Source organism: Deltaproteobacteria bacterium, from assembly GCA_016218975.1.
Classification (GTDB): domain Bacteria; phylum Desulfobacterota; class Deferrimicrobia; order Deferrimicrobiales; family Deferrimicrobiaceae; genus JAENIX01.
On record JACRCO010000013.1, the window covers coordinates 1 to 57,671 of the forward strand.

50 protein-coding genes and 1 tRNA gene (1 of these 51 running past the window's edge) are annotated in these 57,671 nt (G+C 61.5%); 25 read left to right on the forward strand and 26 right to left on the reverse strand.

Features of this window, described 5'->3' with window-relative positions:
- The 4 genes from HY896_01760 to HY896_01775 form a co-directional block, all read left to right on the forward strand.
- On the forward strand, positions 1-184 hold a 184-nt coding region (locus HY896_01760), incomplete at its 5' end, for a hypothetical protein (GenBank protein MBI5575070.1).
- 14 nt (positions 185-198) lie between these two features.
- Positions 199-1,557: a phosphomannomutase/phosphoglucomutase gene (locus HY896_01765; GenBank protein ID MBI5575071.1), complete on the forward strand. Its 1,359-nt coding sequence runs from the start codon at positions 199-201 to the stop codon at positions 1,555-1,557.
- A gap of 13 nt (positions 1,558-1,570) precedes the next feature.
- The gene (locus HY896_01770) at positions 1,571-2,365 is read left to right on the forward strand and encodes an undecaprenyl-diphosphate phosphatase (GenBank protein ID MBI5575072.1); all 795 of its coding nucleotides are present in this window, start codon (positions 1,571-1,573) and stop codon (positions 2,363-2,365) included.
- Between the two features lie 88 nt (positions 2,366-2,453).
- Entirely contained in the window at positions 2,454-4,076 is a 1,623-nt protein-coding gene (locus HY896_01775; GenBank protein ID MBI5575073.1) for a thioredoxin domain-containing protein, read from the forward strand.
- Here the strand turns inward: HY896_01775 and HY896_01780 are convergent.
- The 6 genes from HY896_01780 to HY896_01805 all read right to left on the reverse strand — a co-directional run bounded on the left by HY896_01780 (position 4,054) and on the right by HY896_01805 (position 11,715).
- Positions 4,054-6,279 (reverse strand): response regulator, encoded by a 2,226-nt coding sequence (locus tag HY896_01780; protein ID MBI5575074.1) that lies wholly within the window; start codon positions 6,277-6,279, stop codon positions 4,054-4,056. The genes HY896_01775 and HY896_01780 overlap by 23 nt on opposite strands.
- Positions 6,280-6,316: 37 nt before the next feature.
- Positions 6,317-7,504 carry an amino acid ABC transporter substrate-binding protein gene (locus HY896_01785; protein MBI5575075.1) on the reverse strand — a complete coding sequence of 396 codons (1,188 nt, stop codon included), beginning with the start codon at positions 7,502-7,504 and terminating at the stop codon, positions 6,317-6,319.
- Positions 7,505-7,627: 123 nt separating this feature from the next.
- On the reverse strand, positions 7,628-8,788 hold the full coding sequence (locus tag HY896_01790) for an MFS transporter (GenBank protein MBI5575076.1): 1,161 nt from the start codon (positions 8,786-8,788) through the stop codon (positions 7,628-7,630).
- A 10-nt stretch (positions 8,789-8,798) separates the two neighbouring features.
- Complete coding sequence (locus HY896_01795; GenBank protein MBI5575077.1) at positions 8,799-9,746, reverse strand: NDP-sugar synthase; 948 nt, start codon at positions 9,744-9,746, stop codon at positions 8,799-8,801.
- Positions 9,743-10,828 carry a phosphotransferase gene (locus tag HY896_01800; protein ID MBI5575078.1) on the reverse strand — a complete coding sequence of 362 codons (1,086 nt, stop codon included), beginning with the start codon at positions 10,826-10,828 and terminating at the stop codon, positions 9,743-9,745. Before HY896_01800 ends, HY896_01795 begins: the two co-directional genes overlap by 4 nt.
- A 41-nt stretch (positions 10,829-10,869) precedes the next feature.
- The gene (locus HY896_01805) at positions 10,870-11,715 is read right to left on the reverse strand and encodes a sugar phosphate isomerase/epimerase (GenBank protein ID MBI5575079.1); all 846 of its coding nucleotides are present in this window, start codon (positions 11,713-11,715) and stop codon (positions 10,870-10,872) included.
- 81 nt (positions 11,716-11,796) lie between these two features.
- On the opposite strand from HY896_01805, the gene HY896_01810 reads away from it, so the two are divergent.
- On the forward strand, positions 11,797-14,031 hold the full coding sequence (locus HY896_01810) for a transglycosylase SLT domain-containing protein (GenBank protein ID MBI5575080.1): 2,235 nt from the start codon (positions 11,797-11,799) through the stop codon (positions 14,029-14,031).
- A 932-nt stretch (positions 14,032-14,963) separates the two neighbouring features.
- Here HY896_01810 and HY896_01815 read toward each other — a convergent pair.
- The 8 genes from HY896_01815 to HY896_01850 form a co-directional block, all read right to left on the reverse strand.
- Complete coding sequence (locus HY896_01815) at positions 14,964-15,806, reverse strand: carbohydrate ABC transporter permease (GenBank protein ID MBI5575081.1); 843 nt, start codon at positions 15,804-15,806, stop codon at positions 14,964-14,966.
- Positions 15,806-16,675, reverse strand: coding sequence for a sugar ABC transporter permease (locus HY896_01820; GenBank protein ID MBI5575082.1), 870 nt, complete (start codon positions 16,673-16,675; stop codon positions 15,806-15,808). The genes HY896_01815 and HY896_01820 overlap by 1 nt, the downstream gene beginning before the upstream one ends.
- 104 nt (positions 16,676-16,779) lie before the next feature.
- Positions 16,780-17,811 carry an ATP-binding cassette domain-containing protein gene (locus HY896_01825; GenBank protein MBI5575083.1) on the reverse strand — a complete coding sequence of 344 codons (1,032 nt, stop codon included), beginning with the start codon at positions 17,809-17,811 and terminating at the stop codon, positions 16,780-16,782.
- Positions 17,812-17,910: 99 nt separating this feature from the next.
- Entirely contained in the window at positions 17,911-19,338 is a 1,428-nt protein-coding gene (locus tag HY896_01830; protein MBI5575084.1) for a carbohydrate ABC transporter substrate-binding protein, read from the reverse strand.
- Positions 19,339-19,442: 104 nt separating this feature from the next.
- On the reverse strand, positions 19,443-20,300 hold the full coding sequence (locus HY896_01835) for an ABC transporter permease (protein MBI5575085.1): 858 nt from the start codon (positions 20,298-20,300) through the stop codon (positions 19,443-19,445).
- On the reverse strand, positions 20,293-21,213 hold the full coding sequence (locus tag HY896_01840; protein ID MBI5575086.1) for an ABC transporter permease: 921 nt from the start codon (positions 21,211-21,213) through the stop codon (positions 20,293-20,295). The genes HY896_01835 and HY896_01840 overlap by 8 nt, the downstream gene beginning before the upstream one ends.
- Positions 21,210-22,799, reverse strand: a complete 1,590-nt coding sequence (locus HY896_01845) for an ABC transporter substrate-binding protein (GenBank protein MBI5575087.1) — start codon at positions 22,797-22,799, stop codon at positions 21,210-21,212. Before HY896_01845 ends, HY896_01840 begins: the two co-directional genes overlap by 4 nt.
- Positions 22,800-22,856: 57 nt before the next feature.
- Positions 22,857-24,803 (reverse strand): response regulator, encoded by a 1,947-nt coding sequence (locus tag HY896_01850; GenBank protein ID MBI5575088.1) that lies wholly within the window; start codon positions 24,801-24,803, stop codon positions 22,857-22,859.
- Between the two features lie 211 nt (positions 24,804-25,014).
- Here HY896_01850 and HY896_01855 point away from each other — a divergent pair, with 211 nt between their 5' ends.
- From HY896_01855 to HY896_01925, 15 genes are all read left to right on the forward strand, one after another.
- Entirely contained in the window at positions 25,015-26,283 is a 1,269-nt protein-coding gene (locus HY896_01855; protein ID MBI5575089.1) for an HD domain-containing protein, read from the forward strand.
- A gap of 124 nt (positions 26,284-26,407) precedes the next feature.
- Positions 26,408-27,769, forward strand: a complete 1,362-nt coding sequence (locus tag HY896_01860; GenBank protein MBI5575090.1) for a diguanylate cyclase — start codon at positions 26,408-26,410, stop codon at positions 27,767-27,769.
- 14 nt (positions 27,770-27,783) lie between these two features.
- Complete coding sequence (gene ccsB, locus HY896_01865) at positions 27,784-28,611, forward strand: c-type cytochrome biogenesis protein CcsB (protein MBI5575091.1); 828 nt, start codon at positions 27,784-27,786, stop codon at positions 28,609-28,611.
- 13 nt (positions 28,612-28,624) lie between these two features.
- Positions 28,625-29,935, forward strand: a complete 1,311-nt coding sequence (locus HY896_01870; protein ID MBI5575092.1) for a glutamyl-tRNA reductase — start codon at positions 28,625-28,627, stop codon at positions 29,933-29,935.
- Between the two features lie 93 nt (positions 29,936-30,028).
- Positions 30,029-30,949, forward strand: a complete 921-nt coding sequence (gene hemC / locus HY896_01875) for a hydroxymethylbilane synthase (protein ID MBI5575093.1) — start codon at positions 30,029-30,031, stop codon at positions 30,947-30,949.
- Positions 30,950-30,957: 8 nt separating this feature from the next.
- Positions 30,958-31,752 (forward strand): uroporphyrinogen-III synthase, encoded by a 795-nt coding sequence (locus HY896_01880; GenBank protein MBI5575094.1) that lies wholly within the window; start codon positions 30,958-30,960, stop codon positions 31,750-31,752.
- A complete protein-coding gene (gene hemB / locus HY896_01885) occupies positions 31,749-32,726 on the forward strand; it encodes a porphobilinogen synthase (protein ID MBI5575095.1) in 978 nt (325 codons plus the stop codon). Before HY896_01880 ends, hemB begins: the two co-directional genes overlap by 4 nt.
- A 17-nt stretch (positions 32,727-32,743) precedes the next feature.
- Positions 32,744-32,929 (forward strand): DUF4177 domain-containing protein, encoded by a 186-nt coding sequence (locus HY896_01890; GenBank protein MBI5575096.1) that lies wholly within the window; start codon positions 32,744-32,746, stop codon positions 32,927-32,929.
- 4 nt (positions 32,930-32,933) lie between these two features.
- A complete protein-coding gene (locus tag HY896_01895) occupies positions 32,934-33,422 on the forward strand; it encodes an RDD family protein (GenBank protein ID MBI5575097.1) in 489 nt (162 codons plus the stop codon).
- Positions 33,391-35,961 carry a DNA polymerase I gene (gene polA / locus HY896_01900; protein ID MBI5575098.1) on the forward strand — a complete coding sequence of 857 codons (2,571 nt, stop codon included), beginning with the start codon at positions 33,391-33,393 and terminating at the stop codon, positions 35,959-35,961. The genes HY896_01895 and polA overlap by 32 nt, the downstream gene beginning before the upstream one ends.
- A gap of 46 nt (positions 35,962-36,007) precedes the next feature.
- Entirely contained in the window at positions 36,008-36,595 is a 588-nt protein-coding gene (locus tag HY896_01905) for a sigma-70 family RNA polymerase sigma factor (GenBank protein MBI5575099.1), read from the forward strand.
- A gap of 11 nt (positions 36,596-36,606) precedes the next feature.
- Entirely contained in the window at positions 36,607-37,083 is a 477-nt protein-coding gene (locus HY896_01910) for a zf-HC2 domain-containing protein (GenBank protein ID MBI5575100.1), read from the forward strand.
- On the forward strand, positions 37,070-37,531 hold the full coding sequence (locus HY896_01915) for a hypothetical protein (GenBank protein MBI5575101.1): 462 nt from the start codon (positions 37,070-37,072) through the stop codon (positions 37,529-37,531). Before HY896_01910 ends, HY896_01915 begins: the two co-directional genes overlap by 14 nt.
- Before the next feature lie 172 nt (positions 37,532-37,703).
- Positions 37,704-38,114 carry a hypothetical protein gene (locus HY896_01920; GenBank protein MBI5575102.1) on the forward strand — a complete coding sequence of 137 codons (411 nt, stop codon included), beginning with the start codon at positions 37,704-37,706 and terminating at the stop codon, positions 38,112-38,114.
- Positions 38,115-38,290: 176 nt separating this feature from the next.
- The gene (locus HY896_01925; protein ID MBI5575103.1) at positions 38,291-39,085 is read left to right on the forward strand and encodes a hypothetical protein; all 795 of its coding nucleotides are present in this window, start codon (positions 38,291-38,293) and stop codon (positions 39,083-39,085) included.
- Here HY896_01925 and HY896_01930 read toward each other — a convergent pair whose 3' ends face one another.
- Complete coding sequence (locus HY896_01930) at positions 39,086-39,670, reverse strand: TIGR00730 family Rossman fold protein (protein ID MBI5575104.1); 585 nt, start codon at positions 39,668-39,670, stop codon at positions 39,086-39,088.
- Between the two features lie 121 nt (positions 39,671-39,791).
- Here HY896_01930 and cysK point away from each other — a divergent pair, with 121 nt between their 5' ends.
- Positions 39,792-40,775, forward strand: a complete 984-nt coding sequence (cysK, locus tag HY896_01935) for a cysteine synthase A (GenBank protein ID MBI5575105.1) — start codon at positions 39,792-39,794, stop codon at positions 40,773-40,775.
- Positions 40,776-40,815: 40 nt separating this feature from the next.
- Here the strand turns inward: cysK and ubiE are convergent, their stop codons facing one another.
- Positions 40,816-41,514 carry a bifunctional demethylmenaquinone methyltransferase/2-methoxy-6-polyprenyl-1,4-benzoquinol methylase UbiE gene (gene ubiE, locus HY896_01940; GenBank protein MBI5575106.1) on the reverse strand — a complete coding sequence of 233 codons (699 nt, stop codon included), beginning with the start codon at positions 41,512-41,514 and terminating at the stop codon, positions 40,816-40,818.
- A 377-nt stretch (positions 41,515-41,891) separates the two neighbouring features.
- Here ubiE and HY896_01945 point away from each other — a divergent pair, with 377 nt between their 5' ends.
- Positions 41,892-43,697, forward strand: coding sequence for a hypothetical protein (locus HY896_01945; protein MBI5575107.1), 1,806 nt, complete (start codon positions 41,892-41,894; stop codon positions 43,695-43,697).
- Positions 43,698-43,734: 37 nt separating this feature from the next.
- Here the strand turns inward: HY896_01945 and HY896_01950 are convergent, their stop codons facing one another.
- The 7 genes from HY896_01950 to HY896_01980 all read right to left on the reverse strand — a co-directional run bounded on the left by HY896_01950 (position 43,735) and on the right by HY896_01980 (position 50,212).
- Complete coding sequence (locus HY896_01950) at positions 43,735-44,037, reverse strand: hypothetical protein (protein ID MBI5575108.1); 303 nt, start codon at positions 44,035-44,037, stop codon at positions 43,735-43,737.
- A complete protein-coding gene (locus tag HY896_01955; GenBank protein ID MBI5575109.1) occupies positions 44,034-45,419 on the reverse strand; it encodes a CCA tRNA nucleotidyltransferase in 1,386 nt (461 codons plus the stop codon). The genes HY896_01950 and HY896_01955 overlap by 4 nt, the downstream gene beginning before the upstream one ends.
- Positions 45,420-45,552: 133 nt before the next feature.
- On the reverse strand, positions 45,553-46,134 hold the full coding sequence (locus HY896_01960) for an adenylyl-sulfate kinase (GenBank protein ID MBI5575110.1): 582 nt from the start codon (positions 46,132-46,134) through the stop codon (positions 45,553-45,555).
- Positions 46,085-47,173: a phosphotransferase gene (locus HY896_01965; protein ID MBI5575111.1), complete on the reverse strand. Its 1,089-nt coding sequence runs from the start codon at positions 47,171-47,173 to the stop codon at positions 46,085-46,087. The genes HY896_01960 and HY896_01965 overlap by 50 nt, the downstream gene beginning before the upstream one ends.
- Before the next feature lie 23 nt (positions 47,174-47,196).
- On the reverse strand, positions 47,197-47,541 hold the full coding sequence (locus HY896_01970; GenBank protein MBI5575112.1) for a DUF1820 family protein: 345 nt from the start codon (positions 47,539-47,541) through the stop codon (positions 47,197-47,199).
- Positions 47,542-47,778: 237 nt separating this feature from the next.
- Positions 47,779-48,207 (reverse strand): PEP-CTERM sorting domain-containing protein, encoded by a 429-nt coding sequence (locus HY896_01975; protein ID MBI5575113.1) that lies wholly within the window; start codon positions 48,205-48,207, stop codon positions 47,779-47,781.
- Between the two features lie 1,261 nt (positions 48,208-49,468).
- A complete protein-coding gene (locus tag HY896_01980) occupies positions 49,469-50,212 on the reverse strand; it encodes a hypothetical protein (GenBank protein MBI5575114.1) in 744 nt (247 codons plus the stop codon).
- Between the two features lie 291 nt (positions 50,213-50,503).
- On the opposite strand from HY896_01980, the gene HY896_01985 reads away from it, so the two are divergent.
- The 3 genes from HY896_01985 to HY896_01995 are packed head-to-tail and all read left to right on the forward strand — an operon-like array spanning position 50,504 to position 55,857.
- On the forward strand, positions 50,504-52,510 hold the full coding sequence (locus tag HY896_01985) for a TonB-dependent receptor (GenBank protein ID MBI5575115.1): 2,007 nt from the start codon (positions 50,504-50,506) through the stop codon (positions 52,508-52,510).
- A 9-nt stretch (positions 52,511-52,519) separates the two neighbouring features.
- Positions 52,520-53,401: a hypothetical protein gene (locus HY896_01990; GenBank protein ID MBI5575116.1), complete on the forward strand. Its 882-nt coding sequence runs from the start codon at positions 52,520-52,522 to the stop codon at positions 53,399-53,401.
- The gene (locus HY896_01995) at positions 53,398-55,857 is read left to right on the forward strand and encodes a PAS domain S-box protein (GenBank protein ID MBI5575117.1); all 2,460 of its coding nucleotides are present in this window, start codon (positions 53,398-53,400) and stop codon (positions 55,855-55,857) included. Before HY896_01990 ends, HY896_01995 begins: the two co-directional genes overlap by 4 nt.
- A 34-nt stretch (positions 55,858-55,891) precedes the next feature.
- On the opposite strand, the gene HY896_02000 is transcribed toward HY896_01995, so the two are convergent.
- The 3 genes from HY896_02000 to HY896_02010 form a co-directional block, all read right to left on the reverse strand.
- Positions 55,892-55,966 (reverse strand) — tRNA-Thr (locus tag HY896_02000).
- 59 nt (positions 55,967-56,025) lie between these two features.
- Positions 56,026-57,555 (reverse strand): Rne/Rng family ribonuclease, encoded by a 1,530-nt coding sequence (locus HY896_02005; GenBank protein ID MBI5575118.1) that lies wholly within the window; start codon positions 57,553-57,555, stop codon positions 56,026-56,028.
- Position 57,556: 1 nt separating this feature from the next.
- Positions 57,557-57,671: the 3' portion of a DUF2344 domain-containing protein gene (locus HY896_02010; GenBank protein ID MBI5575119.1), read on the reverse strand. It continues 2,384 nt past the right edge of the window; 115 of the gene's 2,499 nt are visible here — the last part of the coding sequence; its start codon lies off the right edge, out of view; the stop codon is at positions 57,557-57,559.

Genomic DNA, 57,671 nt, shown 5'->3' on the forward strand with positions numbered 1-57,671 from the left:
TGCTGCGGCGTACGCGATCGCCTCTTGCGTGGGCAAGGAGGAGCTTTCGGAGGACTACATCATTCCTTCGGTTTTCAACCGGAAGGTGGGTCCTGCGGTCGCCCGTGAGGTATCCCGAGCGGCGCACCGGACGAAGGTCGCAAGGCGCACCTCCAGGACCTACTCGGAGATCAACCTGGAATAGGGGACGATGGGAAAATGATCAATCCGCTTATATTCCGGGAATACGATGTCCGCGGCCTCGTTGGGAAGGACCTCACGAGTGATACGGTTCTGGCTCTCGGAAAAGGATTCGGCACCTATGCCGTCCGGAAAGGGGTCCGGAACGTCATGCTCGGAAGGGATTGCCGGCTTTCCTCCCCCGAATTCCGCGACGCGATGGCGGAGGGTCTCTCCTCCACGGGGCTGTCGGTCGTCGACGTCGGCGTCTGTCCGACTCCCGTCCTTTACTTTTCCATCATACGGTGTTCCGCCGACGGCGGCGTGATGATCACCGGTAGCCACAATCCCCCCGAATTCAACGGTTTCAAACTTTGCGTGGGCCCGTCGACCCTTTACGGTGAGAAGATCCAGGATGTACGGCGGATCGTCGAATCGGGGGATTTCGCCGAAGGCGCAGGCAAGGTGGCGGAACGGAGCGTTATCCCTGAATACCTGGAATACGTCCGGTCGATCATATCCATTCCGCGGAAACTCAAGGTCGTGGTGGACGCCGGAAACGGGACCGCTTCGAGCATCGCTCCGGACCTGTTCCGAAGAATGGGTATGGAAGTAATCGAGCTGTTCTGCGAAATGGACGGGCGGTTCCCGAACCATTTCCCCGACCCGACCGTGCCGGAGAATCTTCGGTTCCTCGTCGAGGCGGTACGGAAAAACGGCGCCGACGTGGGGGTCGGGTACGACGGCGACGCCGACCGGATCGGCGCGGTGGACGAAAAGGGGAACATAATCTACGGTGATTACCTCCTGCTCCTGTTTGCGAGGGAAATCCTTTCACGGAAGCCGGGGGCGGCTGTCATCTCGGAGGTCAAGGCCTCCCAGAACCTTTACGACGACATCGCGCGCCACGGCGGCAAGCCCGTCATGTGGAAGGCCGGACACTCGCTTATCAAGCAGAAGATGAAGGAAGAATCCGCCGAGGTGGCGGGAGAGATGAGCGGGCACATCTTCTTTTCCGACAGGTACCTTGGGTTCGACGACGCGATCTACGCTTCCGCGCGCCTGTTCGAGATACTGGCCCGTTCGGACCGCCCGTTGAGCGAAATGCTTTCGGGTCTTCCGCCCGTCGTGACGACTCCCGAGATCAGGGTGGATTGCCCCGACGAAAGGAAGTTCAGGGTGGTAGAGCGCGTCGCGGCGATCGTCCGGCCGAAAGCGAGGGAAGTGATCGACGTGGACGGCGTGCGGGCCATATTCGAAGGGGGATGGGGGCTTGTCCGCGCATCGAACACGCAGCCGGTCCTCGTGCTCAGGTTCGAAGGAAAGGACGAAGCCACCGTAGCCGGGATCCGCGCCCTCATGGAGGACGCGGTGCGGGAAGCGCGATCCGGGGAATGACGGCGGCCAAAGGTTGAGCATTCTGCAGGCGATATTTCTCGGGATCATCCAGGGTGCGACCGAGTTCCTGCCCGTAAGCAGCTCCGGCCATCTGTTTCTCGCGCAACGGCTTCTGGGAATCCGGGAGCCCGAGCTCGCTTTCGACCTTCTTCTTCACCTGGGCACGCTCTTCGCCGTCCTGATCTTCCTGCACAGGGAAATCCTGGAGATGTCATCCTCCCTTTTCCGCAAGGATCGGGATGCTCAGGCAGGATGGGGGCGAAGGGAAGTATGGCTGATGATCCTATCGACGATCCCCACCGGAGCGATCGGTCTCGCCTTTCACCATACGGTGGAGACGGGGCTCACGGTATGGGGGATCGGGGCGCGCTACCTTGTCCTGACCTGTTTCCTCCTCATAAGCAATCTGCGCTTCCGGCACAAGTGGGACCCCGACCGGATCATGGCGTGGGAAGCGATCGCCATCGGGATTATGCAGGGGCTCGCCGTGTTCCCGGGGCTTTCCCGTTCCGGATCGACCATCACGCTGGCGCTGGTTCTTGGAATTTCCCCTTCCCGAAGCGCGAAATATTCCTTCCTGATCTCCCTGCCTGCCATCCTTGGAGCCAGCGTGGTGGCCATGAAATCGGGGATATCGGTGCTGCCGGGGATCGGGCATTGCGCTGCCGGGTTCCTTTTCGCGTTCGTCACCGGCTACCTTTCCCTGCTGGTCGTCGAGCGGCTTGTGGTGCGCGGCCGGTTCACGCGCTTCGCACCCTACACCTTCATTCTCGCCGCCCTCTGCTTCTACCTCAACTGGAAGGGATGAACCCGTAAGGCGCTGCGCCTTCCGGGCACATGTCCCACGGGAACCGGTTCCACCGGCCCCTCATCTCATTTAAATGGGGGGGGGAGGCATGGCGGAGCACGAAGCGGTTCGCTGGAGGGAGTGGGACGCGGGCACGTTCGCGGAGGCGGAGGCGGAGGGGAAGCTGGTCTTCCTCGATATCTCGGCCAAGTGGTGCCACTGGTGCCACGTCCTGGACAGGACATCTCTGTCCGACCCGCGGGTCGTGCGCCTGCTGAACGACTCCTTCGTTCCCGTCCGTGTTGATACCGACCGGCGCCCCGACATAAACGACAGGTACAACCAGGGCGGCTGGCCCACGACGGCTGTCCTGCTTCCGAACGGGCAACTGCTTACTGGAGCCACCTATCTTCCCCCCGACTCCCTGTTCGAAGTCCTCGGCAAGTGCGCGGAATTCTACCGCCATGACCGCGCCCGGATCGAGCGGTACATGCAGGAATCGGCAGGCAAGCCCGCCCCCGCGGGCGTAGGCGAAAACACCGAATCGCCGCCCTCCGAAGGACCGCACCCCGAAGATCTGGCTCTCGTGAAACATTCCGTTCTCGCCCATTACGATCCGCAATATCCGGGCTTCTTCCGGGAGCCGAAGTTCCTCGTTCCGGAAATCCTCGCCTTCCTTCGCGATTCCTGGACTGCCGAGGAGAACGGGGAGATGGGAGAGACGTTTCTAAAGGTGCTCCGCACCATGGGTTCCGGCGCCGTGTTCGACCCGGTGGAAGGGGGATTCTTCCGGTACGCCACGCTGCGCGACTGGACTGCGCCCCATTACGAAAAGCTTCTTGCCGACAACTCGGAGATGCTTTCCCTTTACGCTTCTGCTTACGAACGGACCGGCGAGAAATATTTCGCCGCTGTGGCAGGGAAGATACTCAGGTTCCTGTTCGCTCGCCTGCGCGATACCGGGACAGGCGCTTTCTATTCGAGCCAGGACGCGGACGAGGAATATTACCTGCGGGACGCGGAAGGTCGATCGGGATTGCCCGTTCCCTCGGTGGACCGGACCGTAATATCCGAATATAACGGAAGGGCGGTGTCGGGCCTCGTTTCGGCTCACAGGGCTTTCGGCAGCGCACACGGAATCAAGGTGGAGGAGGAGATGACGCTCCTGTCCATCGCGGGGAAATTGGGGAATTTCCTGCGCAACCGTCTATGGAGCGCCGAAGAAGGACAGATCAGGTTCCGGGATGACGGCGCCGTCGAATCCGGACTCCTTGCGGATAACGTTGCGGTAGCTGAAGCGTACCTGGATCTCTTCGATGCGGGGGCCGACGATAAATTCCTTGGCTGGTCGGGGGAGATCCTCGAGGGGGCGGTGCGGCGGCTCTTCTCGCCCGGCGCTTTCGGGTTCCTCGACCGGCGGCCACGGGAAGGGGATTCCGCCGCCCTCCAGGTGCAACTGGTCCCGTTCTCCCTGAACGCCAGGATGGCATGCGCATTGATGCGGTATTCACGCGTTGCCGGGAGGACCGACCTGTTCGCCGTCGCCGGGATGACTCTCAAAGGGCTGTCGGCGGAGTTCGGCCCCCGGGCGGCATTCGGCGCCCCTTACGGGAGCGCTCTCCTGCAGCACCGGATAAGCGGGAGCAAAAGCGCCTGCCTTCCGGGGGACCCCTCCTGCACGGCCGGCGGAGAAGACGCGGACGCGCCTTCTACCGGCTTTCGAGCAGGGTAACGACGCTCGCCATCGTATTGTAGGAATAGGGTTTGGTAAGGATCGCGCTTGCGCCCATCTCCTTGAGATGGTCGACGTCCTCGCTGCCGCTGAATCCGGTCGAAATGATGATTCTTGCGTCCGGGTCGATCCTTCGGATCTCTTCGAACGCTCTCCTTCCGTCCATCACGGGCATGATCAGGTCAAGGATCACCATCGAAATCTTCTCCCGGTTGCTCAGGTAGGCTTCGACCCCTTCACGGCCGTTGCCTGCGGTGATGACCTCGTACCCCAGCGTATTGAGCATCGCATTCCCCACGTCGCGGACGAACTCCTCGTCGTCCACGAGCAGCACCGTCCCTCCCAGGCCGTCGGCGCGGGCGGCGATCTGCGGCAGGCATTCCTGCTCGGCCGTCACGGGCCGTGTCGAGTCCGCGGCGGGGAAGAGGAGTTCAACGGAAGTTCCCTTCCCGAGTACGCTCTTCACTGTGATGAAGCCGCCGTGGTTCTTGACTATGCCGTATACCAGCGACATTCCCAGCCCGGTTCCCTTTTCCCGCTCCTTCGTGGTGAAAAAGGGATCGAAGATCCGCTGTTGCGTCTCTTCGTCCATCCCTTCACCCTCGTCGGCCACGGTCAATTCGGCATAGCCGCCGGCGGGGATGCAGTATAGTTTTTCCCGCCGCTCGCCGGCGAGCGATACGCCTCGCGTCGATATCGTGAGCGTTCCTCCATCGGGCATGGCGTCCCGCGCGTTGATGCACAGGTTCATCAGGCATTGATGAAGCTGCGTTCCGTCCCCGCGAACCAGGGGTAGCTCCGCGGCCTTGTCGATCCGGATCGCGATGCTCCGGATGAACGTCTGCGCTATCATGCCGGCGATTTCGTCGACGATCCGGTTCATGTTCTGCTGGTGGAATTCATGCGTTCCCTTGCGCGCGAACCCGAGGAGCTGCCGTGTCAACTGCGTCCCCCGCTCGGCCGCGCGTTCGATGCTCTCGAGCGCCCTTGCCACGCTTTCGTCCGGGATGGGGCGGTCTTTCATGAGCGAGGCGTATCCCAGGATTCCCGTCAGAAGGTTGTTGAAATCGTGGGCCACACCGCCGGCGATCCTCCCCAGTGTCTCCATCTTCTGCGCATGGAAGAGATGCTCTTCCATCCGCTTTCGCTCCGTGACGTCGACTCCGTGAAAAACGAAGGAATCCTCGTCGGGGAAACCGAAGACCGTATATTCGATAGTCCGGTCCTTGACCTGGCGGATAAGCTCCTTCTTGCGCTCCTCCGCAAGCGCAAGCTCCCGTGCGATCTGCCCGATGTCCTCGGGGAGAAGCAGGTCGGTGCGGTCCTCCTCCAGGCCAATCTCCGCCAGTTTTATCGAGACGGCCGGGTTGGAGTAGAGCACTTTTCCGTCGGGGGAAACCTTGATCATCAGGTTGGGGTTCGATTCCGGGAACTTGGCAAGCGTGGCAAGGCGTTCTTCCCTGTCGCGGATGGCGGCTGCCAGCTTGTTGAAAGCCGCGGCAAGTTCCCCAACCTCGCCCTTCCCGGCATACGGCAGCTGTTCGTACCGGCCCTCCTCCATACGGCTCGCGTGCCGGATCAGTTTTTCCAGCGGCTCCTGTATCTGCTTTCTCAGGACGGAATAAAAGAGCGTGATCGACAGGAGAAACCCGAACGTGCCTGCGGCGTAGATCCAGATCTTGATCTGCCGCGTTTCCTTTCTCAGGCGCTCTTCGTACACCAGCGTGATCAACTGCCAATGCCAGGCGGGGAAGTACCTCAAGTATCCGATCAGCGCTTTTCCGTTCTTGTCGACGAGGCGGATCTCCTTTTCGGATGTACCCTCGGAGACGGGCGTGAGGACGGCACCGTCGAAAAGCTTCGCGGAATCCGCGAGGACCCGGCTTTCATTGTCCATGACGATGAAATGGTAGTGCACCGAGGAGATCGACGGCTTGAAATTGGCGATCCTTGCGAGCACATCCTGTTTCGCGATATCGACCTCCACCGGATCGTCCTCTTTCCTTTCGTCCAGAAGGTCGTGGAAGCCGTCCGATGCGATGCCGAAGATGTCGTCCGCGATGAGATGCAGGGAGCGTTCCTCTGCCTCGGTAAGCGTCTTCACAAGCGGCACCGAGATGATGTATCCCGCCGCCGCGGCCAGGAGGGATCCCACCGTGGCGACGACGAGGATGAATTGAAAAAGCAGGCTGCCCTTTTTCATCGACCGGGAGTTACCCCACCTTTCTCGTCATGTTTCCTCATTCCGGGAAGAGCGGCGCCGCCGTCCTCATGTTTTCGGGCCATATGATCTCCTTCTTCCCTTTTTGCCACTGGATGACAAGGCTCTTGTGACCGATTTGCGTGCCGTCCTTCCGGAGCTTGAACGGCCCCAGGATCGTCTTGTGGTCTCCTGTCACGAGATGCTGCCGGATCTTCTCTCGGTCGCAGGAACCGGTTTTTTCGACAGCCTCCGCCATGAGCTTCATGGAGGCGTAGGCTGTCGCGGCGTGGTAGGAGGGATCCTCCCCGTATGTCTTGCGGTAAAGATGAATGAATGCCCTCGAGCCCGCGTAGAGGATCCGCTCGTCGGGTTCCCACTGGGAAGCGCCGAAGGAGCCTTCCGCCAGGGGGCCGAGCTCCTTAAGGAACTCATGCATCGCCGGACCCACCGATCCCGCGAATACGACGTTCCCATGGTTCTTCCGGTCCAGCGCCTTCCGGATGATAATGCTCTCCCTGAGAAAGCCCGCGACAATGACTACGTCGGGCTTCGCCGAAATTATCCCTTCCGCCTCGGCGGCCAGGTTCTTTTCGTTTTTCCCGTCGATAATGCTGTACCGCGCCACCGCCAGCCCGAAATTTTCGGCCCATTTTTTTGCGCCCTTTGCCGTATACAGTGAGAAGGGGTCCGCGAACCCAGTGATGGAGACCGTTTTCCGCCGATGGATGGCGCACATCTCCAGGAACCCTATGAAGTATCGGTCCGCAGTGCTGTAAAGGCCGATGGTGTACCTGCGTGGGGTTTCCCATATTTTTTCCGAAGCGGCGCCGGCGACAAGGACGGGATACCGGAACTTTTCCCAAAGGTTGGCCGCAACGAGGGTCAATTCGGAGGAGTACGGGCTGAACAACAGGTCGACGCCTTTTTTCTGTATCAGGTCCGAGTAGACCTCTGAAACCTTCGCCGGATTGCTTCCGTCATCCGTGATGAGGATTTTCACCGGCCTGCCGAGGACCCCTCCCTTTTTGTTTATCTCTTTTTCCCAAAGCCGGTATCCCTTCTCCTGGATGCGTCCCATCTCCGAAAACTTACCCGTCAGGGCAAGCGTGCCGCCGATGAGGAAGGGCTTCTTTTTGCCCTTTATTTCAGCCGATGCGATTTCCCCGCCGCATAGAACGGTTCCCAGTATTGCCAGGATGCACAAACCTGCGATTCGCCTGCACATATCTTCTCCCTTGAGGGGTAGTACACCCTGCTTAAAACAGGGTGTTATATATTTCGGATATTCCGCCCGATTTTATTAGTGTTTTTAAGCGAAAAGATGGGGTCTTTCGAAATATCGACAGGCCTACGGATGTTTTTTATCCCTCGTCTCTGCGATTCCGGTAACGAATGGGATCGTGAGGACCAGGATCCCCAGCGCCGCCACGCCATGCCATCCGGCAAATTGATAAGCGTATCCGCTGGCGGTGATCCCGACAGAGCCTCCGAGGTAATAGAAAAGTACGTACAGGGAATTCGCCCGTCCCCTGCCGGATGAGAGCCTCATGTTCAGCGAGCCCGCGGCGGCGGAGTGTATCGCGAAGAATCCGGCGCACACGCAGGCGAGGCTTGCGGCGATGGCCGGCAGCGACGGGAGGAACGTCATGGCGATGGCCGCGGCGAACAACGCGGAGCCCATCGCCATGGTTGCGCCGTTCCCGATCCGGTTGCTCAGTTTCCCCGCGGCCGGCCCCGTGAAGGCGCCGACGAGGTAGGAAAGATACGTAAGCGTGATGACCTGCGTGGATGCGCGGAACGGCGGCGACGACAGGTAAAAAGGGATGTAATTGAACACCGAGGAGAAGACGAAAAACGAGCTGAAGGCCACGAAATATATGGGCAGCAGATCCGGACGGCGAAGAAGGACGGCGAACCGCGCCGTCTCGTCCGGCGCTTCCTTGCGTCCTTCGCTTTCCGGCAGCCACCGGGCGGCGGCCGCAGTCGCCGCGAGCAGAAGGAGTGAGGCGGTTACGAAGGCGTAGCGCCAGTGCAGCGGCTGGTGTATCCATCCGCCCAGCAGCCGTCCGCCGAGCCCGCCCACCACCGTGGCGGATACGTATGAGCCCGTCACCACGTTGAGCCGGTCCGGGGGGAGGCTTCGAACCAGGTGCACGACGAGGCACGTGGTAAGGGAAGGAACGAAAAGCCCCTGTATGAACCTTGCCGCGATGAGGAGCCGAAGGTCGGCGGATGCGGCGCAGAAGAGCCCGCAGGCGGAGATGGCCGAGCCTCCAAGGAGGATTATCGGGCGTATCGGATAGCGGTCCACAAGCATTCCGAACGGCAGGTTTGCCAGGGCGATCCCGAGGATCACCGCCGAAATCGTAAGTGAGGCCGTCGACGCACCTACCCCGAACTCGGCGCGGATCACCGGCAAAACCGGTTGTGTGATGTAGATCGTGGAAAAAACGGACGCCACGAGCCAGAAGATCAGGGCCTGGAGGCCGAAATGCCTTGTTTCCTGCATGGTCGTGCGTTCAGGAAATATCGACGCGGCGATTCGGTGTGAGGATGGCCCCGGAGATTTCGTCTCCAGCGCCGGCGATGGCGTTCGGCCAGAGTATGGCCCGGCGGACGGAAGCCCCTTCCTTCACGACGGCGCCGTCCTCGATCACGGCCTCGGGGCCGATGCGCGCGCCTGCCGCTATCTTCGCCCCCGAAGATATGTAGACGGGGGGGACGATCGTGACGCCGTCCGGCGGGGAAGCGGGCTCTCCTTTCCGCGGCGATGATTCGGTGAGAAGCTCGAGCGTCCCTTCAAGATAGTCCGAGGGAGAGCCGAATTCCCTGAATGTCCCCGAGGTGAGGAATCCGAACAGGGGAGCGCCTTGCGAGACGAGCCGCAGGTAGGTTTCACGGATGATGCACGACGCCCTTCCGGGAGGGATTTCCTTCAGCAGCGCCGGTTCCACTATCTGGAATCCGGTGTAGAAGCCTGAGCGGACGCCCGCCGCGCCGGAGCCGATGCCGGCGATCCGCCCCGTTTCGTCGATCCAGACGGGGGTATACCTTCTTTCCGGATCGGGAAACAGCACAAGCGTGGCAACCGCCTTCCTGTCCCTGTGATACGCCAGCGCGTCGGCGAACCGGAAACGGGTAACCGTGTCGGAATTCGCAGTCACGAATGTTCCGCCCTCCAGGTATCTTCCCGCGTTTCCTATTCCTCCGCCGGTCCCGAGGATCTCCGGCTCCAGCGTGTAATCGACGCGGATTTTTCCGCCCGTCCAGCCGGCCACGCGCTGCTGGATCAGCTTCGGCCTCGCGTGCAGGTTCATGACGAAGGAGCGGACGCCCGACATGGAAAGGAACTCCATGTTGTAGGAACATAGCGGGCGCCCGAGCACCGGCACGATCGGCTTCGGGAGTTCGTAGGTAAGCGGGCGCAGCCGCGTTCCGAGTCCCGCGGCGAGGATCATGCCCTTCACGGCGGCGCCTCATCCGTCGCCTTGGCCGAAAGTGCTTCCAGGATGGGACGGAGTTTTTTCGCCAGCGGCCGCATCTTCGGATTCCTGTCGAAGTTCGCCGCAAGGTGCGAAACCGTTGGAGGTATGAACCGCAGATAGAAGGTTTTTCCCCGGTTGTGCGCCTGGTTTCCGAAGGTTCCTATGGCTTTCACGTTGCGCTGGAGAGCCGCCGCGTCGAGCAGGAATTCGAAGGCGGAGGGATCTCCCCACCTGGTTCGCAGGTCCGCGGTCGAGGCGTGCCGGTACGCATAACACAGGCTGTCGACCGACTTTTCGGACAGCTTTACGTAGGAATCGCGCAGCAGGGAGCAGATATCGTAGTACACGTTCCCCATCCGGGCGTCCTGGAAGTCGAGGATCTTCAGCCCTCCGTACCCGCCGGCGCGGCGATCCGTGACCATGACGTTTCGGCTATGGTAATCGCGATGGACGAGCACGCGGGGAAGCGCCGCCAGTACCTCCAAAAAGGGGAGAAAGCGGTCTTCGATCACCCGCTCGTCGGATTCCGACAGCCGGATCCCGCCGTATTCCCGGACGGCATGCTCGAAAAAGAAGTCGATCTCCTCGGCGAATTTCGCGACGTCGAAGGCAAGGCGGGACGGGACGGCGTTTCCGTCCAGGGCTTTTGTACCTTCACTCTGGATCCTGACGAGGATCTCCACGCAGCGTTCGTAGGCGGGAAGATGCTCCTCCTCCGATTTCGCCGCGTGCACCGCCATCTCGAGCGTCGTGTCCCCTGCGTCCTCGAGGAACAGCAGCCGGGCCTCCGGCACGGCAAGGTGGATTTCCGGTACGGGGACCCCCGCCGCTTTAAGGTAGCGGTGGACGTTCACGAACGGCAGTTCACCGCCCGGCGGGATCTCGTCGGGATATTGCATCATCACGAGCGATGAGAGAGGAAACCCTTCGGGCAGCGCTATCCGGAAGTACCGGCGCGTTGACGCGTCCCCTGCAAGCTCCGACACCCGGATCTCCGGCGCGGGCGCACGGAAAAGGCGCGCGATCGCCGCCATGACGGTTCGTTCGTCCACCGGCGGGCTCACGTCAAGGCGCTCCGATGTTTTCTTGCGTTTTCCCGCTGCACTTACGGCTTCCCGCCGAGGATCAGGTCGAGCGCGCTGCGGCACTCGCCCAGGATCTCCTCGAAATTCCGGTAACGTGCGTTCTCTCCGCGGGTGTAATCGCGCAGTTCGATCGTGAAAGGTCCGCGAAAATCCACCTCCCTGAGCGCGGCGATCGCACGTTCCCACGGGACCGAACCCCTCCCCGGCGCGAAGTGGTCGTCCTTGCTTCCGTGATTGTCGGATGCGTGCACGTGTATCAGGCGGTCTGCGCAGGCGCGGATGGCGTTGAGGACGTTTTCCTGAATATGAGCGTGAGCCAGGTCCATGCAAATGCCTACGCGATCGGGGGGGTAGCGGTGCGCTATGGAGAGGACGATATCCGAGCGCCCCGAGGCAAGCGGGGTGTTCTCCACGGCGAACCGGATGTTCTCCGGGACAAGGTCGAGAAGCTCGTTCAGGGAGGAGAGGAATGCCCCCCATCTGTGCGGATACCATGATTCGGTGGGAAAGTTGGTGTGAACGACGATCGTCCCGCCCCCATGGCGTGCGAGCCAGCACGCCGCGCGGGCTGTGGCGGACACCGAAGCCTGCCGGTGGCCTTCCTCTTCCGAGGATAGCGAATACCATCGGTCTTCGCGATACGTCCGCACGTCCGGGTAGAGCGGAGCGTGCAGGCTGGCGATCCGTACACCGTTCGACTCCAGAAGGTCCGCGATCCCGTCGGCTGCTTCGGGATCGTCGTAAGGGAAGTGCGGGGGCATGGCCCAAAGCTCCGCGAGCCCGAACCCGAACCTGGGGAATAGGGAAGCGATGGCATCGTCCAGCGGATGGAAAGCGAACAAATGGGAGGAAAGCGACAGGTCCATCAGGGCATCGATCCTTGTTTACGGCGCCGCATAGGGCGATACTATCTTATTATCGACCTTTCCGGGAGGACCCTGTCGAGAGTGATCCGAAACAAACGTTTCCTGTTTCTTGCGCTCCTGTTCCTGATACTTCCGCAGATCGCCGCCTCCGCTTCCCACGATGCAGCATTCCGCGAAGGATGGATCAATCTCACGGAAGAAAAGTACGCTGAAGCGAGGAATTCGTTCCGGCGCATCCCCCCACTGGTATACGACCTCGGCGACTACGCGATTTACTTCACCGGCCTCTCCTTCGCGAGGGAGGGTTTGCGCGGCGAGGCCGCGTCGGCATTCGACGATCTGTCGAAAAAGTTCCCCGCGTCGCCGCTGCGGCCGTACCTCGCCCACGCGCTCGCCTACGCTGCCGCGGTCGACAACGACCTTCCCGCTGCACGGATCTGGTTCGAGCGCTCGCAGGGATTCGCTTCCGGTAACGGCGGCAAGGCGGAGGAGGGATTCGTCGCCGCCTTTCTTCTCGAGGCGGACGGTCCCTCGGCGGCCGCAGCGGAAGCGCACCTCGAAAATTTCGCCGCGCACCCTGCCCAGGAGGCGGCTTCCCTCTCCATGGTGCGGCTGAAGTCCTGGCGGGCAAGCGGGAAGTGGGAAGGGTGGAGCCTGCCGGTATCCTTCTACGGAAAATACGCAAAAAGCCTTTCACGCGCAGTCGAGATCGAAGATGCGAAGTCGGTCTACGCGGACGCCCTTCGGAAATTCCCGCCGTCCGACGACTACTACACGGTGCTGCTCGATTATGCCGATCTTCTCCGAAAGGCGGGGGACACGGCGGGATCGAGGGCGCTGCTGGACAAGGCGGCCCCCGGGGCGCCGCCTGCTTTCCGGAACGAAGCGAGGTTTCTGCGGGCACGGGTCGACTGGAAGGCGGGAAAACTGGCGGAAGCGCGAGCCGGCTTCATGGCGATAGCGGGCGAGGGGAGCGTCCGGCCCGGAACCGCAGAGCGGGCGGGCTACTACGCGGCATGGCTCGCCGAAGAAGAGGGGGACGGGGCGGCGGCGAACGAAATCTACGGAGCGCTGCGGGAAGCGAAGGACGAGCCGATCCGCCAGGAGGCGATCTTCCGCTACGCTTTCGGACACTACCGGGGAAAACTGTACGATAACGCCGTCGCACTGTTCGCGGCGGGGGAGAAGACGGGCTTTTCCTCCGTGGAAAGGGCGAGGCATGCGTATTGGAGGGCGAAAGCGCTCCTCGATTCCGGGAGGAAGGACGAGGCGGAGAAGTCGTTCGCCTCGATCGCGGTCGACCCCGGTGCGGGGCCCTACGCGCTTTTCGCGGCGCGGTTTTCGGGGCGGGATCCTTTCGCCATGTTCAAGGCTCCGTCTTCCGGCGAGACGGGAAGGTGTTCCGAGGAAAAGGACCAGCTGTGGAAAAGGGTTCGGAAAGCCGATTGGTCGAAAGCGGACGCGGAGCATATCCGTCGGATGGATCGGCTTGTCCATCTTGGAATAACGGAATACGCCATCCTCGAAGCGTGCTGCATCGACCGCAAGGCGATACGGAATGCGATAGGGCTTGCGGAAGGAGGGACCGCGGGTCTGATCCGCTATCTGTCCGGAGATCTCCGGGGCGCCATCCGCGAGACCACGAACCTGCCGAACGACCCGTCGACCGTGGAACTGATCGACCGGATCCAGTTTCCGCTCGCGCCGGATGTCATAGGCGACTGCGACCGGAAACGCTCGGGAATGGATCCTCTGCTCCTTCATTCCATCGTGCGGCAGGAGTCCCAGTTCCAGCCCAATGCGCTTTCCCCGGCGGGGGCGATCGGCCTGATGCAGCTGATGCCTCGCACTGCCGCCGAAGTCGCACGCAAGGAGAAGATGAAGAAACCGAAGCGGAAGGACCTGCTGAAGCCGAAACTGAACGTCACGCTGGGTGCGGCGTACCTGTCGAGGCTGGTCCGCGAGTACGGCGGCGACTATTTTCGCGCGGTCGCCGCGTACAACGCAGGGGAGGCGGCGGTGGCCAAATGGTGGAGGAACTCCGGCGGAGACCCCGCGCTCTTCCTGGAAAACGTGACCTACCGCGAGACCCGCTTTTACCTTCGCAGGGTGTTCTTCAACGTTCTCCAATATTACTCGATATACAGGCCTCGGATGTTCGCACGTCACTTTCCCATCGTTCCCGAAGAAGGGCAGCCAACTCCCGGTGCCGCTTCGCCCCCACCGAACGAAGGGACGATCGTCGTACCCCAGGGGCGGCAGCCGATCCCCGAAAACGGGCAACCCGCCGTTCCGCCTGCCCGGCCGCCTTCCTGAAAGCGGCGCTGTCCCGGCATTCGCGGACCATCGCTTCCACCGCTTCGGTCTGCTCGTCCTCCCCCCGGCAAACCAGGACCATGTCGCACCCGGCGTAGATCGCCTGAACCGCCGCCGGCCCGATCCCGTAATTCGAGGAGATCGCCTTCATCTCAAGCGAATCCGAAAACAGCGCCCCGCGGAACCGAAGCCGCTCACGCAGAAGCCCGGTGAGGATTTTCCGTGAGAGAGTGGCCGGATGCTCGGAGTCGAGCGCGGGGAAAAGGACATGCGCCGTCATGATCGCGGGAATGCCTGAACGGATGGCTTGCCGGAATGGAAATATCTCCCTTTCGAGCAGCGTTCTTCGTGAGCTTCGCACGACGGGAAGTTCCTTGTGGGAGTCGGCATCCGTGTGGCCGTGCCCGGGAAAATGCTTCCCGACGGGAAGGACGCCCCGGGAGAGGGAGCCGCGGAAGAAGCTGATTCCGAGCTGCGCTACGCTTTCCGGGTCGCATCCGAGCGCCCGGTCCCCGATAACGGGATTGCGCGGGTTCGTGTTTATGTCCAGCACGGGTGCGAAGTTCACGTCGATCCCGACTGCCGAAAGCTCCGCGGCGATCGCAGCTCCCGCCGCTTCAGCCGCCATGTCCGCGCGGCAGCAGAACAGGGAGTAGCTTCGCGCGGGGGGAAACTGCGTGAAGCCGGGGTTCTTAAGCCTGGTGACCCGGCCTCCTTCCTGGTCGATCGCGATCAGCGGTGAGGGACGGCCCTTGCGGCCCGCGGAGCGGATCTCCCTGCACAGTTCCTTTACCTGTCTGGGTTCTTCGACGTTGCGCGTGAAGAGCACGACGCCGCTCGCCGTCCCGTCGCGCAGACGGGCGGCCAGCGAGGGGGGCAGCGATTTCCCCTCGAACCCCGCCATCAGGAGCGGTGAGGGCGAGTCCATGTTCCTACTTCACGGCTCCCATGGTGAACCCTGCGATGAACCTGTCGAGGAAGAAGGTGTAGACCACCGCGACCGGTATGCTTGCGATGAGCGCCCCGGCCATGAGCGGCCCCCACTGGAACACGTCTCCGCGCACCAATTCCGTCGGGACGCCTATGGAGACCGTTTTTTTCATCGATACGGAAATGAAGGTCAGTGCGTAGATGAACTCGTGCATGGAGAGCGTGAAGGCGAAGACGACGACAGTCAGGATGCCCGAGATTCCAAGCGGCAGGACGACCCTCGCCATCGCCCCGAACCGGGATAGACCGTCGATCATCGCCTGTTCCTCGATATCCTTCGGAATCGTCTTGAAAAACCCCATGAGGAGCCAGGTGCAGAACGGGATCGTGAAGGTCGGGTAGATGAGTATGAGCGACCAGAGCGATTCCTGCAGCCCCAGGGCCGATGCGAACCGGGATAGGGGGATGAACAGGATCGTCGGGGGCACGAGGTAGGTGAGGAAGATCCCGATGCCCAGCGTTTCCCCCCAGCCCCTTGCCCATCTCGCCAGGCTGTACGCCGCCGGCACTGCCGCCGCAAGGGTGATCACGACGACCGCCGAGCCGACCAGGAAGGTGTTCCAGAGATACGTGATGAAGTGCGTATCGAACAGCAGGAGCTTCAGGTGGTCCAGCGTGGGGGGCTCGTTGAATATGAACGGATTGGCGACCGGGTTGAACAGGTCGTGGTCGCGCTTGAACGTCGCGATGACCATCCAGTAGAACGGAAACGCGCCGAAAACCGCGAACGCGCCCACCAGAGTGTAGAGGCCTCCGCGGCCCATCAGCTTCCTTGCGCTCGCCATCACACCACCTCGCTCTTGCGGGCCATGCGGAGCATCAGCGCCGCGATTCCGGCGAGGACGGGGAAAAGGAACAGTGAAACGGCCGCACCCTGGGCAAGGTCCCCACCCTCGATCCCCTTGAAGAACGTCCAGGTCGAAAGGACCTGCGTGCTGTGCACCGGTCCGCCCCGTGTCATGACGTAAACGACGGTGACGTCGGTGAATGTGAATACCAGTCCGAACAGGAACGCGATGCTGATGATGGGCATCGTCAGCGGAATCGTGATCTCAAGCGTCCTGCGCCACGGCGTCGCGCCGTCCACTTCCGCCGCCTCGAGCAGGTCCTTGGGAATGGAGCTCAGGCCCGCCAGCTGGATCACAGTCGCAAGCGGGAGGATCCTCCAGACGTGGACGGTGATCACCGAAAGCATGGCCAGCCACGGCACACCGAGCCAGTAGAGGTTGGTTTCCGGCCCCATCAGGGCGTCCGGTTTGCCGAGCAGGCCCACGGTTCGGAAAATCCAGTCGAAGGGGCTGAAGATCGAGTCGAACATCCAGAGCCACCCGATGGTTCCGAGCGAGATCGGCGCCGTCCACGGCAGCATGATAAGGAAGCGCATTAACCATTTGCCGCGGAACTCCTTCATCAGCGCGGTCGCTATGACTCGGGAGAGGACGATGACCAGTACCTGCGAAATGACGGCGAAGTAGAAGGTGTTCTTCATGGAGCGCAGGAAGATGGAGTCGGTCAGGATCTCGCGGAAATTTCTGAGGCCGACGATCCGGAGCGTGGGATCGCCCGTGGTGATGTCGCTCAGGCTGTACAGAATCGCGATGACGAAAGGAAGGCCGATCATCGCGACGACGTACAGGACGGCGGGCGCGATCATGAGCTTCGCGAGCGTACCCGACCGGTCCCGGATGCCGGGCTCCGCCCCTGCGGCCGCAAGAGCCATGGCCCGCCCGGCGGCGCCTTCTCCCGCCGCCGTCCCGCTCATGCCGGGCTCCTTTGGGTCCGCAGCCCGGTCTCCCGGTCGAAGAACCGGATGTGGTCGCGGGATACGGCGAAAGTGTATGTCCGTCCCGCTTCGATCGGTACGGCCATGCTGCCGGGAAGCCGTGATACGACATGGCGGGAATGGGATTTCTCGCCGACGTTTCCGTAGACGAGCCGTTCGGCTCCAAGGTACTCCAGCCACGTAACCGCGAAGGAGTAGGTGACGACATCCGTTTTTGCCGGCACAAGCTCAGCCGGCACGAACGTTTCCGGGCGGAACCCCGTCAATATGTGGTCTTCACCGATGAGATTCATGGGCGGCGAACCCACGAATGTCGCCACGAAGGTGTCGGCGGGCCAATGGTATATATCCATGGGAGTCCCCACCTGCCGGATCCTCCCCTTGTTCATCACGACGATCCGGTCCCCGAGGCCCATCGCCTCCACCTGGTCGTGCGTAACGTAAATGGTCGTGACCCCGACCCGCTTCTGGAACTGCCGCAGCTCCTCCCGCGCGGATGCCCGCAGTATGGCGTCAAGGTTGGAAAGGGGCTCGTCGAGGAGGAACACGCTCGGCTCCCGCACCATCGCCCGCGCGAGGGCTACGCGCTGGCGCTCTCCGCCGGACAGTTCCCGGGGTTTCCGCTCGAGCAGGCGCTCGATCCCGAACATCCCCGCCGCCCATTCGACCTTCTTCCGAATTGCCGCCTTTTCCACGCCGCGCGTGCGCAAGGGGAATGCGATGTTCCTGTAGACGGACATGTGGGGATAGAGTGCGTAGCTCTGGAACACCATGGCTATGTTCCGCAGCCTCGGGGGGAGGTTCGTGACCACCTTTTCGTCGATGAGGATGTCACCCGCGGTGGGCTCCTCGATCCCCGCGATCATGCGGAGCAGCGTGGTCTTGCCGCATCCCGAAGGTCCCAGGAGGACCAGGAATTCGCCCTCCACCGTATCGAGATCAACGCTGTCCACCGCGCGGACCTCTCCGAACGTTTTCAGGACGCTCCGGATTTCCACCCTTGCCATGGCGCAGCATGCCTCCGGTACGTTGTCGTTATTGTTCCATCAAAAAATGCCGCGGGGGCGGGGAAATTCCCCGCCCCCGACGGATCGCCTGCCCGACGTTCAGGACTTCCCGCCGACGAGGCCCTTTTCCCGCCATTTCGCGAAGATCTTCTTCACCTGTTTTTCGGCTTCCGCCACCGCATCGGCGGGTTTCGTCCCGCGCACCGCGGTCGCCAGCATGTTCGGAAGGATGAAGGTGGCGAAGACCTCGCCTTCCGCCGGGCTTGCGGGACCCGGATGCCCCATGTTGGTGCTCCACTTCTCCGCGTCCTTGAGCACCGCGAGCTTTCCCTTCTCCTCGCCTGGGAGCGCGAAGGGATCGTTGCTGAACCAGGAGTTGTGAAGGTCACGGAACTTCTTCGCGCCCTTGACCGCGGCGTACCCCCGGTTTCCGGACCGGATCGGCGTATCGAAGAAGGCGGGCGAGTTGTAGAGCTCGCTCGCGTACATGGCCTGGTCGTAGTTCGACACCAGGTCGAGGAGGAACTGCTTCGCAAGGTCGACGTTCGAGGAATACTTGGGGACTATGTAGTTATAGATCACGTGCTCGCAGCTGAAACCCGTGCCCCTCGGGCCCTTGAGCGCAGGAGTGAAGTAGATGTCCTTCGCGATCTCGGGAACTTCCTTCTGCGCGGAGCGGTAGGCGGAGATGGAATTGAGGATGTACGCCGCCCTTCCGGCGATCAGGGCCTGGTTGTTGGAGACTGCGGTCCACGAGAAGACCTCGGGGACCATGGCCTCCTTGTACAACCGCGCCATGTATGCCGTTGCCTCGACCGTCTTCGGATTGTTGATGATGACGTTTTCGTTCGCGTCCTGGGTCCCGGTGTCGTAGGACCACAGGAGCGCCCTGGCCGCCATGTTCGAGTCGAGTTCCTGGGAAAGGCCGATCCCGAGCTGGATCCCCTGTTCCTTCTTGATCTTGCCGCCGTACGTGATCAGGTCTTCCCACTTCACCGGTCCGTTCGGCTTTCCGGCCTTGGCCCACAGGCTTTTCCGGTAGCAGCCCGGGTCGATCGTCCAGCCGGGGACGAAGCTGTAGAATTTTTTCGTGTTCGGGTTGTAGGAGCTCCGCTTGCACAGCGGATGCATCTTTCCGAACCGCTTTTCCGCTTCCTTGACGATATCCCCGAGGTCGTGCACGCTCGGCTCGAACTGGGACGGGGGAGAGATCCACTCGATCAGGTCGTGTCCCTTGCCGGCGGAGACTTCGGCGGCGGTGCGCGAGGGGATCTCGGCGAGGCCGATGTGGTCCAGTGTCACGTTCACGCCGTTCGCCTGCCCCCAGACCTTGACGTAGTTGTCGAACCATTGGGTATCGAACCGGGGGACGAAGTGGGACCAGACGAGGATCTTCAGCTCTTTCCCGGCGGCGTGGCTGCGGCCGGGGATGATGATCGACGGCGCAACACCCATCGCGATGGTCCCGATGCCGGCGGCCTTGACGAACTCCCTGCGGGTCATGCCTTTCCTGCCCGATTTAGCCATTCCGAATCCTCCTTCCTCGGTCGTTTGGCGCCTGTTAGATATCAAGTGAAGTATCGCTATCATATCACCCGCCGGCGGTGCGAGGTCAATTCGGCATTCGCCGGTCAGCGAATTTCCTCGCGCACGTCGAATGCGTCCCGCAGTCCGTCGCCGACGAGATTGAACGCCATCACCGCGACCATGATGGCGACGCCGGGGACTGCGGCGATGTGAGGGGCGACGAAGAGGAAGTGCCTCCCCTCCGCGATCATGGCCCCCCAGGAAGGAGCCGGCGGCGCGACGCCGAGCCCCAGGAAGCTCAATCCCGCTTCCGCCACTATGGCCCTTGATATGCCGAACGTCGCTTCCACGAGGATCGGGGAGAACGCGTTGGGAAGAACATGGAACAGCAGGATACGGGCCGGAGGGCTCCCGGCCGCGCGTGCAGACTCCACGAATTCCATCTCCTTGACCTTCATGACCTGCGCGCGGATGAGCCTTGCGTAACCGACCCATCCGAGGAGCGACAGCGCGATCAGCACGTTCCGCAGGGAGGGGCCCATGGCCGCGGTCATCCCGATCGCGAGCAGGATTCCGGGGAACGCCATCAGCACGTCGCAGATCCTCATGAACAGGTGGTCCGTGCGGCCGCCGAAGAAACCGGACGCGGAGCCGGCGAGGAGTCCGATCGAAAGGGAGACGGCGACCGTACCGAGACCGACGGCGACCGAGATGCGCGAGCCGTGAAGAAGCCGCGAGAGCAGGTCCCTGCCCAGTTTGTCCTGGCCCAGCCAGTGGGCGGCGGAGGCGCCCGACAGCCCCGACTCGAGGTCCTGGGCGTTGGGGTCGAACGGGGAGAGCCAGGGCGCTAACAGGGCGGCGAGGAGAAACGCGGCCGTGACGACAAGGCCGGCCGCCGCCCCCCGGTGCCGCAGGAACCGCGCTATTACCCTTCCGTTCGAAGCGGCGCCGGGGTCACTCATACCGGATCCGGGGGTCCAGCCGCGAGTAGAGGAGGTCGGTCACAAGGTTCACGAACACGGTGCACAGCGCGATGAAGAGGACGCATCCCTGGACGAGCGGGTAATCGCGCGCGTCGATGGCCTGGACGGTAAGACGCCCGATTCCCGGCCAGGAGAAGATCGTCTCGGTGATTATGCTGCCTGCGAGCAAGGCTCCGAACTGGAGACCGAGAACCGTGATCACCGGAATCGACGAGTTCTTGAGAGCATGGCGCAATACCGCGCCCCTCAAGGAAAGTCCCTTCGCGGCGGCTGTGCGGACGTACTCCCGGCGTATCTCTTCAAGGAGCGAGGAACGCATCAGGCGCATGAGGATCGCGGCCATCCCCGATCCCATCGTGAGCGCGGGAAGGACCAGGTGCAACGCGGTGCCGAAGCCCGAGACCGGGAGGAGCCCCAACTGAATGGAAAAGACGAGGATCAGCAGCGGTCCGAGCCAGAAGTTGGGCATCGATAGCCCCAGCATGGCGAGGAGCGCCGAAATATGGTCCACCCACGAACGGGGGCGCAAGGCCGAGAGGACGCCCAGCGGAAAGGCGACTAGTATCGCCACGAGGAGCGACGCCGCCGCCAGTAGCAGGGTGGCGGGGAAGCGGGAGAGAATTTCGCGGGCCACAGGCTCGCGGCTCCGGAAGGACAGGCCCAGGTCTCCCCTTGCCAAACCTTTCAGGAATTCCGCGTATTGCTCGGCAATGGGCAGATCGAGCTTCAGGTCCCTGCGCAATTCTTCCTTCTGCGCGGCGACGGCGCTTTCCCCGAGCATGATCTCCACGGGATCCCCGGGGATGAGGTGTATGAGGAGGAAGACTATCGTCACGACCCCGAAAACGACAGGCACGAGCTGTGCCGTGCGCGCAAGGATATAGCGTCTCACGGCGCAGCTTTTCCGGACGCGGGGCGTCCCCGCCCCTCGATATGCATGTCCTTCACCGACGAGTAGTCTTCGTCGGGCGTGAGGGTGAAGCCTGAAAGGCGTCGATCCCGAACCAGGATGTTGCGGTTTGCCCAGAGGGGGAACACCGGCAGGTCGCGGGAAAGGATTTCCTGGACTCCGCGGTAGATCGCCTTTCTTTTTGCCCGCGACTGCTCCCGGCGCCCCGCCATGAGCAGGCGGTCGATTTCGGGGTTCGCATACCGGCCGCGGTTCGCGCCATCGGGAGGCGTCTGCGAGGAATGGAAGGCGTAATGGAAAATGTCGGGATCTGAAATCCCCACCCACGTAAGGCTGTAGAGCTGGAAGTTTCCTTTTTTGATGTCGGAGAAGAAGGCCCCCCACTCGAGGGACTGAACCTCCACCGAGATGCCCACCTGCCGCAGCTGCTCCTGGATGACGGCGGCGATCCTGCGGCGAAGCTCGTTTTGCGAGGTTTTATAGGCCAGTGCGAACCGCCGCTTCGGCCCGGGCCCGTCCGGGTCGCGGTACCCGGCGGAATCAAGGAGCCGTTTGGCCTCCGCAGGGTCGTATCGCAGACGCGGGAGGTCATCCGCGCGGGCCCAGAAGCCCGGTGCGAGAATCGAGTCGGCCATGTCGGCATGTCCCTTCAAGATCGCTCGCACGATCGACTCACGGTCTATTGAAAGAGCTATGGCGCGGCGCACCCGGACGTCCGACAGGACAGGGTCCGCCAGGTTGAACCCGAGATAGGAGACGTTGCTCCCTGCTGTTTCTTCCATCGCCAGGTTAGGGGATTTCAGGGCGGACGGGAGCAGGTCCGGGTCCACTCCGTTCAGTACGAAGTTGACGCTACCTTTTTTCAATTCCAGGAACCGGACGTTGCTGTCGGGCAGGAACTTCACGACGACCTTCGGGATAGCGGGAGGGCGGCCGTAATACCCCTCGTGCCGGGAGAGGGAAATCGCCTCGTCCGGGCGGAAGTCGTCTACTTTATACGGCCCGGCGCCGGGGACCGGGTTGTATCCTCGCGCCCCGAATCCGACCGGGACGATCCCGCGCGCCATCCCGGCGAGAAACGGGGCGAACGGCTCCTTCAGGCGGAAGACGACGGTCCGGGAATCCGGTGTATCGATTCCGGAGATCATGCCGTAAGTCGATCTGTGCGGAGACAGGTTTTTCGGGTCGAGAATCCACTCGTACGTGTAACGGACGTCCGCTGAATTGACTTCCCTGCCGCCGTGGAAGCGCGCTCCCTTGCGCAGCCTGAAGACGATTTCCAGGGGGGATTTCTCCTCCCATTCTTCCGCAAGGTCGGGGACGGGGTTCCCGGCCGCATCCCGCCGTACGAGGTATGCGTGCGTCATCTGCAGGATCTGCTCGCCGTAGGCGTCCGTGGCAAGGCGCGGGTCGATGCTCACCGGCGCCCCGGGAAGGGCGATGACCAGCGTTCCTTCGTCCATGGGAAGCTTCGGCGCGCAGCGGGCGAAGAGGAGACATGCGGCCAGGACAGCGGCTGCCGCCGCGGGCAGGTATCGTGGGGAAAAGTTTTTCCCGGCGCCTTTCACGCGCACATCGTAACACGCGGGCTCGGTGGACGCGCCGTGCGGATCGGGTTTGGGCCGTCAGTCCCCGTCCAGCACTTCCCGCACCTTTTTCGCCAGAACGAAGGGGCCGAAAGGTTTCTGAAGAAAAGGAACCCCGCTCTTCAAGTCGTACAAATCACGGATCGCATCGCCGGAATAACCGCTCATGAAGATCGCCTTCAGGTCCGGCCGCCGCTTCTTCAATGCGTCGAACGCCTCCTTGCCGCTCATCCTCGGCATGACCAGGTCCAGGATCGCCAGGGAAAAATCCTTTTCTTCCTTCGCCGCTTCCACGGCTTTCCTGCCGTCGGATGCCGTGACCACCGTATATCCGAACTCCTGGAGGATCCGCTCGAAAAGCGTGCGGAGGGATTCCTCGTCCTCGGCGAGCAGTATCGCCTCCGTCCCTCCCCGAATGGGCGATTCCTGGATGAAAGCCGGACCGTCCGGTTCGGCGCCGGCGGCCGGGAAATAAATCCGGATGACCGTTCCCTTTCCGGGCTCGCTGGAGAGGTTTATGAAGCCGTTGTGTTGCCGGACGATGCCGTATGCCACCGGCAGGCCGAGGCCGGATCCCTTTTCCGGGTCCTTCGTGGTGAAGAAGGGCTCGAAGGCGCGTTTCCGCACGTCCTCGTCCATACCCGTCCCGGTGTCCGAAATCGAGAGAACCGCATAGCGGCCGTGGACGGCTTCCGGGTTTTTATCCAAGTGTTCGTCTCCCGGAACCGCTTCGGACGTTTCGATGAGAAGCCGGCCTCCGTGAGGCATCGCGTCCCGGGAGTTGATGCACAGGTTCATCAGGACCTGCTCCAGCTGTCCCCGGTCCGCTTTTATGGCAGGGAGTCCGGCCGCCAGGCTGTCCCGCACCTCGATGTTCGCTCCGACCAGCTTGCGGATGAGGCTTATCGAATCCCTTATCGCCATGTTGAGATCCAGGTTCGCCGGCTTCATTTCCTGGCGGCGGGCGAACATAAGCAATTGCCGCGTCAACGTGGCCGCATGCTCCGCGCAACTTCGTATCCGATCCAGCTCCTCCGTGGCCTCCTCGTTTCCGTCGACATGTTTTTTAAGCACCTCGCTGAATCCGAGGATTCCGGTGAGGGCATTGTTGAAGTCGTGCGCGATTCCACCCGCGAGCATGCCGGCGGCCTCCATCTTCTGCGCCTGCCGCAGCTGCGTCTCCAGTTTTTTTCGCTCGGTGATGTCGTGCAGCGTTACCGCCACCTGGAAGGGGGCGCTTTCTTCCGGCCTGAATTCCGGAATGGCGCTGATCTCCATCCAGGTGCGGGTCCCGGTCAGGGGGTTCGGGACTCCCGCCACGACGCCTCCGACGGGTTTGCCTGCGGCAAGTGCCGCGAACGGCGGAAGTTCACCGTCGCGGAACGGGGAGCCGTTTTCGTGCACCGCTTCCCAGGACGATGGACGCGACACGATTTCCGTAAATTCTTCCCGCGGCAGTCCGAACATGCGGAGAGCCGAAGGGTTGACGTCGACGATATATCCGTCCGCCCGCTGGTGGAACGCCCCCTGGGTCATGTTTTCGAACAGCAGCCGGTACTTCGTTTCGCTCTCGCGGAGCGCTTCTTCGGACTGGACGCGGGCCGCCCTTTCCGCCGCCTCGTCCAGGGCGCGCAGCACCGCCGGCACGAGCCGCGACATCCGGTCCTTCAGGACGTAGTCCGTCACCCCGCTCCAGAGACATTCGATCGCCGGTTCCTCACCCGGTGTTCCTGAAACGATGATGAAAGGGATATAGAGGCGTCTTTGCTTCAGGATGTCGAACGCGGACAGCCCGTCGAAGGAGGGAAGCATGTAGTCGGCAAGAATCAGGTCGAATTTCTCCAGGTCGATCGCGGCCAGAAAGTCATTGCGCGTTTCCACGCACACGAACGTGCACCTGAGCCCTTCCGATTCGAGGCTCTTCCGCACGCGTTCCCGGTCATCGGCATTGCCCTCAAGATGCAGTATCGCAATCGGTTTCCGCATTGTCCCACCTCCTGCATCGCCCCGATTCCTGCATTGCCGCGCCTCCCTGGTATTGTGCGCAAAAAACATAACATACATTGCATTTAATTGCAAAGAATATAAATGCGTGATAAGTATTCTTCCCGGGAGAGTACGGTATTTTGCCTGAATTTTCGCCGGGTATTACGCGAAAAGATAAACGCAGACATTGAATGTAAAGGAGATGTGAAGCATGATACGCGACCCGATCGTGATGCTGGACAACCTGGTTCTTTCCCTTTCCGATTCCCTGGACCTGATCCATCCGAAAGTAGTGGCCCACCAGCAGCGAGTCGCTTATATCGCGTTGCGGCTGGGGCGCGAAATGGGATTCCGCCCCCAGGATCTGTCCGACCTGATGTACGCCGGGGTGCTTCACGACATAGGCGCCCTCTCCGTCGAGGAGAAGGTCAACATGATGATGAAAGCGGATTTCGAGAGGTTTGGAAACCATACGGTGCTCGGAGCTGGCCTTCTGGCCGGCTGCACGCATTTCACCAGGGCATCGGAGTATGTAAGGTACCATCACTATTCATGGGGGGAAGAAGAGAACTGGGAAGACGCCGACGAGCGGACCCGGTTATCCGCCAACGCGATCCATCTTGCCGATTACGTCGATCGCTTCGTTAAAAGGGACCGGAGCATACTGGAACAGGTCAATGCGGTGCGCGGCGAAATATCCCGGCTAAAAGGGACGTGGTTCTCCCCGGACCTGGTGGAATGTTTCGGGAAGCTGTCCGCACAGGAATCGTTCTGGCTCGATTTTACCTCCACCAGGATCTATCGGGTGCTGATGGACATAATCGCGTGGCCTCGAGTGGAGCTTCAACTCTGGGAGCTTGAAAACATCGGGAAGATCTTCGCCAGGATCGTCGATTACCGCAGCCCTTTTACGGCTACCCATTCCTCCGGCGTCGCCGTGGTCGCAAGGGAACTCGCACGGAAAATGTATTTTTCCGAAAAAAGCTGCCGATTGATGCATGTGGCGGGTTTCCTGCACGATCTCGGAAAGGTTGCGGTGCCGAATTCGATCCTGGACAAACCGGGGAAGCTCGACCCGGCGGAATTCGACATCGTACGGGCGCACACCTACCATACTTACCAGATCCTCTCGACGATCGGTGGATTCGAGGATATCGCCGGTTGGGCGTCCTTCCATCATGAAAGGCTCGACGGAAAAGGATACCCGTTCCACCTCGGCGGCAGCGAGCTTTCGCTCGGCTCACGGATCATGTGCGTGGCCGACGTTTTTACCGCCGTTACCGAAAACCGTCCGTATCGCACCGGGACGAGGCGGGACGATACCATGCCGATCCTCCTCAATCTCGTGAAATCCGGCGCGCTGGACGGAAACATAGTCAGGATCATGGAGGGGAATTACGAGGAAATGGACGGGATCCGGGCGCGCGAGCAGAATGCCCACCTTTCGGATTACAAGCGCATGGTTGCCGGACCCCGGTAGGAATTCCCTCATTTCCCATCGGAAAATCTCCGGGAAAAAGCTCATAATTCATAAAGTATTCCGATGTCTCCTCCGATAAGTCATCCGACGATACGCGTATCGCCGCATAGGGGAGACATCATCGATGACATCCACATCTTCGGCATGGGACTCCGTCCGCTCCTTGCTGCTTTTCCGCAGGCCGATCCGGCAGAGGTTCTGGGTGTTCTGCATATCTGTCGCGGCATGGTACCTGTTTCTTGGCATTCTCGGCGCGTTGGGGGCGCGCGATACGGTCTACCGGGATACCGTGATCGCGGCGACGATCGTCGCCATTCCTCCCCTCGTTCTTTTCACCGTCCTCATCACGCGTTCGCTGGTCCGCCCTCTTGCGGAACTGACGCGCCGCATCAGCGCACTCGCGGAGGGCCGGGTGGACCTGAACACACCGATCGCCGTCCGCTCGCAGGACGAGGTGGGCACCCTTTCCGAACAGGTGAACCGCCTGCTCCGCTCACTCCTCGAGATCAACACGTTCAAAAAGGTGATCGAGGAGGACGACACGGTCGACGACGTCTACCTGCGGCTCGGACACGAATTCGCCCAGCACGGGCTCGACAGCTACAACATCTACGACGTCGACGCCCAGAAGAACCGCATCCGGTGCGCCCTGACCTCCGGCGGGGACGTGGAACGCGCATGCAAGGAGGATATCTTCGTGAACGCGGGCCTCTGCCGCGCAAGGAAGACCGGCGAGACGGTCGCATCTGCGGAGTTCCCCGACGTGTGCCGTCACTTCAACATCGAGGGGGCGCATCACGTTTGCGTGCCGATGATAATAGGAGGGGCGACGGGCGGCGTGGTCCAGTTCGTGTTCCGCGGGGGAAACGGCGGTGGAAGCGCCACGAAGATTTCCCAATCCCGCCGGTTCATCCATGAAACCTTTCCGGTCATCCAGGCGAAGCGGCTGACGGAAACACTCCGGGAATCGTCGCTGAGGGACGCGCTCACGGGCCTCCACAACCGCCGCTTCCTCGAGGAGTACACCGATATCCTGATCGCAATGTCGGAGAGGCATGGATCCACGATCGGACTGCTGATGGGGGACCTCGACTTCTTCAAGCAGGTCAACGACACCCTGGGGCACGACGCGGGTGACGCCGTCTTGCGGGAGACCGCGGGAGTCATCGCACGGAGCGTCCGCGCGAGCGACCTCGTAATCCGCTTCGGCGGCGAGGAGTTCCTCGTGGTCATGCCCGACTGCAAGGACGCCGCAATGGAAATCGCCGAGAGGATCCGCACTTCCGTCGGTGAGCACAAGGTGAAAACCGCAAAGGGAATCGTGCAGAAGACGATAAGTTTCGGCGTGGCGGAGTTTCCGGTGGATGCGACGACCTTCTGGCAGGCTATAAAGTTCGCCGACGTGGCCCTTTACAGTGCGAAGGAAACGGGCCGTAACCGTGTCGTCAGGTTCGCGAAGGAGATGTGGAAAGACGAGCAGTACTGAATTAGAATAACGAAATGCACATCGCGCTGCTGAAGGCCACGACCGCCTTCTACCTGGTCGGCGCTCTCCTGTACCTGTATTTCATCATCACTCTCAAGGAGAGGGGAGCGAAGCTCGGGAGGATGTTCCTCCTGATCGGGGTCATACTGCACTTTGCCGGATTCGTCTCGAGATATTTCGCGGCCGGTTACACCCCCATCACGAACCTGTTCGAGTCCCTGTCGTTCTTCGCGCTGTCCATCGTCACCGTCTTCCTGGTCATCGAGGTGCGCTACAACCTTCGCATTCTCGGCTCCTTCATCGCGCCGCTCGGATTCGCCTTCAGCATATCCGCCGCTTTCCAGTCCGGGGAAGTCGCGCGGCTCGCCCCGGCGCTGAACTCGTACTGGCTTCCGATCCACGTCATGCTCCTGTTCATAGGCGACGCGGTTTTCGCCATAGCATTCGGCGCGGGAATCATGTACCTGCTTCAGGAAAAGGAGGTAAAGCGCAAGCGGCTGGGGGCGATCTTCAAGCGCCTGCCTTCGCTGGACGTGCTCGACGAGATCAATTACAAGTGCCTGACCGTCGGGTTCCCGCTTCTGACGCTGGGGATCATCACCGGCTCCATCTGGGCGGAATACGCCTGGGGCTCCTACTGGAGCTGGGACCCCAAGGAGACGTGGTCCCTGATCACCTGGCTGCTGTACGCTGCTCTCCTCCACGGCCGCCTGACGGTCGGATGGCGGGGAAGAAAGGCGGCGATCCTGGCCATAGTGGGTTTCTGCGCGGTCCTGTTCACGTTCCTGGGGGTCAACCTCCTGCTGCCCGGACTACATACATACTCCAGTCTCTCCGGGTGATCTCGGCCTTCCGATGAGCGACATCGTCATAGTCGGATTGAATCACCGCACGGCGCCGGTGGAGGTACGCGAGCGTCTCGCCTTTCCTGCGGAAACGGTGGGGCGGGCGCTGCGCGGACTGGTGGAGCGGGGAGGCGTTGTCGAAGGGGTGATCCTGTCAACCTGCAACAGGGTCGAAGTGTGCGTACTGGCCGACGAGTCCTTCAAGGGTACCGAAGCCGTGAAGGAGTTTCTCGCCTCCCATCACGGTATACCGCGGAACGAGTTGAACGGTTACCTCTACCACCACGGCGGGGGGGAGGCGGTGAAGCACCTCTTCCGGGTGTCGAGCAGCCTCGACTCGATGGTGCTGGGAGAGCCGCAGATCCTGGGGCAGGTAAAGGACGCCTACGGGTACGCCGCCGAGTTCCGTACGATCGGCCCTATCCTCGACAAGTTCTACAACAAGGCTTTTTCCGTTGCCAAGCGGGTGCGCACGGAGACGAAAGTGGCGAGCTCCGCCGTCTCGGTTTCCTTCGCCGCCGTGGAACTGGCGAGAAAGATTTTCGGAACGCTGAAGGACAAGACGGTCATGCTGATCGGTGCCGGGGAGATGTGCGAGCTGGCGGCTCGCCACCTTCTCTCCGCGGGCGTCAAGGGGATCATGGTGACGAACCGGACCTTCGAGCGTGCCGTCAAGCTTGCCGAAGAGTTCGACGGCAGGCCGGTTCGGTTCGAAGAACTGACGACGCATCTCAAGCTGGCCGACATCGTCCTCTCGTCGACGGGGGCGCCCCACTTCATATTGAAAAGGCAGGACGTGGAGGAAGTCATCCGTATCCGGAAATACCGGCCGATGTTCTTCATCGACATGGCCGTGCCACGGGACATCGATCCGGACGCAAACCAGATAGACAACGTTTACGTGTATGACATAGACGATCTGAACAACGTGATAGAAACGAATATGGAAGAGCGGCAAAAGGAAGCCATGCGGGCGGAGGAAATCGTGGCGGGGGAGGTGAGGGGGTTCCTCCGCTGGCTCGAGGCTCAGCAGATCACTCCCACGATAGTCATGCTGCGGAAGAAGTTCGAGGAGATAAAGAACGCGGAAGTGGCCAAGGCGGTCTCGATGTTGGGCTCGGAGGATCCGAGGACGCGCAAGGTGGTGGAGTCGCTTGCGTCCGCCATCCTCAACAAGGTCCTTCATCCGCCGATCTCGGCGCTCAAGAAGGACGTGGAAGGCCGCGACGTGACGGAACTTGTCGCGACCGTCCGCGAACTGTTCGACCTCCCGGAGGACGGGGCCCAGCCGCCTCCGCAGGAGGAAACGCCGAAAGAATAAACTTCCGGCTGGAGCCGGCGGCCCGCAACTTTCTCGCTGGGCGCCCGCAGTTCGGCCGGATTGGAGGAAAAAGTGGGAAGTGGCGATGGAGTAATCCTTCTCGGCAGCCGGGGCAGCAAGCTCGCCCTGTGGCAGGCCGGGTTCATCCAGTTCGAGGTGGAGCGGAAGACCGGGCGGAAGCCGGAAATCGTGAAGATCAAGACGACGGGCGACATGATCCTGGACGTCCCGCTGGCGCGCGTGGGAGGGAAGGGGCTCTTCGTGAAGGAGATCGAGGAGGCGCTTCTCGCGGGAAATATCGATCTCGCCGTACACTCGATGAAGGACGTGCCGACCGACCTTCCCCGGGAACTCGAGATCGCAGCGATCACGAAGCGCGAGGATCCGCGGGACGCGTTCCTTTCCAACAAGGTGAAGCGGTTCGATGACCTTCCGCAAGGGGCGACCGTCGGAACGAGTTCGCTGCGCCGCCAGACCCAGCTCCTTGGCCTTCGCCCGGACCTGGTCGTCGCCGACAACCGCGGGAACCTGGACACCCGCATCCGGAAGATGGAGGAAGGAAGGTTCGACGCGATCATCCTGGCGGCGGCGGGCTTGCGGCGGCTGGGATGGGAAGGGAAGATCACGCAGGTGCTGCCCGTCGACGTGTCTCTCCCCGCGATCGGGCAGGGGGCGCTCGGCATAGAGATCCGGCGGGACGACGCGGCGACCCGCGAAGCCGTCGCGTTCCTGAACGACCGCGAAACGGCTTTCGCCGTGCGGGCGGAGCGCGGGTTCCTCAAGCGCCTGGAGGGCGGCTGTCAAGTGCCCATCGCCGCCTACGGCCGGACGGAGGGCGACTCCATCCTGCTCGATGGGCTCGTGGGGCGGCCCGACGGGTCGGAGATTCTCCGCGAAAGCGCCCGGGGATCTGTTGAAGATCCCGAAGCGTTGGGAGTGGAGCTGGCAGAGCGGCTTCTCGGGCGCGGGGCGAAACGGATCCTGGACGAGGTCTACCGGGCCGCGGGGAAATAACGGGGGCAATGCCGCTATCGGGGGAAAGAATCCTCGTCACCCGGGGAGAGGGCCAGGCGGGGGAATTCGCGGGCTTGATCCGGAAGCGGGGCGGCGTTCCGGTGCTATTCCCCACGATCCGGCTTGTTCCTCCGGAAGATACCGCGCCGCTCGATGGATCGATCGCACGCCTTTCCGAATTCGACTGGGTCCTGTTCGCGAGCGCCAATGCGGCGAAGTTCTTCTGCGCCCGCGCGTCGCTGCTCGGGGTTGCGCGGAAGCCCGAAGGCGTCCGCGTTGCGAGCGTGGGGCCCGGCACGAGCCGGGAGTTGGAACGCCTCGGATTCCCCGCCGACCTTACCGCAGGCAAACACACCGGGGAGGGGCTCGCGGATGCATTGCGGGGCGAAGGTGTGGCGGGGAAGAGGTTTCTGCTTCCGCGTGCGCTCGAAGGACGCGACGTGATTTCGGCGGAGATCCGCCGGCATGGCGGCGCAGTCGAATCGGTGGTGGCTTACCGGAACGGCCTGCCGGAAAGGAACGAGGGGGCCGCGCGGGAGATGGAGGCCGATCCGCCCGACGTCTGCACCTTCGCGTCGCCCTCCGCGTTTCGCAACTTCTTCCTCCTGATGGGGGAACGTGCGGCGGCGGAAGTGCTTATGCGGAGCCGTATAGCGGCGATCGGGGAAGTGACCGCCCGTGCGGTCGCCGAGAGGAAATTTGAGGTGGACATCATGCCCGAAAAATATACGCTGAAGGGATTGATGGACGCGATCGAAGTGCGCCTTGCGTCCCTCCCGCGCGATGGAGGACCGAACAGATGAACTTCCCCGAATACCGCCCGCGGCGCCTGCGGAAAAACGAACTGTTCCGGCGGATGGTGAGGGAGACGAAGCTCTCCGTGGACGACCTGATCTACCCCCTGTTCGCCGCCGCCGGCAAGGGGATCCGCAAGGAAGTGTCCTCCATGCCGGGAGTATTCCAGCTTAGCGTCGAGAACCTTGTAAAGGAAGTGAAGGATGTGAAATCCCTCGGAATCCCCGCGGTGCTGCTCTTCGGCATCCCGGCGAAGAAGGACTCCCTGGGATCGGACGCGTATTCCGACAAGGGCATCGTGCAGACGGCCGTCCGGGCGATCAAGGACGCCGTACCGGGAATACTGGTCATCACCGACGTGTGCTTCTGCGAGTATACGGACCACGGCCATTGCGGGATCCTGACGAAGGACGGCGACGTGGACAACGACGCCACGCTGGCGATACTGGCGCAGAGCGCGGTCACGCACGCGCGGGCGGGGGCCGACGTCGTCGCCCCATCCGACATGATGGACGGCCGGGTCGGCGCAATCCGCGAGGCGCTCGACAAGGAGGGGTACCCGGGGCTCCCCATCATGTCGTACGCCGCGAAGTACGCATCCGGTTTTTACGGCCCGTTCCGCGACGCCGCCGAAAGCACGCCGAAATCCGGCGACCGCCGCTCGTACCAGATGGATCCGCCGAACGCGAGGGAGGCCTTGCGGGAAGTGGCCCTCGACGTGCAGGAAGGCGCCGACATGGTGATGGTCAAGCCCGCGCTCGCGTATCTCGACATCATCTACAGGGTGCGCGAGGCGTTCGATCTTCCGGTGGCGGCATACAATGTGAGCGGAGAATACTCCATCGTCAAGGCGGCCGCGAAGCTGGACTGGGTGGACGGGGAAAGAATGACCATGGAGATCCTCACCGCCATCAAGCGGGCGGGCGCCGACCTGATCCTCACCTATTCCGCGAAGGAAGCGGCCAGGTTCCTGGCGCGGTGACGGCGTTGGCGGAGCCCATGACGGAATACAAGGTGGTGGAGATCACCGACGTGACCGACCAGGCCGTCGAAACGGCCTTGAACCGTTGGACGTCGGAAGGCTACCGGTTCGAATCGATCCATTTCGCGGCGCAGCCTGGCAGCCGCCGCCCGTCTATGGCGTTCCTCTTCTTCACGCGCGGCCCGGCAGCGGAAGGGATTTGATCCGATGGGGATACGCTGGCAGGACCGCAGGGAGTTCATGAAGGATGCGCGGCGGGCGCGGTATCTCTCGCGCCTGGTGGCCAAGGCCGCGGACTTCATAATCGCCATGTCCCTGTGGCACATCCCCGGCGCCGCAGGCGCCTTCGCTTCCCTCTTCTACATCCTGATGTGCGACGGATTCCCGGGCGGGCGCAGCGCGGGGAAATGGTTGACCGGCCTCAAGGTCGTCCGGGTCGACCGCGAGGCGATGGATTTCCCTTCGTCGCTCCTGCGCAACCTGACCGTTGCGGCCCCGTTCCTGTTCCACCTTATTCCCGTCGCGGGCCCCTTCCTCGCGTACACAGTCGGCCTGGCCGTCCTCCTCATCGAGACCTACCTCGGCTTCTACGACGCCGACGGGCAGCGGGCGGGAGACACACTCGCCGAGACGTTAGTCGTGGAATACCGGCAGGAGACGACGGATGTCGTCCCTCTTCCTGATCGACGGGCATAACGTCCTTTACCGCACGTTTTTCGGAGTGCCGCGCCTTTCCTCGCCCGACGGCACGCCGACCAACGTGGTCCTGGGAGTGGCCAGGATACTTCTCCGGATTCTCAAGGAGGACCGGCCCGCGGCGATCGCGGCTGCGTTCGATACGCCCCAGCCCACGCCGCGCCACGAGATTTTCCCCGAATACAAGGCGAACCGTCTCAAGATCCCCGAAGACCTCCTCGTCCAGATTCCGCTCGTCAAGGAAGTCATCGACGCGCTCGGGGTTCGCCGGATAGAACACCCCGGCGCCGAGGCGGACGATATCATCGGCACGCTGGCGCGCGAGGCGGAAGAAAATGGGATGGATGTCGTCATCGTTTCCTCCGACAAGGATCTCTATCAGCTGGTCTCGCCGCGAGTCCGTGTGCGGGACGGGCTGAAGGAGCGGACGGTCGGGGAAAAGGAGGTCCGCGAAGTCTTCGGGGTGGGTCCGGATCGGGTGGCAGACCTCCTGGCGCTCGCCGGAGATCCTTCGGATAACGTCCCGGGAATCCCCGGGATCGGAGAGAAAACGGCCGCCGAACTGATCCGTGAATTCGGGACGCTCGAGGAACTGCTTGCGCATGCGGACAGGCTGAAGGGCAGCCGGAGGGAGAAGATCGAGAAGAACGCCGATACTGCCAGGCTGTGCAAGAAGCTGATGACGATCGACCGCCGTCTCCCTCTCGAAGAGAGCATGGATAGCCTGGCTCCCCGGCCGATGGATGGCGGCCGTGTCGCGCACCTGTTTCGCAAGCTGGGTTTCCGCAAGCTTCTCGAAGACCTATCACTGGCGGCGGAACCCATGCTTCCGCTTCAGGGGGCCGCTCCTTCGCCGAAAAGTGCCTGGCGGATAATCGGGAAGTCGGCGGACCTGTTCCCCGGCCGCGCGGACGGCGGGCTGGAATCGGCATCCATCGCCCCCGGCAAGGAGGGGTTTTGCGGGGTTTCGGCTCGCAATGCGGGCACGTTCGTGATCCCGGACGCCGAAGTGCCGGGAGCCGTTCGGAGGCTCGGCAGGCTCTGCCCGAAGACGTATATCTTCGACGGGAAATCCCTCCTCCGCGGTTTCGGAGCGCCTCCCGGGGAAGTTTCGCCGCGGATGTTCGATCTTCAGGTTGCGGGATATCTGCTGTCGCCCGATGAAGGGACGCCCACGCTCTCCAAGCTTTTCGCCCGCCACCTGCCGGAAGCCGCCGGGGCGGGGGGAGGGGAGACCCCGGAAGACCGGGCGGCGGAGAGCGCGGAAGCGCTGCTTTCATTGGGCGAAGTACTCCAGGGGAAACTCGACGAAGCCGAGCTGACCCGGATCTTCCTCGACGTCGATATGCCGCTCCTGCCGGTGCTATGCCGGATGGAAGACGCAGGCATAAGGATAGCCCCGGAAATATTCGGCGCGCTCTCCGGGGAGCTTGCCGCGGGGACGCGGGAGATCGAGCGGAAAGTGGCGGGCATCGCGGGCACGGACTTCAACATAAATTCCCCCAGGCAGCTCGCTTTCCTTCTGTTCGAGAAGCTTGGGCTTCCTCCCGTGAAGAAAACGAAGACCGGCTACTCCACCGATGTGGAGGTGCTCGAACATCTGAAGAATGCGCACGAGATCCCGGCTCTCGTGCTGGACTACAGGACGCTCGCGAAAATCAAATCCACCTACGTGGACGTCCTCCCGGGCATGGTAGACCCCGCCGACGGCCGCATCCACACGACGTTAAACCAGACCCAGGCGGCCACGGGGCGCCTGTCGTCGTCCGATCCGAACCTCCAGAACATCCCGATCCGCACCGAATTGGGGATGCGTATCCGTACGGGATTCGTGGCGGAACCGGGTTGGAGCTTCGTCGGCGCCGACTATTCCCAGGTAGAGCTGCGGTTGCTGGCCCACTTGAGCGGAGACGCGGAATTGACAAGGGGGTTCCTGGCGGGCGAGGACATCCACACCGCAACTGCATGCGGCGTCTTCGGGGTTTCCCCCTCGGGGGTAACGCCGGATCTGCGCCGGCGGGCGAAGGTGATCAATTTCGGGATACTTTACGGAATGAGCGCGTTCGGCCTGTCCCGGGAATTGGGAATCGGCGGGAAGGAAGCGAAACAGTACATCGACCAGTACTTCCGGCGATTCCCCGGGGTCCTCGGATACATCGAGGAAGTCAAGGAGCGGGCGAGAAAGGACGGTTTCGTAAGGACCATCCTGGGCCGCCGCCGGTACATACGCGACATAAATTCCCAGAACAAGGTGCTTCGGGAGGCCGCCGAGCGGATGGCGGTAAACGCCCCGATCCAGGGGAGCGCCGCCGATATCATCAAGCTTGCAATGATCCGCATAGACCGGGAGTTCCGGGAAGGCGGGATGCGCGCGCGGCTTGTCCTGCAGGTGCACGACGAGTTGATCGCCGAGGCCCCGGACAAGGAAGCGGAAGCTGCGGGAAATATCGTCCGGGATGCGATGGTGGGCGCGGCATCCCTTTCCGTCCCTCTGACGGTTACCTTGAGCCGGGGGAAAAACTGGGGGGAAATCCATTGATTTCCATCTACGCGGCGATGAATAGATCGGCGTATAGCCGCGTCCTATGAATGAAAAGGGGAAGGCGCCCCCATCGGACGAGGATCTGATACGCGCCGCGCTGGGCGGCGATGAAGGCGCTTTCCGGGAACTGATGGAACGGTACAAGAACCGGGCTTTCGGCGTGGCGGTCGGGATAACGGGGGATGCCGACGAAGCGATGGATGTGGTCCAGGATTCCTTCGTGAAAGCGTACTACAACCTGAAGGAGTTCCGGTTCGGCGCGAATTTCTACACCTGGTTCTACCGCCTCCTGGTCAACCAGGCGATCGACAGGTGGCGGAAGGCGTCGAGGTCGCGCACCGTTCCGCTCGACGACAGGTGGCTCTCCGGGGAAGCGACCTCCCCTGAGGCGGCGCACCCCAGGACCCCCGAAGAACTGGCTCGGAACCGGGAGCTGTCGGAGGCCCTGACGCGGGCGGTGGCCGCTCTTCCGGAGTATCACCGGGCGGTCATCCTGCTGCGGGAGGTGGAGGGGCTCGCATACGAAGAGATCGCCGAGGTTTTGAATTGCTCGGTCGGGACCGTCATGTCGCGTCTTCATTACGCGCGGGCGAAACTGAAAGAGGCGCTCAAGGAATTCAAGGAAGGTTAGGAATCAGGAATATGGATTGCGGCAAGGTTTTGAAAGCGCTCCAGGACGATATCGACGGCAGGCTTCCTCTTATCGAAGCCGCGGATGTGCGGAAGCACCTCGAATCCTGCGTCTCGTGCGCCGCGGAAGCCGCTTCGTTGCGCAGGGTGGGGGAGTTGCTCAGGTTATGGTCGGCGGCCCGGGCCTCGGAAAAATCCCCGCAGCTCGACGTGCTTTGGACCCGCGTGCACGCGGGGATCGTGGAGAAAAAAAGCCGCGTTAACGCCGCCGCACGTTTGCGGAAATGGCTCTGGGTGCCCGCGGCTGCGGCGCTTGTGGTTTTGGCGTTGCTGTTCTATCCTTCGGGGGTGAGCAGGGCGCCGTTTCATCCGAGCAGCTTCGACGTCGCCGTCGAGGAGCTCGACTCGGACGCCGCTACCGTGGCCCTTGTCGACCGAGGCGAGGACCTCCCCCGGGTGATCTGGATCATGGAAAATGACAGGACGTGACCCCCGGGGATTGCTTCCCCCGCTGATCGCCTTTCTCTTATTCCTCGCCGCCGCCGGTCCAGCCGCCGCAGCCCGGTCCGACTCCGTGTCCGTCGAAATCGGCGTTGTGGTGGCTTCCAACAAGGGAAGTTCGATCGACCCGTCCCTTTCCTCGCTGCGCGCCAAGCTTCAGTCGATGTTCACCTACACTTCCTACACACTGCTCGACAGGAAGAGGCGCTCCCTGGCTGTGGGCGAGACCGGGGATTTCTCCCTGCCGGGAGGACGCTCGATTCGGGTGACCCCGGCCCCCGCATCCGGGAGCAAGGTCCGTCTTGCCGTGCAGATCATGGATGGGGGAAGAAACCTCCTGACGACGACGCTTGGCCTGAGCAGGGGCGGTATGGTTCTCGTCGGCGGCCCGCCGCACCAATCCGGCGTCCTCATCCTGCTCATCTCCGCCGAGTGATCCTCGCCCGGTTGCGCCGTAATTCCCCAGGCGCATCGTTTTCCTGCGGTATGAATGTTTCGTTTGAATATTCCCCCGACTTCGCTCGTCCGATGATTGACCTGGGGAACTTTACAGGGGTCGCCGGGGTTAAAATGAACATGAGAGGATGATTCGGAAGGAGAGTGGAGAAATGAAAAAAATCGCGGCCATTATCGTTGCGGCAGTCTTGCTGGGGACCATGGTTGTTGCGCCTGCCTTCGCCGGGGAACCGGGCTGGTCGGTTGCCGGAAAGATCCTGACCGGGGTCATCGGGCTGCACATCCTGGGGAATGCCCTGCATCCGCATTACGCGCATCCGGCTCCGGTATACGCCCCTCCTCCCGGGGCCTACTATCCTCCCGAACAGTTCTGGGTACCGGGACATTACGAGTCGCGGCTCGAGCGCCGCTGGATCCCGGGGCATTGGGAATACGAGAGGATAGAGCGGTATCGCTATGAAGACGATGACGATTTCGACGGCGGCGCAAGAAGGTATTGGGTCCCGGGCCACTACAGCAATGTGGAAGTAAGGCTCTGGATCCCCGGCCACTGGGAGGGTTAACCCACGACATCTCATGATCGGCCGGCGAGACCCGTCGTCCGTCAACCCAAACCGACCATCAAAAACCCCGGACACGATCCGGGGTTTTTTTTGGGACGGTCCTGAGTTGGGACGCCGGTTTTCAATTGTCCTGAATTCTGCGAGAATTCTACAACAACATTGCTTGGGGGTTTCGCGTGATGGAGGGCCGTACTTCACCATCAGGCTCCACGCTGGCGAATTCGCTCTGGAACCTCCTGTTCCGGGTCGTCACTGCGGCTGACCATTCCAGGACGGCCTGGACGGCGGTGCTTAGGGGGGCAAGCCTTTCGTTTTTCAAGGAGCCGATAGACGAACTGCCTTCGGCCGACAACGAGGCGTCGCGGCTTCTGTTCAAGGAACGTTTCTTCGCGCTTCCCGAGCACCGGTTATACGACCTGTTCGAGTTCCTTCTCGCGGACGACCGGGCGGGCATGAAGGAGATGGACCGGAAACTGATCCGCCGGAAATTGAACGAGGTGCTGGACCAGGAAGGCGCACCGGTCCGTTTGCTCAGGGACAGGTTCGTGCCGCTGCCGGATTCCCTCGGATTCGATGCCGCGGCGACGGCGGAAGAAAAGTTGAACATGTTCGATCTGCCGGCTGCGAAAAGGCATCTCGAGTCCGCGCTGGCCTTTCTTTCGCGCCGGCCGGATCCGGCGGGGATGGAGGCGGTACGCGAGGCGGTACTGGCGGTGGCGGCTGTAGTGCGTACCCTGAGCGGCGAGACCGGAAAGGTATCGTTGGGGACCGTGGCCCCATTGGCGGGCAATATCGCGATTCCAGCGGATCTGCTGGAGGGGATGGAGGCGACGCTTCACCGCTGCCATGAAGTGAGCGGACTTCCAGGCGCGTCTTCCCCCGGCGAGCGGATAGACTCGCCGGAGGCGGCCTTTCTCGTCGTCTACTGCTCTTCGGTGGTCAACTACCTTCTGGAGATGCGAAAACTGTAATCATGTTCTTGCCAGCCGGCCTGCGACATGGAGCGGTGCGCGATGCCGAAGTAGCGCGTCCACCGCATGTGCGGCGGAGGGAACGACCTCGAACAGGTCGAGATTCCGGGGAGAGACCGTGCGGACCTTCACCGAGCTGCGGCAGAAAGAAAGGATGGGATCGAACCAGCCGAGCGTATTGGCGATCACGATCGGCCTGGAATGAAGTCCCAGCTGCTTCCACGTCAGGATTTCGAAGAATTCGTCCATGGTGCCGAACCCGCCGGGGAGAACCGCGAATGCATCGGCGCGGCGGCTCATTTCCATCTTCCTTTCGTGCATCGATTTCGTAATGATCATCCGCGTGAGGCCTTCGTGTGCGAGTTCCCTGGTGCATAAAAACGTCGGGATGACGCCGATGACGGTTCCTCCACCCGCAAGAATACGGTCGGCCAGGACGCCCATCAACCCCACGGATCCGCCTCCGTAAACCATGGTGATCTTTTCATCGACCATGCGTTCCGCGAGAGCGAGCGCGTCCTGCCGGAATTCCTCGGGCAAATGATTGCTTGAAGAGCTGAATATGCAGAGGCGCCTGATTTTCATCCTTGCAACCATACGGCGATTCGAACGGAAATGGAAGCGAAGAAAAACGCAGAAAATGATTGACATATGGACGAAAGGTTAAATACTATATACACGATAGACATAATGTGGGAGGCGCGAAATGACTAACTGGTTCCGGGACAATTCGCTTTCGATCGGGCGGACGCCGTTGGTGAAACTGGGCAGGGTGGTTGATGACGGAGGCGCTACGGTTTTCGGCAAAATCGAAGGTCGAAACCCGTCCTATTCCGTGAAGTGCAGGATCGGCGCCTCGATGGTTTGGGACGCCGAAACGAAAGGGCTGCTCGGCCCGGGCAAGGTGATCGTCGAGCCTACATCGGGCAACACGGGCATTGCTCTCGCGTTCGTCGCCGCCGCTCGCGGATACGGTATCATCCTGACGATGCCGGAGACGATGAGCATCGAACGGCGGATGGTTCTCAAGGCGTTCGGGGCGAAGCTGGTCCTGACGGAAGGCGCCAAGGGTATGAAGGGAGCGATAGAGAAGGCGGAGGAGATCGTCGCATCGGATCCGGCAAAGCATTACATGCCGCAGCAGTTCAAGAATCCCGCGAATCCGAAGATCCACGAGGAAACAACCGGGCCGGAAATCTGGGATGACACGGAAGGAAAGATCGACGTGCTGGTTTCCGGAGTCGGCACCGGCGGAACGATCACGGGCGTGTCGCGCTACATAAAAAACGCAAAAGGGAAGAAAATCGTTTCCGTCGCGGTGGAGCCGGTCCACAGCCCCGTGATTACCCAGAAGATGCGCGGAGAGCCTCTGAAACCCGGACCCCACAAGATCCAGGGGATCGGCGCCGGGTTCATCCCCGACGTTCTGGATCTTTCGCTGGTCGACCGTGTGGAGCAGGTGACCAACGACGAGTCCATCGAATATGCGCGCAGGCTCGCGAGGGAGGAAGGGATGCTTTCCGGGATTTCCGCCGGAGCCGCCGCCGCCGTGGCCGCCCGGCTTGCGAAGCTTCCCGAATTCGCGGGAAAGACGATCGTGGCGATCCTGCCGGATGCGGGAGAGCGCTACCTGACGACAGCGCTGTTCGAGGGGTGGTTCGACAACGAGGCGACCGCTACCACGATTTGATCGAGGCCGGATGCGTATGCGTGCCTGACGCCGTGCGCCGTCATTTCACGCCGACGTACAGGGTGACGATGCCGAATGTGAGCGGGCGGTAGTCGACATCCGCGCAACCGGCCTTGCGCATCATCTCCGCGAAATCCGGTGGAGACGGGAATGCCTGCACCGACTCGGGCAGATACGTGTAGGCGCTCCGCTTCGATACGAGGCCGGCGACCCTCGGCAGCACTTTCGTGAAATAGCAGTTGTACAGGGCTCCGAAGATCGTCCCCTCGGGCCGCGAAAACTCAAGGACGACGATTCGCCCGTCTGTGCGGACCACCCTGCACATTTCCGAGAGTCCGCGGGCGCGGTCCACGACGTTGCGGATGCCGAAGGCGACCGATGCGGAATCGAAAACACCGTCGCGGAAAGGAAGCGCCTCGCCTGGAGAACGCACGAAGGCAATGCGCCCCTTTTTCCCGGCGCGCGCGGCCTTTTCCACGCCTAAACGCATCATCTCCGTAGAAATATCCGATCCCACCACGAACGCCTCGCTCCCTTTTTGCCGCAGGATCTCAAGAGCCACGTCGGCGGTGCCCGTGGCCATGTCGAGGTGCCTGCCCCCGTGACCCGGCCGGATCTGCGCCACCGCCTCGCGTCTCCAAAAGCGGTCCCGTCCCGCAGACAGCAGCTTGTTCAGCAGGTCGTAGCGCGGCGCGATCGCGGAAAACATGTCGCCGATGCTGCGGTTTCGTTCGTCCATCCGGTACAAGGGAATTTCCCCGCAGTTGAATTTAAGACGTCCCAGTATACCAGCCTATCCTGGCCCGCATTTCTCACCATGCTTCGTAGCGAGGCGGTGGAGACGGGTATGGCTACAAGGCGTCGCGACCGAGGGCGACGCAGGCGTAGTTTACACTACGTCGAGGAGCCCGACCGAGTGCAACGCAGTAGACATGGCCGTATCCGCCGCCGCAGCAGAAGCATGGTGAGAAATGCGGGCCAGGCTGAAAACGTTGAAACAATCCGTCACGGCAAGTGTTTAAATACATATGTTATGTAACGCGAGGGAATGAATATTCCGACCGCAGCACCCCGTCTAATTCATACGTGATTCCGGGGGAAGGGAGCGGGGAGATCATGAAACGCAAATCCTTGCTGTTCGCCGCAATACTGATGGCCCTTTGGGCCGCGGGGTGGCCGAACCCGGCGGTGTCCGCCGAAAAAGACGCCGAAGAAGAGGGATTTTCGGCATATTCGGTGGCCCGGCTGAAAGTCTTCGAAGGGACGGCTTGGGTGCGCATGCCCGATTCCGGAGAGTGGGAGGAGTACACCACCAACACGCCGGTGCCTGAACGCGCACGCGTCAGCGTCCCCGGGAAATCCGAAGCCGAGCTCCAGTTCCACGGGGGCCAGTACGTGCTTCTGACGGGCGGCACGGAGGTGGACGTCAAGAAGTTCGATGAAGGCGGAACCTCGTTCCGTCTCCGCTCCGGAGAGATCCGGTTCGACCTTCCCGCCGAGGATTTTTCGCCCGTTAACGTGGCATTGCACGGAGGAAAGACGAGTTTCAACGTGCCGGGGCGCTACTGGCTTAGTGTGGGCGAGGACGGAGAGACGCGCCTCGTGGTTCGCGCAGGCGAAGGCGAAGTTACGGCAGAACACGGCAGTTACCGGGTGAGGGCCGGGGAGGAGGCCGCGATCGGGAAGGATGTTCGGATTTCCGCCTACCGGGGAGACGAAGAGGACAAGTACGAAGCTCCTCCTCCGATGACGGAAGAGGAACGGAAGGCCGAAGTTCCCCCCGCTGCCGCCTACGAACTGAGGGACTACGGCGAATGGGTGTACGCCGACGATTACGGGTACGTTTGGCGCCCCAGGGTCGTGGCGGGATGGTCACCGTATTTTTACGGCCGGTGGGTTTGGATATCCCCCTACGGCTGGACATGGGTTTCCTACGAACCGTGGGGCTGGTACCCGTATCACTTCGGCTGGTGGGTGAACGACCCGATCATCGGCTGGTGCTGGTCGCCGTACCGCTCGTTCGTTTCCGTGAGCTTCGGCTTCGGATCGTTCCGTTTCCGGCATTTCCACGGAAGGGCGTTCTTCTTCCCGGCTACGGTTCGCTTTGTGCGGGACGGAGGGTTCGTGCGCTGGGTGCCGCTTCGGCCTGGCGAGCGATTTGTCCGCCCGGGGTTCACCAGGAGCAACGCAAGGCTTGCGAGTTGGGAGCGGCCGATCCCCCGGGGGACTGTCTTTGTCCGAAACGCCAGGGACGGAAAGGGCCGGGAATGGAAGGGTTGGTCAGAAACCAGGAAGGGTCGCCATAAGGTCGTCGTTAGGGAAACCGATGCGCGGTCGCGCGGCGATGCCGTTCGCCGCGAAACCCCGCAGGTTCGCGACGAGCGGCGGGATGTAAAGACGCGATCGGAAAGGGGACGCCCGGAAGTGCAGGAGAGGCGGGAGCGTATGCAGCGCCGGGACATCGAAAGGAGGGAACGGCCGCCGCAGCGGGAATTCCGTGGCCGCGAAGGGCGTATTCCGGACGGCGGGATATCGCCGCGAAAGGATAGACCGGATACGGGCGCGTCTTTCCGAACGGACGGAGCGCGGGGACGTCGCGAGGGGACGGAAAACCGGATACGCTATCGGGAGATGAGGCCTCCCGCCCGTTTCGACACGCCTGCGCGGGAGGCTAAGCCGAAGGTGGTGGAGCCTCCCCCGTACCGTGGTGAGTTTCGGGATATCGCCCCTGGGCGTGACCCTGCGGCACGGCCTCAGATGCGGGAAATGGATGCCGGAAGAGGGCGCATGGACGGAGGGCACCCCGGAAGAGGGCAAGTCGAAAGAGGGCAAATGGAAAGAAGAAACATGGATCGAGGGAATGCCGATAGAGGAAGCCCCGCAAGGGAAGGCCCGGGAAGGGGAGGCGGCGGTCGTCGCTGATAAACGAACGTGTCCCGCAAAGTCCCATATTCAATGATTACTGCGTAGCCTCCCCTTGCTCCACGGGTTTTTCGGATTCCTTCGGCGTCACTTCCACTTCGATCACTTTGAGCCAGGGCCTTTTGGTGTCGTCGGTGAGGACCGTCGGGTCACCCGGCGTATTCCGTTGTTCCTCCGCCTTCAGGCTCACATCCGGAGGATCCTTTGCCGGGAACCGGACCGAAATTTCCGGCGGAGGCTCGGCGCGCCCCGCCTGCCGCGACTGCGTGCAGCCCGCCGTCATAAATATCGCAACGAGACATGACACCCCGGCAAGGACGATAGCCGCAATCCGTTTCATGGCCTCACCTCCCTTGCGGCAGCCGGCACGACGGGCCGCCGCCGATCGGCGGATTTGCGCCGGTGGATTTCCATGGCGAATCTTTCCGCTTCCTCAGCCGTGACGACGTCTCCCGCAATCGTCGCTTCCCGGACCTTCTTGAGGACCGCATCCATGCCAGGGCCTTCCGGTATCCCGATTTCCTTCAATCGCCGCCCCGACAGAAGCGCCGGCCGCCGGTCGGCCTCCCGCAGTACGAGATGGAAATCTCCCGTCTTGCGCCCTGCCGCCAGCGAAGCAGCTTCATATAGATGCAAAAGCTGCTCACGCATTTTCCACTTCGCGAAAACGGTTTCGATTCCGGCAAGGCGATTTTTCTCCCGGCGTATGCGGCGAAGCCGCTCCAGGTCCTCGAGAATCCGCGCTACGTTTCGCACTCCCGGGAAGTGAAGCCGCCTGGCGATCGCTTCCGTCCTGGGGAGGCGGAAGGAATGGGCCTTCCTCGCTTCGTGTTCGGCGATGTCCACGAGCAGATTGGCGAGCAGGACGGTTTCCGGCAGGGAGGGACCGACGCGTTCCCCAAGCAATGCGTACCTCCGCTTCATGCGTGCGAAGAGCCCGCGGCGAAGCAAGCGCGTTTCCGGCATAAGGATCTTGAAGATCCCCGAGCGGCGAAGATCCTCCACCGTGCCGGCCGGATCGGCGGAGAGGGATCGCAGGATCTCGTCGATAACGCGCACCCCGGGAATCGCGGGAAGCAGCTCCGGCGACGCGCGGCGTATGGCCGTCCAGGTTTTCCTCTCGATGGAGTATGCGGCCCGCTCGTTCTTCTGCCGGATGGCTCGCAAAATGCGAAGCGGATCCTCCCGGAACCTCGCTTCCGCTTCCCCCACGCTGCGGATAAGTTTGTTCCGCAGGTCCGCGATACCGCCGAAATAGTCCAGGACCGTTCCGTGCAGCCTTTCCCGTTCCGTCCTGAACGCGAAAAAAAGGCTGTTGATCGTGAAATCCCGCCGTGCGGCGTCCTCCCTGGCGCCGGCGCCTCTTGTGCGAGCCACGTCGATTTCTGCGACCGCCCATTCGGTCCATATCTTGTAAACGGGGAACGTCTTGCCGACGGGCATGATTCTTCGGATCCCGAGCGGACGGCGGGGAAGGGACTGCAGGAGAGCGCCAAGTTTCCCGAAGGAGAGGCCGGAGACCATCAGGTCGATGTCCTTCCCGGCGCGCCCCGCAATCATGTCGCGCACGATCCCGCCCGCGAGGTACGATTTCCCGCCCTCGTTTTCGACGGAGCGGCAGAAGGCCACAAGGAACCGCCGGAGAGGTTTGTTGCTCCGAATCCGGTTCAGCACCCGGACGGAAATCCGCTTCGATACCTGTATGGGATCAAGGGATTGCAATCCTGCGACCTCCGGACGCGGCGGACAATCGACGCGCCGCGTCAGCTCGACAATTCCTCGATTACCCGGTCCCCGGATTTATTCCTCGGCTATGAGAGCGAGAACGTTCATATGCATTCAGGATACCACCTGGTCACAGGAGTTTCTTCTCTTCCAGGTGCGCAACGATCCTGCGCGCCGCCTCGCCGGGATCTTCCGTGTCTCCCCGCACGACGAGTTCCGGCCGCAGCGGCGGCTCGTAACCGGCCTGGACCCCGGGTACGTTGAGCGCCTTTCCTTCGCGCGCCCTTCTGTAAATCCCCTTGGGGTCCCTTGCTTCGCACACCGAAAGGGGACAATCCACGTGCACTTCTATGAACCCGGGAATCTCGTTCCGCGCCCTGTCGCGGTATGCCCGCAGGTTGGCCGTCGCATCGAAGATCACGGATACTCCGTGCCCGACGAGAAGTCCGCCGATGTACGCCATCCCCGCATAAAACGCATCGCGCTCGGCATCGCCGTACCCGGGATTCGGGGTGAAGATCTTCCGCAGGGCGTCGGACTCGAGGACCGCGACGTTCACTCCGCGGGCGGCCAGTTCCACTTCCAGTTTTTCGGCAACGGTCGATTTGCCGGAGGAGGGCAGCCCCGTCAGCCACACGGCGAATGCTTTTCCCCCCGGCCGGTCACGCATTGCAGTAGGAATCGACGAGCGCCGGATCGAACGATCCGGCATCGAGGACCGCCTGCAGGAATGTGAACAGTTTCTTGCGGACGTCGTCGGAGAGGGTCGGATACCAAAGCGGGCTGGCCATGACAAGACACCGGAAGGCGTAAAAGGGCGCCGCCACTTCGAGGATTTCGACGTCGCCGCTTTTGCGGAGATAGCGATCCCAGAAACGGTTGAAAAGGGTCTCGAATGCTCCTTCGAGCCTGCCCGCCCGCTGCAGCGAGTAGAACAGGTAATTTCCCGTCAGGGAAGTGACGTCGTCGGCGGGGTCGCCCCATTCCCCGCGGGAGCGGTCCAGTACGCTGAAGTCGGTCCCTTCCCGGAAAAGAATGTTGAAGGGATGGAAATCTCCGTGGACGCGGCGCAGCCGGTGGGTGCGGCCTTTCAGGCGCCAACGCCAGTCGACGCAGCGGTGCTCGATCGACCGTAGAAGATCCGGCGTTATGAACCCGAGCCGCGGCGGGTAGCTGTCCACAAGTCCCATGATGCATTCGCCGTGGCCCAGGAGTTCCCTGATTCTCCGGGTGTACAGGCCCGGGTCAGGTCCCCGCACGCTGTGTACATCCACCAGGTAATCGCACAGGGCATCGGCCCTCGACAGGTCGAGGTCCGAAAGTCGTCCGCCGGATTGCAGACGAGCAAGGTCGTAAATGTATCCCTTCCCTTCGACGTACTCGTTGAGAAGGAAGAATTCTTTCGCATTCCCGAGGGAGAGCAGTGAACCTTCGGACAGGAAGGCCCCCACGTCGATCGACCGTGTATGGCGGGGTAGGCGCTTGAAGGCATCGTAGTCCCAAAGGAGCATCTGCGCGCGGTCGGACATGTGCTCGTGTCCGAAGGGTCCCTCGGAAACCGTCTCGAGCACGGCGTTGTACCGTTGCCCGCCCGTTTCGTACTCCACGAGGACCGGCGTCCCGTAACCGAAACCCTTGATGGCGCCCGTGGGGATCTGTTCGCCGAGGTGGGAAAGGCCCAGCACCTTCACCGGGGTTCCCAGAAGGTTCGAAAGGTAGCTTTCCAGCTTCTCCCGCGAGAGGTCGGGCATGCCGCCTCCTGGCCCTGTCTTAACTAACGGCGGCCGGGCTTGCTTTCCGTGGGCCCCGGGGGGATGGGGAAGGGCATGACGTTCGCCGTGGATGCGGCGAGGGCGACGATCTTGTTCACCCCCTCCTTTTCCACCTCGTCGATCCGCACAACCGCGGGGAGCGGAATGTAGGTGCGCTTGACGCCGGCGAATTCGGACTTGAGCTTTTCCTCCGAAGGGTCGACGAGAAGCCCTCCGCGGCTGCCGAATATGATGTCCTCCACCTCTACGAAGGCGAACAGCTCGCCCTGGCTTACCTTTCGCGCATACAGCTCGTAAAGGTTGTCCTGGTTCCGGAACAGGACGCGATAAATGGGTTTGGCTTTCATAGCGTTGGTCCCCGCAATTTTGTCGACAGGTAAAGTATATCAATCATTGCGTGCAATAATGAACAGAAAGGGGATGAGGTAGAGTTGCATGTACGGATGCATCCGCGAAGCGGCGGCCGGTTCATTCCTGATATTGCTGATGCTGGCGACGCTCCTGTTCGTCTGAATCACCGAGGAGGCGTGGCCGGCCGTGCCGCCGGCACAGGGATATTCACAAGTCACGAAATCGGAGTTCTTTTACCTGCCGAGCCGTTTCCTCCCGTAACCGATCAGTCCCGCCAGCCCGCTTCCAAACAGCATCAGGGTGCCGGGCTCGGGGACCGGGGCGGCTTCCGGCCAGGGATGCGCGAGATTGGTGGAGCGAAATTCCATACCGTCTCCAAGGTTGCCCACCAGCGACGCGAGACCGGAATCGATGTCGAGGAGGAACAGCCGGTATGAATCCCTGACGGTATACAGATTTCCTGCCTGGTCGAACTCTGCGCCGTAATCGAAGTAATCGCCGCCCAACTCGCCGACGATCTGCGCGACGCCCGGCTCGATCTCGATCGATTTCCAGTCGGCCACGAAACGGTATGAGGTAATGGAGAACCTGGTGGGGTCTATGATGGAAGTGTTCGCGGTGGAATAATATATCGACTCGATCCCATTAACCTTCATTTTCATGTACGTGGTGTCCCACCAGAACTCCAGCGTCACGTTTCCCGTGGAGAGCGATCCCGCGACGGAGGCGCTGCCGCCGGCCAGGACTCCGTTGACGTATTTCTCCACCCTTTGCGTATACCCGGAAGAACCGTACGTGGCATCCGTGACGTAGAATTTATACGAACTGCCGGAGTCGTTTTTTATTTCGAAGATGATCCTGCTTTGCCCGTCCCCGTTCTGGCTTATGTTGAAATTCAGTTTCGCGTATCCGCTCCTGGGGATTTCCATGGTCCTCTCGGCGGTCACGCTGGCGGGCTGCCAGGGAGAATCGTATCCATCCATCCTGATATAGCCGTTTCCGCCGTTGCTCACGTACGAATAGCCGGTGTTCCCGGATACCGTGGACCAGCCGTAGCTGCCTGCCGTATTCGCTGCCGCATGGGATTCGTTGACCACCGGCGTCGGGTTCGGATTTATTTTCAGAAGGTAATCGGGCATCGAATCGTTCGCCCAACCGGTCGTGGCGTAAAGCTTGTTATTTCCGAAATTCACGCCCATTCCGACGTGTTTGATGTTGACGTAGGAATCGCCGGCGGCCGCCGCAATCCCCGTGGCGGTATCGATCGTGTACAACTTGTCCGTAGCTCCCGTTATTCCGTACAGCATCGCAGTATCGGGCCCGTTCTTAACGAACGACATGCCGTTGATCAGGTTCGTATCCAGGCTGCTGTTCACACCCGCCGGTCCGATGTAATTTATCTGGCCGCCGGACAGATCTACGTTGTAAAGCCGTTTGTTCGCGGTGTCCCATCCGTACAGTTTGTTGTCCGGCCCGAATGCGATGGTATTCGTCATGAAACCGGGCGCCGCAGTGATGCCGGGGAGATGGAGGTCGAGCACTTTATCCTTTGCGACCTGGCCGGCGACGACGGAATTAGGGTCTATAGTCCACAATGACGTGCTGTAAACGGAATTCGATATCGAATAGAACTTCGTGGGGTTAATTTCAATTGCGTTGGAGATTCCCGCAAGGACCGACAGGATTGCCGCAATCAGTAATGCAACCCGTATTATCTTCATCGCTTGTCCCACCCCCCGGCGGTATTGTCATTGATGGATAAATGCATCATTGTGAAAATCTTCAATTATCGTGCCCATGACTGACGGATTTTATTTTTGCCAAGTATTTAAATATATTGATGTAATTGTAATCCTTACGGATTGGACACAAGGCGGGTGGGAAAAATTTCAGGAAAAATTATAACGCGTGGAAAATATTTTCCTATGCGGGCGAAGGCCTCGCGATCTTGAGTATCATCATGGGGCCGTCCGGCACAACCGCCCAGCGGGCGTGCGAACCGTGCTTTTCGATCAACCGCCGAACGCAGGAAACGATATCATTCACCGGCAGGAAATGGTATCTGCGCAGTTCTTCGGGATTGACGCCTTCCGAGTAGATCCAGACATTCCGGACCATCATCACCTGGTAGGTCTCCTGGGCGCACCACTGGTCAGGGATGAAGAATTCCTTCCGCATGAGCCTGCCCAGAAACGCTGCCGGTGAATCCACGCGCTCCAGAATCTCGCGGTACTCCGGGTTCCCGGCACCCTCCGCGCATCGGCTGGCTATCAGTATGTCGCCCCCGGTCTTCACGGCGGGGGCCGCGCCGGTGATCCCCTTTACGGTCTGGTATAGGTTGCAGTCCAGCGGCGCCCCGGCGTTGGTGGTGACGATGAAATCGAGAGGGGCATCCAGTTCCTTTACGCAGTGGCGCGCCAGGAATCGGCACCCCTCGATGTGCGCCTCCACCGGGTCGCCGGAGAAGACCCCGGTGACCCGCTTCGACGTGTCCAGCGTGACGTTGACGATGAAATCAGCCCCCGCCATTGCAAGAACTTCGAGCCCGGCTTCGTGGAAGGGGTTTCCATCGAGCTGCCCGTATTCGCATCCCGGGTGGGAGACCATTTCCGGCCCGTGCATGTATTGGACGGTGTCGAGCGCGGATATACCGGGGAGGATTGCCATCCTGCCCCCCGAATAGCCTGCCCACATATGCGGCTCGGGGGCGCGTTTTATAGTTGCGCTGTCATTGTTCAGCCGCCATGGAAGGGTCATGTTTTATTCCATTTTAATTATCGTGGCGGGCGATGGAAGAATACTGAACGGCGATCAATCGCCGAGTCCTGGGATTTGTGGAAAACATCGTCGAATTATGATATTGATTTATAGCGTCAAGGAATCCTTATCGATAGACGCAAGGAAAATCCGTTGAGGACATGCAGCAAAAAGTGAATTCCTGTTGATGGATGGATGAAGATGCGGAACGCGTCTTGCCGCATCCGTCACCATGTGCAGGGATCGCTGCGAAAAGCGGTGCTTCCCTTATCGGCTCTCCTCCTCATCATTATCCCCGTATGCGTCGATTCCGCGGACCATGCCGTCAAACCGGCCATGCAGGATATCCAGCTTGCGGCCGCGACCACGAAGGAAGAGCTCTTGCTCTTCTGGGAAGAGAAGGATTTGTACGTACAGTCCGCGACAAGGCACCCGAAACCGATTTCACGGGCCGCGGAGAATATAGCCGTCGTCACGGCGAAAGAGATAGAGGAGATGAACGCCCACTCCGTGGAAGAAATCCTGAACCGGGTCCCGGGTGTTTATGTCGATTTTCAGGGGCAGGATTTCAGCCCCGTGGGGCTGATACATATACAGGGGTCGATCCAGAGTGCGGAAGACCGGCATGTCGCCGTGTACCTGGACGGCGTACCGATGAACAATCTTTCCGGGGGCACCGCCGTCACCACGATGATTCCGGTCCGGATAATCGATCGGATCGAGATCGTAAAAGGCCCCGCTTCGTCGACATGGGGTTCCGCCCTGGGGGGCGTCGTAAATATCATCACGAAGGACCAGGGCGTCACCCGAACGCCGAAAGCGACGGTCAGCGCGTCCTACGGGGAAAAAAACTCGCAGGACTATAACGGGGAACTCTTCGGCCGGCCAGGCAGCGCCGGTTACTACCTGTTCGCGGGCTGGCAGGATTCGGACGGGCTGCGCGACCACCGGGCGACCGAGAAAAACAGGGCCTACGCCAAGGTCGGCGTTACCCCCTCACGTGATCTGGATCTTCTCTTCTCCGCGGGATACGGCGATCACTTCAGCGATAGCGGCGACAATCCGGTAATGCCGACACGTTCCGGCATAGACCTTTCCGTCCTTTTCGCGACCGGCTCCTTCAATTACCGCGTGTCCCCCCGAATGAGCCTGAAAGGCGCTCTCCATTATATTCGCCAGAAGTTCGACTCGTCGAGCTTCGTTCCCGCCACCGACCAGCTTCGGCGGGAGACGATCACCGACGACAGGACTTCGGGCGGTAATCTGAAACTCGTTCATGCAGGCGACAGGCACACGGTGGTGGCGGGAGCGGAATTCGGGCACGGAACGCTTCAGCAGACAATCCGTTACGGGCCCCAGTATCAATCGCCCCCCTACAATCAACCGTCATCGACCTTCGTCGAGCCCCGCGTCGATAAATGGGCGCTGTTCGTAAACGACACAATTGTCGCCGGCAGGCTTGCCGTCACTCCCGGCGTCCGGCTCGACCGCAACAACGTCAGCGGCACATTCCTGAGTCCAAGCATGGGCGCCACATTCTCCCTCGGCGAGCACACCGTGGCCCGCGCTTCCGTCGCCCGGGGGTTCACAGCGCCTCCACTGGTTTTTATCCTGGGCGGAGGGTTCTTCATCGAGCCTAACCCCGCGCTGGAACCGGAGCGGGTCTGGTCCTACCAGGCGGGGCTGGAATCGGCCGTCACGGAGCATGCGAACGTAAAGGTAACCCTTTTCCGGCATGAATCCACGAAGGAAATCGTAACGGAACGGGTCGCGTCCAGGCCGCCGTTCAAGGTCGCCGTGAACAGCGGCGAAGTCACGCGAAACGGCTATGAGATCGAGACGGAAACAGCGCCTTTCTACAATATTTCCCTTAAAGCAGCCCATGCCTACGTACGCGTCGAGTCGGATTCCACGCGGGATCCGAGGACCATTTACTCGTTTCACGCGGGCGTGATGTACGATGACAGGAAGCATCGAACGGCGCAGCTTGCAGGCACCTACGTCAATTGGGACGAACCGGCGGATTCAAGGGCGGTCTATGCGTTCCTGTGGGACTTCAACTTCATCGAAAGGATACGCGCGGCGGAAAGGACGAACATGGACCTTTTCCTGACCGTCCACAACGTGACCAACTCCGACGCATATTCTTTATACGTTTTTCCGAACCCGGGAAGGTGGGTCGAGGCCGGTTTGCGGCTCCGGTTCTGACGATATCCCATGATCGATCGTTATTCGATAATTGCCCTGGCGATCGCCTTTTTTCTGATTGGTCCGTTTGCCCTCGCGCCCGAGGCGGCGGATGTGATCGTCGTCGGCGATACGCAGTTGAAGCCGGTCGTGGAGATGATCGCGGGGATCCGTCAGACGTACGATTCTTCCTTCACGACGTATTCTCCCTCCGAAGTCCGGGGAAGGCTGCGGTCGATAACGGAGAAGGAGAAGGCGAAAGTAATCGTCGCGCTCGGAAAGGATGCGCTGGCGGACGCCCTGGGCCTGCCGTCCTCCACTCTCGTCATATATGACCTGGTCGTTACTCCGCCCGCCGTCAGCAGGCCGAACACCACGGGTTTTTACATGGGGACCCCCGTCAAGGAATACGTTGATCTCATCAACGAGCACCTTCACTCCATCAGGAAGATGGCGGTCGTCGGAACACGGGACCAGTTGAGCGTGCTCGACCGGGAGGAAAACCGAAAGGTCGTTTCCTACCGGGTGAAAAACGCGGGCGAATTCGTGGATACGCTGCGGCGGCTGGATTCCGCGGACGCCATACTGCTCCCTCCCGACATCTCCCTGTTGACGGCCACGGCGCTGGAGGAAGCGTATCTCCTTTCGTTCCGAAAGAAGATCCCTTTGCTGGGAATTTCGGAAAAGAACGTGCGGCAGGGGGCGCTGCTTGCCCTTGTGTTCGATCCCGCCAACGTCGGCCGCCGGATCGGCGAGTATGCCGCCAAGGCGGTCAAGGGAACGAATGTCGGGCAGGTTCCGCCGTCCCCGCCGCAGCGGTTCGACCTTTACCTGAACAGCGAAACCGCCAGGAAAATGGGAATTCAGCTCCCGATCGAGATCGTCCGGAAGGCGAAAAAAATATACCCGTGAACCTTACGTTCAAAATGAAGTCGATGGCGTTCGTGATGGCGATCCTCGTGGTCGTGTCGCTCGTCTACACCTACGAAACCATCAAGAACGAGAAGGAGATAACGAGGAACGAGATCATCAAGAGGGCGGAAACGATAACGACGCTGGCTACGAAAACCGGAGAGCTGCCGATACTTTCCGGGAATGCCGAGCTGCTGAAAAACACGCTGTCCTTCCTGCGAAGCGGTTCCGAAGTTTCCTCCTTCACCTTCTACGACAGCTCAATGAAAATGCTGGTCCATGACGGTCCGCCGCTTTTGCGCCCCGAACCCGACCCTTCCACGGACACCCCCGTTTCCATGATGGAAAACGAGGACGCTTTCGTCTTTTACGCTCCGATCTTCACCGAAAGGGAAGTGTCGGAAATCGACATGTTCCGGAAGGGCGATTCCACCGGCAAGGTGAAGGAAAAAATCGGATGGGTCCGCCTGGGATTTTCGAAGTCTTCCATGAAGGAAAACGAGCGGCGGATCGTCGCGAGAGGGCTGCTTCTTGCCGTCGCTTTCACTTCGGTCGGCTGCATCCTCGTGTACTTCCTTATAAGCATGGCCATGCGGCCGCTCGACAGGATCGTGAGCGTGGCGCACGGCATAGCGAAAGGGGACCTGAGCCAGGAAATCGACGTCGGGCGGCAGGACGAGATAGGGGCGCTGGCAGACGCTTTCCAGTCCATGAAAAACTCCATCCGCCGGGTATTGTGGGAAACGCACGGGCTCATCGGGTCGGTCCAGGCGGGACGCCTTGACCGGCGCGGCGAATCCGGGACCTTCGCGGGAGCATGGCGCGACCTCGTGGAGGGGATGAACAACCTTGCGGATACGTTTTCCGGTATCCATGCGGAGCTTAAGGAAGCCAAGGTGACCCTGGAGAATCGGGTCGAGGAGAGGACGGCGGAGCTTTTGGAATCGGAGTCGAAGTACCGCCACCTGATCGAAAACGCCGACGAGGCCATCTGCATCGTTCAGGATGAACGGATCAAGTTTCCGAACCCGGCCGCTGCGCGGATCTCCGGGTATTCGCCTGAAGAGCTGGGACGCATGCCGTTCACCGGCCTGGTCCACCCGGACGACAGGGAGATGGTCCGGGAAATGTACAGAAAGCGCCTGCGAGGGGAGGAAACCCCGGGCATCTTTTCCATTCGGGTGCGGAACAAGTCCGGAGAAGACCTGTGGGTGCAGGTCAACGCGGCGCCTATCGACTGGGAAGGGCGGGCGGCGGCGCTGACGTTCATAAGCGACATCACACGACAGAAGAAACTCGAATCCCAGCTTTTCTCGGCCCAGAAGATGGAATCGATCGGCAAGCTTGCGGGGGGGATCGCGCATGATTTCAACAACCTCCTTACCGCCATCATCGGCTATTGCGACCTGGCCTTGTTGCGGTTTACGGGGATAGAACCGCTGAGACACGATATCGAAGGAATCAGGAAGGCTTCCGAGCGTTGCGCCACGCTGACGCAGCAGCTTCTGGCCTTCAGCAGGAAGCAGATCCTCGTTCCGAAGGTCATCAACCTGAACACGGTCGTTGATGAGATGGACAAGATGCTGCGGAGGCTTATCGGCGAGGATATCGACCTGGTGACCCATCGGGACGAGAAGCTCGGCAATGTGAAGGCCGATCCGGGACAGATCGAACAGGTCATCGTTAATCTGACGGTCAATTCCCGCGACGCGATGCCCCGCGGCGGAAAGCTTACCGTCGAAACCGCGAACGTCGAGCTGGACGAAGCGTATACGGCGCTTCATGAAGGAATATCTCCGGGACCGTACGTCATGCTGGCCGTGAGCGACAACGGTGCGGGGATGGACGAAAAGACCCTGTCTCACATCTTCGAACCTTTCTTTACGACGAAGGAGACAGGTACCGGGCTTGGATTATCGACGGTCTACGGCATCGTCCGGCAGAGCGGCGGCAATATCTTCGTTTACAGCGAACCGGGGCTGGGGACGACCTTCAAGATCTACCTTCCCCGCGTGGATGAAAACGTATCCCCGGCGTTGCAGGCGGCGCAGGCGCCCGGGGAGCGGCGGGGAAGCGAAACCGTCCTGGTCGTGGAGGACGAGGAAATCGTCCGGCAGCTGGTGCAGGAGATCCTGGGAAAGAACGGCTACAAGGTGCTGACGGCCGGGAACGGGGAGGAAGCCCTGCGGGTCTGCGAGCGGCATCACGGGATCATCCACCTCATTCTGACCGACGTGGTGATGCTCGGGATGAGCGGAATGGAGGTCTCACGCCGGGTGGCGCACCGGAGGCCGGGCGTAAAGGCGCTGTACATGTCGGGTTATACGGACGACGCGATAGTGCAATACGGGGTGCTGGAGCCGGGGATCGATTTCGTCCAGAAACCGTTCACGGCCGACGCGCTGGCCCTCAAGGTCCGCGAAGTGCTGGACCGCCCGGCCGTCAGGTCCCGCTGAACCCTATCGGTGCAAATTTCTATCGAAGGAGGATTGGAGCCGACGGCCGGGATTGAACCGGCAACCTGCTGATTACGAATCAGCTGCTCTACCGTTGAGCTACGTCGGCCCGATTCGGGCAGGCTGCGAAAACGCAGCCCCATAGAGTATGGACTGCGCGTCCCGAAGTCAAGCGTGCTCGATCTGGTACTGCTCGATGTGCAGCTTGTCGGACGCGGAGATGTTCACCTTCATCCCGAAACGCGTCTCCAGCTTTTCGAGGAACTTGCGCTCCTCGCCGAACAGCTCCTCCGCAAGCCCCGGGTGCACGTGCAGAGATACCTGCTTCCCGGCGAGCAGAGAGCCCTGGCGCTCCAGCGCCCGGAAAATCTCGTAGCAGATCGTCTTCTTCGACTTGATCACGCCTTCCCCGGAGCAGTAGGGGCACGCCTCCGACAGCGACCGGGCCAGGCTCTCGCGCACGCGCTTCCGGGTCATTTCCACCAGCCCAAGCTCCGATATCTTGCAGATGGTCGTCTTGCTCCTGTCGGCCCGCAGCGTTTCCACCAGCGCCTGGTACACCTTTTCCCGGTTCTCCTCGCTTTTCATGTCGATGAAATCGATGATGATGATACCGCCGATGTTCCGCAGGCGGAGCTGGTAGACGATCTCCTTTACCGCCTCAAGGTTGATCTTTACCGTCGTTTCCTCGAGCGAGGTACGGCCGACGTACTTCCCCGTGTTGACGTCGATCACGGTCAGCGCCTCGGTCTGTTCGATGACGATGTATCCGCCGCTCTTGAGCCAAACCTTCTTGTCGAGCGCCCGCGCCAGTTCGATCTCTATTCCGTAATGCTCGAATACCGGCTGCGGCCCGTCGTACAGCTCGATGCGGTCCTGGATGCGTGGGAAGAACTGGGCGGCGAACCCGCGGATCCGGGAGTGTTCCTCCTCGGAATCGACGACGATCCGGTCCATGTCCGCGGAGAACAGGTCCCTCACGGCGCGCAGCGAAAGGGATAACTCCCTGTGGACCGGCGCCGGGGCGTTGGACGCCTCGTTTTTTTTCCGGATCGATTCCCAGAGGCGGACGAGATAGTCGATATCCGCCTTGAGCTCTCCCTCCGTTTTACCTTCGGCGGCCGTGCGCACGATGGCGCCCATGCCCTCCGGGCGGACCTTTTCCACGAGCTTCGTGAGCCGTTCACGCTCTTCGGGGTCGTCGATACGGCGTGAAACACCGATGTGCGTCGACCAGGTCAGCAGCACGAGGTAGCGGCCGGGCAGCGTTATGTGGCTTGTGATCCGCGCCCCCTTGGTGCCGAGCGGCTCCTTCGCGACCTGTACAAGGATATGCTGCCCCTCGCGGATCAGCCCTTCGATGGGAGGGAGGAAGTGCTCCTGCGGATAGCGGGCTTCCCTGATGCCTATGTCTTCCGCCAGGGACGTCTCGTCGCTCCCGTCGGAATCGAATTCGAGCTGCGGCGTCACGAAGTCTCCGGCGAACAGGAAGCCCGCCTTGTCCATGCCGATGTCGACGAATGCGGCCTGCATCCCGGGAAGGACGCGGATGACCTTGCCCTTGTAGATGTTCCCCACGATGTTCTGGTCGCTCTTGCGCTCGACGAGGAGCTCGACGAGGATACCGGATTCCAGGGTCGCCACCCGCGTCTCGTACGGGGCTGCGTTCACCACGATTAGCTTGTTTGCCTTCTGCACCTTACTTCTTCTTTCGCGGAACGGGTTCCGCGGATATTTTCCTGGAGACGAACCGGTCGGGAGGAAGCGCCGTCTTCAGGATCGCCGAAGCGGCGTCGAGCGGCCGCACGCCTCTC

Coding starts and splice junctions, on each gene's coding strand:
- HY896_01905 (MBI5575099.1), top strand. CDS start 36,008: ATGAATGAAAAGGGGAAGGCGCCCCCATCGGACGAGGATCTGATACGC.
- HY896_01970 (MBI5575112.1), bottom strand. CDS start 47,541: ATGAAAGCCAAACCCATTTATCGCGTCCTGTTCCGGAACCAGGACAAC.
- HY896_01830 (MBI5575084.1), bottom strand. CDS start 19,338: ATGGCTAAATCGGGCAGGAAAGGCATGACCCGCAGGGAGTTCGTCAAG.
- HY896_01780 (MBI5575074.1), bottom strand. CDS start 6,279: ATGAAAAAGGGCAGCCTGCTTTTTCAATTCATCCTCGTCGTCGCCACG.
- cysK (MBI5575105.1), top strand. CDS start 39,792: ATGACTAACTGGTTCCGGGACAATTCGCTTTCGATCGGGCGGACGCCG.
- HY896_01960 (MBI5575110.1), bottom strand. CDS start 46,134: ATGCCGGATCGTTCGATCCGGCGCTCGTCGATTCCTACTGCAATGCGT.
- HY896_01945 (MBI5575107.1), top strand. CDS start 41,892: ATGAAACGCAAATCCTTGCTGTTCGCCGCAATACTGATGGCCCTTTGG.
- ccsB (MBI5575091.1), top strand. CDS start 27,784: ATGCACATCGCGCTGCTGAAGGCCACGACCGCCTTCTACCTGGTCGGC.
- HY896_01915 (MBI5575101.1), top strand. CDS start 37,070: ATGACAGGACGTGACCCCCGGGGATTGCTTCCCCCGCTGATCGCCTTT.
- HY896_01975 (MBI5575113.1), bottom strand. CDS start 48,207: ATGAAAATGAAGGTTAATGGGATCGAGTCGATATATTATTCCACCGCG.
- HY896_01860 (MBI5575090.1), top strand. CDS start 26,408: ATGACATCCACATCTTCGGCATGGGACTCCGTCCGCTCCTTGCTGCTT.
- HY896_01765 (MBI5575071.1), top strand. CDS start 199: ATGATCAATCCGCTTATATTCCGGGAATACGATGTCCGCGGCCTCGTT.
- HY896_01910 (MBI5575100.1), top strand. CDS start 36,607: ATGGATTGCGGCAAGGTTTTGAAAGCGCTCCAGGACGATATCGACGGC.
- HY896_01880 (MBI5575094.1), top strand. CDS start 30,958: ATGCCGCTATCGGGGGAAAGAATCCTCGTCACCCGGGGAGAGGGCCAG.
- HY896_01930 (MBI5575104.1), bottom strand. CDS start 39,670: ATGAAAATCAGGCGCCTCTGCATATTCAGCTCTTCAAGCAATCATTTG.
- HY896_01790 (MBI5575076.1), bottom strand. CDS start 8,788: ATGCAGGAAACAAGGCATTTCGGCCTCCAGGCCCTGATCTTCTGGCTC.
- HY896_01820 (MBI5575082.1), bottom strand. CDS start 16,675: ATGATCGCGCCCGCCGTCCTGTACGTCGTCGCGATGATCGGCCTTCCT.
- HY896_01855 (MBI5575089.1), top strand. CDS start 25,015: ATGATACGCGACCCGATCGTGATGCTGGACAACCTGGTTCTTTCCCTT.
- polA (MBI5575098.1), top strand. CDS start 33,391: ATGTCGTCCCTCTTCCTGATCGACGGGCATAACGTCCTTTACCGCACG.
- HY896_01785 (MBI5575075.1), bottom strand. CDS start 7,504: ATGTGCAGGCGAATCGCAGGTTTGTGCATCCTGGCAATACTGGGAACC.
- HY896_01850 (MBI5575088.1), bottom strand. CDS start 24,803: ATGCGGAAACCGATTGCGATACTGCATCTTGAGGGCAATGCCGATGAC.
- HY896_01805 (MBI5575079.1), bottom strand. CDS start 11,715: ATGGACCTGTCGCTTTCCTCCCATTTGTTCGCTTTCCATCCGCTGGAC.
- HY896_01980 (MBI5575114.1), bottom strand. CDS start 50,212: ATGGCAATCCTCCCCGGTATATCCGCGCTCGACACCGTCCAATACATG.
- HY896_01895 (MBI5575097.1), top strand. CDS start 32,934: ATGGGGATACGCTGGCAGGACCGCAGGGAGTTCATGAAGGATGCGCGG.
- hemB (MBI5575095.1), top strand. CDS start 31,749: ATGAACTTCCCCGAATACCGCCCGCGGCGCCTGCGGAAAAACGAACTG.
- HY896_01775 (MBI5575073.1), top strand. CDS start 2,454: ATGGCGGAGCACGAAGCGGTTCGCTGGAGGGAGTGGGACGCGGGCACG.
- HY896_01985 (MBI5575115.1), top strand. CDS start 50,504: ATGCGGAACGCGTCTTGCCGCATCCGTCACCATGTGCAGGGATCGCTG.
- HY896_01950 (MBI5575108.1), bottom strand. CDS start 44,037: ATGAAACGGATTGCGGCTATCGTCCTTGCCGGGGTGTCATGTCTCGTT.
- HY896_01815 (MBI5575081.1), bottom strand. CDS start 15,806: ATGGCGAGCGCAAGGAAGCTGATGGGCCGCGGAGGCCTCTACACTCTG.
- ubiE (MBI5575106.1), bottom strand. CDS start 41,514: ATGGACGAACGAAACCGCAGCATCGGCGACATGTTTTCCGCGATCGCG.
- HY896_01890 (MBI5575096.1), top strand. CDS start 32,744: ATGACGGAATACAAGGTGGTGGAGATCACCGACGTGACCGACCAGGCC.
- HY896_01835 (MBI5575085.1), bottom strand. CDS start 20,300: ATGAGTGACCCCGGCGCCGCTTCGAACGGAAGGGTAATAGCGCGGTTC.
- HY896_01870 (MBI5575092.1), top strand. CDS start 28,625: ATGAGCGACATCGTCATAGTCGGATTGAATCACCGCACGGCGCCGGTG.
- HY896_01920 (MBI5575102.1), top strand. CDS start 37,704: ATGAAAAAAATCGCGGCCATTATCGTTGCGGCAGTCTTGCTGGGGACC.
- HY896_01965 (MBI5575111.1), bottom strand. CDS start 47,173: ATGCCCGACCTCTCGCGGGAGAAGCTGGAAAGCTACCTTTCGAACCTT.
- HY896_01990 (MBI5575116.1), top strand. CDS start 52,520: ATGATCGATCGTTATTCGATAATTGCCCTGGCGATCGCCTTTTTTCTG.
- HY896_01825 (MBI5575083.1), bottom strand. CDS start 17,811: ATGGCAAGGGTGGAAATCCGGAGCGTCCTGAAAACGTTCGGAGAGGTC.